The 57192-nt window shown below is 67.5% G+C and carries 52 protein-coding genes and 1 pseudogene (1 of these 53 only partly in view); 31 read left to right on the plus strand and 22 right to left on the minus strand.

Going from position 1 to position 57192, the window contains the following annotated elements; genetic code table 11:
* Window positions 1–145: 145 nt before the first annotated feature.
* A complete protein-coding gene (locus tag ACWDTI_RS19595; protein ID WP_449739788.1) occupies window positions 146–841 on the minus strand; it encodes a class I SAM-dependent methyltransferase in 696 nt (231 codons plus the stop codon).
* Between the two features lie 49 nt (window positions 842–890).
* Here ACWDTI_RS19595 and ACWDTI_RS19600 point away from each other — a divergent pair, with 49 nt between their 5' ends.
* From ACWDTI_RS19600 to ACWDTI_RS19625, 6 genes and pseudogenes are all read left to right on the plus strand, one after another.
* A complete protein-coding gene (locus ACWDTI_RS19600; RefSeq protein WP_449739789.1) occupies window positions 891–1859 on the plus strand; it encodes an NADPH:quinone oxidoreductase family protein in 969 nt (322 codons plus the stop codon).
* A 59-nt stretch (window positions 1860–1918) separates the two neighbouring features.
* Window positions 1919–2188 carry a DUF2277 domain-containing protein gene (locus ACWDTI_RS19605; protein WP_449739790.1) on the plus strand — a complete coding sequence of 90 codons (270 nt, stop codon included), beginning with the start codon at window positions 1919–1921 and terminating at the stop codon, window positions 2186–2188.
* A gap of 219 nt (window positions 2189–2407) precedes the next feature.
* Window positions 2408–2560, plus strand: a pseudogene (locus ACWDTI_RS19610) (type II toxin-antitoxin system VapB family antitoxin); the annotation flags it as partial.
* Between the two features lie 65 nt (window positions 2561–2625).
* Window positions 2626–3039, plus strand: a complete 414-nt coding sequence (locus ACWDTI_RS19615) for a PIN domain-containing protein (protein ID WP_449739791.1) — start codon at window positions 2626–2628, stop codon at window positions 3037–3039.
* Between the two features lie 45 nt (window positions 3040–3084).
* Entirely contained in the window at window positions 3085–4887 is a 1803-nt protein-coding gene (locus tag ACWDTI_RS19620) for an ABC transporter substrate-binding protein/permease (RefSeq protein ID WP_449739792.1), read from the plus strand.
* Window position 4888: 1 nt separating this feature from the next.
* Window positions 4889–5644, plus strand: coding sequence for an amino acid ABC transporter ATP-binding protein (locus ACWDTI_RS19625; RefSeq protein WP_449739793.1), 756 nt, complete (start codon window positions 4889–4891; stop codon window positions 5642–5644).
* Between the two features lie 251 nt (window positions 5645–5895).
* On the opposite strand, the gene ACWDTI_RS19630 is transcribed toward ACWDTI_RS19625, so the two are convergent.
* A complete protein-coding gene (locus ACWDTI_RS19630; RefSeq protein WP_449739794.1) occupies window positions 5896–6819 on the minus strand; it encodes an amidohydrolase family protein in 924 nt (307 codons plus the stop codon).
* A 10-nt stretch (window positions 6820–6829) separates the two neighbouring features.
* Entirely contained in the window at window positions 6830–7498 is a 669-nt protein-coding gene (locus ACWDTI_RS19635) for a PaaI family thioesterase (RefSeq protein ID WP_449739795.1), read from the minus strand.
* A 119-nt stretch (window positions 7499–7617) separates the two neighbouring features.
* Here ACWDTI_RS19635 and ACWDTI_RS19640 point away from each other — a divergent pair, with 119 nt between their 5' ends.
* The 4 genes from ACWDTI_RS19640 to ACWDTI_RS19655 are packed head-to-tail and all read left to right on the plus strand — an operon-like array spanning window position 7618 to window position 12579.
* On the plus strand, window positions 7618–8394 hold the full coding sequence (locus ACWDTI_RS19640; RefSeq protein WP_449739796.1) for a lysophospholipid acyltransferase family protein: 777 nt from the start codon (window positions 7618–7620) through the stop codon (window positions 8392–8394).
* Window positions 8395–8406: 12 nt separating this feature from the next.
* The gene (locus ACWDTI_RS19645; RefSeq protein ID WP_449739797.1) at window positions 8407–10071 is read left to right on the plus strand and encodes an AMP-binding protein; all 1665 of its coding nucleotides are present in this window, start codon (window positions 8407–8409) and stop codon (window positions 10069–10071) included.
* A gap of 1 nt (window position 10072) precedes the next feature.
* Window positions 10073–11458, plus strand: coding sequence for a wax ester/triacylglycerol synthase domain-containing protein (locus tag ACWDTI_RS19650; protein ID WP_449739798.1), 1386 nt, complete (start codon window positions 10073–10075; stop codon window positions 11456–11458).
* Entirely contained in the window at window positions 11455–12579 is a 1125-nt protein-coding gene (locus ACWDTI_RS19655; RefSeq protein ID WP_449739799.1) for an alpha/beta hydrolase, read from the plus strand. The genes ACWDTI_RS19650 and ACWDTI_RS19655 overlap by 4 nt, the downstream gene beginning before the upstream one ends.
* A 322-nt stretch (window positions 12580–12901) precedes the next feature.
* On the opposite strand, the gene ACWDTI_RS19660 is transcribed toward ACWDTI_RS19655, so the two are convergent.
* The 5 genes from ACWDTI_RS19660 to ACWDTI_RS19680 form a co-directional block, all read right to left on the minus strand.
* Window positions 12902–14272 carry an alpha/beta hydrolase domain-containing protein gene (locus tag ACWDTI_RS19660; protein ID WP_449739800.1) on the minus strand — a complete coding sequence of 457 codons (1371 nt, stop codon included), beginning with the start codon at window positions 14270–14272 and terminating at the stop codon, window positions 12902–12904.
* On the minus strand, window positions 14269–14655 hold the full coding sequence (locus ACWDTI_RS19665; RefSeq protein ID WP_449739801.1) for a carboxymuconolactone decarboxylase family protein: 387 nt from the start codon (window positions 14653–14655) through the stop codon (window positions 14269–14271). The genes ACWDTI_RS19660 and ACWDTI_RS19665 overlap by 4 nt, the downstream gene beginning before the upstream one ends.
* Complete coding sequence (locus tag ACWDTI_RS19670) at window positions 14652–15527, minus strand: NAD(P)-dependent oxidoreductase (RefSeq protein WP_449739802.1); 876 nt, start codon at window positions 15525–15527, stop codon at window positions 14652–14654. The genes ACWDTI_RS19665 and ACWDTI_RS19670 overlap by 4 nt, the downstream gene beginning before the upstream one ends.
* The gene (locus ACWDTI_RS19675) at window positions 15524–16258 is read right to left on the minus strand and encodes an SDR family oxidoreductase (RefSeq protein ID WP_449739803.1); all 735 of its coding nucleotides are present in this window, start codon (window positions 16256–16258) and stop codon (window positions 15524–15526) included. Before ACWDTI_RS19675 ends, ACWDTI_RS19670 begins: the two co-directional genes overlap by 4 nt.
* Window positions 16259–16555: 297 nt before the next feature.
* On the minus strand, window positions 16556–18022 hold the full coding sequence (locus ACWDTI_RS19680) for an aldehyde dehydrogenase (RefSeq protein WP_449739804.1): 1467 nt from the start codon (window positions 18020–18022) through the stop codon (window positions 16556–16558).
* Between the two features lie 64 nt (window positions 18023–18086).
* On the opposite strand from ACWDTI_RS19680, the gene ACWDTI_RS19685 reads away from it, so the two are divergent.
* From ACWDTI_RS19685 to ACWDTI_RS19720, 8 genes are read left to right on the plus strand one after another with little or no spacing between them, the layout of a single operon-like run.
* The gene (locus ACWDTI_RS19685) at window positions 18087–18671 is read left to right on the plus strand and encodes a TetR/AcrR family transcriptional regulator (RefSeq protein ID WP_449739805.1); all 585 of its coding nucleotides are present in this window, start codon (window positions 18087–18089) and stop codon (window positions 18669–18671) included.
* The gene (locus tag ACWDTI_RS19690; protein ID WP_449739806.1) at window positions 18668–19921 is read left to right on the plus strand and encodes a cytochrome P450; all 1254 of its coding nucleotides are present in this window, start codon (window positions 18668–18670) and stop codon (window positions 19919–19921) included. Before ACWDTI_RS19685 ends, ACWDTI_RS19690 begins: the two co-directional genes overlap by 4 nt.
* Complete coding sequence (locus ACWDTI_RS19695; RefSeq protein ID WP_449739807.1) at window positions 19921–20736, plus strand: SDR family oxidoreductase; 816 nt, start codon at window positions 19921–19923, stop codon at window positions 20734–20736. Before ACWDTI_RS19690 ends, ACWDTI_RS19695 begins: the two co-directional genes overlap by 1 nt.
* Window positions 20733–22082: a cytochrome P450 gene (locus tag ACWDTI_RS19700; RefSeq protein ID WP_449739808.1), complete on the plus strand. Its 1350-nt coding sequence runs from the start codon at window positions 20733–20735 to the stop codon at window positions 22080–22082. Before ACWDTI_RS19695 ends, ACWDTI_RS19700 begins: the two co-directional genes overlap by 4 nt.
* A gap of 5 nt (window positions 22083–22087) precedes the next feature.
* Window positions 22088–22285 (plus strand): ferredoxin, encoded by a 198-nt coding sequence (locus tag ACWDTI_RS19705; RefSeq protein WP_449739809.1) that lies wholly within the window; start codon window positions 22088–22090, stop codon window positions 22283–22285.
* A 15-nt stretch (window positions 22286–22300) separates the two neighbouring features.
* Window positions 22301–22846, plus strand: coding sequence for a nuclear transport factor 2 family protein (locus ACWDTI_RS19710; protein ID WP_449739810.1), 546 nt, complete (start codon window positions 22301–22303; stop codon window positions 22844–22846).
* A gap of 4 nt (window positions 22847–22850) precedes the next feature.
* On the plus strand, window positions 22851–24119 hold the full coding sequence (locus ACWDTI_RS19715; RefSeq protein ID WP_449739811.1) for a hypothetical protein: 1269 nt from the start codon (window positions 22851–22853) through the stop codon (window positions 24117–24119).
* On the plus strand, window positions 24119–24997 hold the full coding sequence (locus ACWDTI_RS19720) for an SDR family NAD(P)-dependent oxidoreductase (RefSeq protein ID WP_449739905.1): 879 nt from the start codon (window positions 24119–24121) through the stop codon (window positions 24995–24997). Before ACWDTI_RS19715 ends, ACWDTI_RS19720 begins: the two co-directional genes overlap by 1 nt.
* A gap of 236 nt (window positions 24998–25233) precedes the next feature.
* Here ACWDTI_RS19720 and ACWDTI_RS19725 read toward each other — a convergent pair whose 3' ends face one another.
* The 5 genes from ACWDTI_RS19725 to ACWDTI_RS19745 form a co-directional block, all read right to left on the minus strand.
* The gene (locus tag ACWDTI_RS19725) at window positions 25234–26235 is read right to left on the minus strand and encodes an NAD-dependent epimerase/dehydratase family protein (RefSeq protein ID WP_449739812.1); all 1002 of its coding nucleotides are present in this window, start codon (window positions 26233–26235) and stop codon (window positions 25234–25236) included.
* The gene (locus ACWDTI_RS19730) at window positions 26232–27296 is read right to left on the minus strand and encodes a phosphotransferase (RefSeq protein WP_449739813.1); all 1065 of its coding nucleotides are present in this window, start codon (window positions 27294–27296) and stop codon (window positions 26232–26234) included. Before ACWDTI_RS19730 ends, ACWDTI_RS19725 begins: the two co-directional genes overlap by 4 nt.
* Window positions 27293–28387 (minus strand): TIGR03857 family LLM class F420-dependent oxidoreductase, encoded by a 1095-nt coding sequence (locus tag ACWDTI_RS19735; RefSeq protein ID WP_449739814.1) that lies wholly within the window; start codon window positions 28385–28387, stop codon window positions 27293–27295. The genes ACWDTI_RS19730 and ACWDTI_RS19735 overlap by 4 nt, the downstream gene beginning before the upstream one ends.
* Window positions 28384–29976, minus strand: coding sequence for a fatty-acid--CoA ligase FadD1 (fadD1, locus tag ACWDTI_RS19740; protein WP_449739815.1), 1593 nt, complete (start codon window positions 29974–29976; stop codon window positions 28384–28386). The genes ACWDTI_RS19735 and fadD1 overlap by 4 nt, the downstream gene beginning before the upstream one ends.
* An 81-nt stretch (window positions 29977–30057) precedes the next feature.
* A complete protein-coding gene (locus ACWDTI_RS19745; RefSeq protein WP_449739816.1) occupies window positions 30058–30516 on the minus strand; it encodes a hypothetical protein in 459 nt (152 codons plus the stop codon).
* Between the two features lie 121 nt (window positions 30517–30637).
* Here ACWDTI_RS19745 and ACWDTI_RS19750 point away from each other — a divergent pair, with 121 nt between their 5' ends.
* From ACWDTI_RS19750 to ACWDTI_RS19795, 10 genes are all read left to right on the plus strand, one after another.
* Window positions 30638–31564 carry a PaaI family thioesterase gene (locus tag ACWDTI_RS19750; protein ID WP_449739817.1) on the plus strand — a complete coding sequence of 309 codons (927 nt, stop codon included), beginning with the start codon at window positions 30638–30640 and terminating at the stop codon, window positions 31562–31564.
* A 405-nt stretch (window positions 31565–31969) separates the two neighbouring features.
* Complete coding sequence (locus ACWDTI_RS19755) at window positions 31970–32779, plus strand: TIGR03084 family metal-binding protein (protein ID WP_449739818.1); 810 nt, start codon at window positions 31970–31972, stop codon at window positions 32777–32779.
* Window positions 32776–34506, plus strand: coding sequence for an acyclic terpene utilization AtuA family protein (locus tag ACWDTI_RS19760; protein ID WP_449739819.1), 1731 nt, complete (start codon window positions 32776–32778; stop codon window positions 34504–34506). Before ACWDTI_RS19755 ends, ACWDTI_RS19760 begins: the two co-directional genes overlap by 4 nt.
* A 3-nt stretch (window positions 34507–34509) precedes the next feature.
* Window positions 34510–35670 carry an acyl-CoA dehydrogenase family protein gene (locus ACWDTI_RS19765; protein WP_449739820.1) on the plus strand — a complete coding sequence of 387 codons (1161 nt, stop codon included), beginning with the start codon at window positions 34510–34512 and terminating at the stop codon, window positions 35668–35670.
* The gene (locus tag ACWDTI_RS19770) at window positions 35667–37265 is read left to right on the plus strand and encodes an acyl-CoA carboxylase subunit beta (RefSeq protein WP_449739821.1); all 1599 of its coding nucleotides are present in this window, start codon (window positions 35667–35669) and stop codon (window positions 37263–37265) included. The genes ACWDTI_RS19765 and ACWDTI_RS19770 overlap by 4 nt, the downstream gene beginning before the upstream one ends.
* 9 nt (window positions 37266–37274) lie before the next feature.
* A complete protein-coding gene (locus ACWDTI_RS19775; protein WP_449739822.1) occupies window positions 37275–39323 on the plus strand; it encodes an ATP-binding protein in 2049 nt (682 codons plus the stop codon).
* On the plus strand, window positions 39320–40489 hold the full coding sequence (locus ACWDTI_RS19780; protein WP_449739823.1) for an acyl-CoA dehydrogenase family protein: 1170 nt from the start codon (window positions 39320–39322) through the stop codon (window positions 40487–40489). The genes ACWDTI_RS19775 and ACWDTI_RS19780 overlap by 4 nt, the downstream gene beginning before the upstream one ends.
* Before the next feature lie 16 nt (window positions 40490–40505).
* Complete coding sequence (locus ACWDTI_RS19785) at window positions 40506–41321, plus strand: enoyl-CoA hydratase family protein (protein WP_449739906.1); 816 nt, start codon at window positions 40506–40508, stop codon at window positions 41319–41321.
* A complete protein-coding gene (locus ACWDTI_RS19790; protein WP_449739824.1) occupies window positions 41318–41944 on the plus strand; it encodes a TetR/AcrR family transcriptional regulator in 627 nt (208 codons plus the stop codon). Before ACWDTI_RS19785 ends, ACWDTI_RS19790 begins: the two co-directional genes overlap by 4 nt.
* A 58-nt stretch (window positions 41945–42002) precedes the next feature.
* Complete coding sequence (locus tag ACWDTI_RS19795) at window positions 42003–43796, plus strand: pyruvate kinase (protein WP_449739825.1); 1794 nt, start codon at window positions 42003–42005, stop codon at window positions 43794–43796.
* A 30-nt stretch (window positions 43797–43826) separates the two neighbouring features.
* Here the strand turns inward: ACWDTI_RS19795 and ACWDTI_RS19800 are convergent, their stop codons facing one another.
* Window positions 43827–43961 (minus strand): hypothetical protein, encoded by a 135-nt coding sequence (locus ACWDTI_RS19800; RefSeq protein WP_449739826.1) that lies wholly within the window; start codon window positions 43959–43961, stop codon window positions 43827–43829.
* Window positions 43958–44698 carry a hypothetical protein gene (locus ACWDTI_RS19805; RefSeq protein ID WP_449739827.1) on the minus strand — a complete coding sequence of 247 codons (741 nt, stop codon included), beginning with the start codon at window positions 44696–44698 and terminating at the stop codon, window positions 43958–43960. The genes ACWDTI_RS19800 and ACWDTI_RS19805 overlap by 4 nt, the downstream gene beginning before the upstream one ends.
* A gap of 162 nt (window positions 44699–44860) precedes the next feature.
* Here ACWDTI_RS19805 and ACWDTI_RS19810 point away from each other — a divergent pair, with 162 nt between their 5' ends.
* On the plus strand, window positions 44861–46168 hold the full coding sequence (locus ACWDTI_RS19810; RefSeq protein ID WP_449739828.1) for an ammonium transporter: 1308 nt from the start codon (window positions 44861–44863) through the stop codon (window positions 46166–46168).
* Window positions 46169–46590: 422 nt separating this feature from the next.
* Here ACWDTI_RS19810 and ACWDTI_RS19815 read toward each other — a convergent pair whose 3' ends face one another.
* From ACWDTI_RS19815 to ACWDTI_RS19825, 3 genes are all read right to left on the minus strand, one after another.
* Window positions 46591–47703, minus strand: a complete 1113-nt coding sequence (locus ACWDTI_RS19815) for an NDMA-dependent alcohol dehydrogenase (RefSeq protein ID WP_449739829.1) — start codon at window positions 47701–47703, stop codon at window positions 46591–46593.
* A 32-nt stretch (window positions 47704–47735) separates the two neighbouring features.
* Window positions 47736–49232 (minus strand): aldehyde dehydrogenase family protein, encoded by a 1497-nt coding sequence (locus tag ACWDTI_RS19820; RefSeq protein WP_449739830.1) that lies wholly within the window; start codon window positions 49230–49232, stop codon window positions 47736–47738.
* A 361-nt stretch (window positions 49233–49593) separates the two neighbouring features.
* Complete coding sequence (locus tag ACWDTI_RS19825; RefSeq protein WP_449739907.1) at window positions 49594–51228, minus strand: sigma-54-dependent Fis family transcriptional regulator; 1635 nt, start codon at window positions 51226–51228, stop codon at window positions 49594–49596.
* A 108-nt stretch (window positions 51229–51336) separates the two neighbouring features.
* Between ACWDTI_RS19825 and ACWDTI_RS19830 the strand changes: the two genes are divergently transcribed.
* Window positions 51337–51981, plus strand: a complete 645-nt coding sequence (locus tag ACWDTI_RS19830; protein ID WP_449739831.1) for a zf-HC2 domain-containing protein — start codon at window positions 51337–51339, stop codon at window positions 51979–51981.
* On the opposite strand, the gene ACWDTI_RS19835 is transcribed toward ACWDTI_RS19830, so the two are convergent.
* Both ACWDTI_RS19835 and ACWDTI_RS19840 read right to left on the minus strand, forming a co-directional pair.
* Window positions 51959–52603: a DUF5134 domain-containing protein gene (locus ACWDTI_RS19835; RefSeq protein WP_449739832.1), complete on the minus strand. Its 645-nt coding sequence runs from the start codon at window positions 52601–52603 to the stop codon at window positions 51959–51961. The two genes, ACWDTI_RS19830 and ACWDTI_RS19835, sit on opposite strands and share 23 nt — an antisense overlap.
* A complete protein-coding gene (locus tag ACWDTI_RS19840; protein ID WP_449739833.1) occupies window positions 52600–54087 on the minus strand; it encodes a PepSY-associated TM helix domain-containing protein in 1488 nt (495 codons plus the stop codon). Before ACWDTI_RS19840 ends, ACWDTI_RS19835 begins: the two co-directional genes overlap by 4 nt.
* A gap of 232 nt (window positions 54088–54319) precedes the next feature.
* On the opposite strand from ACWDTI_RS19840, the gene ACWDTI_RS19845 reads away from it, so the two are divergent.
* A complete protein-coding gene (locus ACWDTI_RS19845) occupies window positions 54320–56278 on the plus strand; it encodes a cytochrome c oxidase assembly protein (protein WP_449739834.1) in 1959 nt (652 codons plus the stop codon).
* A gap of 6 nt (window positions 56279–56284) precedes the next feature.
* Here ACWDTI_RS19845 and ACWDTI_RS19850 read toward each other — a convergent pair whose 3' ends face one another.
* The gene (locus tag ACWDTI_RS19850) at window positions 56285–56689 is read right to left on the minus strand and encodes a hypothetical protein (protein WP_449739835.1); all 405 of its coding nucleotides are present in this window, start codon (window positions 56687–56689) and stop codon (window positions 56285–56287) included.
* A gap of 23 nt (window positions 56690–56712) precedes the next feature.
* Window positions 56713–57192, minus strand: partial view of a heavy metal translocating P-type ATPase gene (locus tag ACWDTI_RS19855; RefSeq protein WP_449739836.1) — the 3' end only. 1845 nt of this gene lie beyond the right edge of the window; only the last 480 of its 2325 coding nucleotides appear in the window; its start codon lies off the right edge, out of view — the gene reads right to left on this strand; the stop codon is at window positions 56713–56715.

Genomic DNA, 57192 nt, shown 5'->3' on the forward strand with positions numbered 1-57192 from the left:
AGTCTGCCACCGGTGTTGCACCTGACTCATCACTACTCCATCCCCCGCACCCACCACCAGCACCTGTCTCACAACCATGCTGGCAGCCGACGAGTTCGCGGAGGGTTCTTGCAAAGCGGGAGGAAGAACGGTCCGACTGTGCCAGCTACCGCACCGGAAGCGCCGCCCCGACCTCACCGCCGTCGCGCCGCAGGACGCGCAGCGACCCCTCGGCGCGCACCTCGGTGAACTGTCCGGTGGCCAGCGCCTGGCAGTAGATCTCGTACGGCGGACGGCCACCGTCGGCGGGATCGGGGAAGACGTCGTGGATCAGCAGCGCGCCACCGATGCGCACCCACTTGGCCCAGCCGTCGAAGTCGTTCTGCGCGGCTTCCATGCTGTGCCCGCCGTCGATGAACACGAAGTCCGCCGGCTTGCCCCACATCCGCGCCGCCATCGTGGAGCCTGCGAGCATGCCGATCACCGTCTTCTCCAGGCCGGCGTCGAACATGGTGCGACGGAACCGCGCCGACGTGTCCAGGGTGCCCGCATGGGGATCGACGAGCGAGGTGTCGTGATACTCCCAGCCCGGCTGATGCTCCTCGGATCCGCGATGGTGGTCGACGGTGACGATGATCGCTCCGTACGGCTCTGCGGCGGCCCCGAGATATACGGTGGACTTGCCGCAGTAGGTGCCGATCTCGATGCCGATCCGCGTCGAATTCGGTTGGGACAGATACTCGCCCGCGATCTCATAGAGGGTCATCGCCTCGTCGTGCGGCATGAAGCCGGGTGCCTCGGCGGCCACCGCCAGGCGCTGCGGAGAGGGGGTGTTCGGCGTCGTCGCCGACTGGGCTGGCATACCGGTGATCCTAGCGAACGCTCGGTTCCGGCCGCGTAGGGTGAGCCGTATGAAAGCACAAGTGCTCACCGAAGAGACCGGACCCGCAGGCCTGCAGCTGACCGAGGTCGACGACCCGACGCCCGCCGACGGGCAGGTTGTCGTCGACATCAAATCGTGCGGCATCTGCTTCCCCGACCTGCTGATGAGCCAGGGCAAGTACCAGCTGCGCGTGCCGACGCCGTTCACCCCTGGCACCGAGGTCGCCGGTGTGGTGTCGCAGGCGCCGGACGGGGGGTCGGTCAAGGTCGGCGACAAGGTGCTCGTCGCCTCGATCGTCGGTGGGTTCGCCGAGAAGGTCGCCGCCTCCCCGGCGCAGCTCCTGCCGCTGCCTGAAGGGCTGACCTTCGACCAGGGCGCCGCGATGGGCATCAACTATCAGACCGCGTTGTTCGCCCTCAAGGTCCGCGCGCAGACCGCGCCCGGTGAGGTCGTCGGCGTACTCGGCGCGGCCGGCGGTGTCGGCACTGCGTCGATCATGGTGGCAAAGGCCATGGGCGCCAAGGTGATTGCCATCGTGCACCGCAAGGGTGCCGAGGAGCTGCTGCGCGGTGCCGGGGCCGATGAGATCGTGCAACTCGAAGAGGGCTGGGGCAAGAAGCTCAAGGAGATCGTGCCCGAGGGCGTCGACGTGATGATCGACCCGTCCGGTGGTGAGGTCTTCGACGAGGCGCTGCGCCAGGTCGCGCCCGACGGCCGTTACGTGGTCATCGGATTCGCCGCCGGCGGCATCCCCACCGTCAAGCTCAACCGGGTGCTGTTCCGCAACATCGCGGTCGTCGGCGCCGCCTGGGGCGAGTACGTCCGCACGCATCCCGGCGTCCCCGAGCTGCTGCACGACGAACTCACCGAGATGATCGCGGCCGGCCTGCGGCCGCAGGTCAACAAGACTTACAGCCTCGACCAACTGCCCGAGGCGTTGACCGATCTCGCCGAAGGGCGGATCCTGGGGAAGGCGGTCGTCAAGATCGCGGAGTGACCACCTGCTCGCCAGCCATTGCGCCTGCTCAACGAGCGGTTACCGAGAGGAGCTACCCTATGTGCCGCAACATCACCGAACTGCGCGGCCTCGAGCCCGCGGCCACCGACGAGGAGATCGAAGCTGCGGCACGGCAATACATCCGCAAGGTGAGTGGTATCCGGCACCCGTCGGCCGCGAACATCGAGGCATTCGAGGCTGCGGTCCGGACGGTCACCCAGGCCACCCACGAACTGCTCGACGCGCTGCCGGAGCGGCGGCAACCGCCCAAAACGGTGCCGCCGCTGCGTCGGCCGGAGGTGCGGGCGAGGATCGCGGCGCGGGGCTGACCTTCCTCCTCGACGGAGCCGATGATCCGCCAATCCCTCGGAGAAGCAATGGGAGAGAACCCCTTCGACGGAACCGACTTCGGGGTGGCGGCGTCTGAACCATTGAACCCGGGCAGGGAATGACGCCTGCCCGGCGATTTACGGGCGCGGCTCAAGCACGTCAGGAGTATGTTGGTCATGTTTAGACAGCTTGCTCATCACCAACATGCGGAGGCTGCAATGGCGGTGACACAGATCGACCTCGATGACGACGCGCTGGCGGAAGTGATGCGGATCGCCGGAGTACATACAAAGAAGGAGGCAGTGAATCTCGCGTTGCGCGACTACGTCGCGCGGTCTCGGCGCATCGAGGCGCTCGTGCGCTCGCGCGAAGACGCGAAGAATTGGGATTATGAGGGCTGGCGTGAGGCGAGGGCCGATGAGAAGCGCATCGGCGAATGATCAGGTTTCTGGCCGATTCGTCGGCGATATGGCGGCTCCAACGACATCCTGAGCTCACCGAGCGGTGGAACGACGCCCTTCACAACGGGTCCGTCGGATCGTGTGCACCGCAACGTGCTGAGTTCCGTCGAGCGGCACGCAATGTGTCCGAGATCGACCAGATGGACGCCGCTTTTCGCGACATCTACCCTGACGTCCCCGTACCGAAGCATGTCTGGTCGTGGATTGACTCGGCGCAGTATCGACTGGCGGGAATCGGCGCAGCGCGGGCGCTGTCGGTTGTTGACTTGTTGATCTGCGGTACCGCCGCGGCGCACGGGTTGGTCATTCTGCACGACGACGCTGACTACGAGTTGGCCGCGGGCCACCTACCCGACGTCACTGCTCGACGCATTGTCGAATCTGCGTGACCCGAACTGTTGGGCATCGAGTCTCGGCTCGATAGGGTGACACCGGTGACCGCCACACGTCGAAACTCTGCGCGCCTCGCCGCCCTGGCCGTCGTCGCCACCCTGGTCGCCCTGTTGGTCGCGATCACCGGCCCGAGCCCGCGGGCGAGCGCAGCGCCCGCCGACAACTGCTCACCGCCGGGCGAGAATTCGGCATCCGCCGCCCCGACCAACCTGGCCGCGGCAGAGAAGGGCGCCGAGGACCGCTACACCACGGCCACGACGACGCCGATCGACCAGCTCGACGTCAACAACCTCGGCCTGATCACCCCCGGCACCATCTCGGTCGGCACGCTCTCCGATGCCGGCCCCAGTATCTGCGTCAATAGCCAGGGCGTGTTCACCGGCTTCGACAACGAACTCCTCAAGGCGGTCGCCGCCAAACTCGGCCTGAAGATCCAGTTCGCCGGCACCGAGTTCTCCGGGCTGCTGTCGCAGGTGGCCAACCACCGGTTCGATGTCGGGTCGTCGTCGATCACCACCACCGACGAACGCCGCAAGACCGTCGCCTTCACCAACGGCTACGACTTCGGCTACTTCTCGCTCGTCGTGCCCGCCGGCAGCGACATCAAGGGTTTCGCAAACCTGAACTCCGGCACCCGAATCGGAGTCGTGCAGGGCACCGTGCAGGACGACTACGTGGTCAACACCCTGCACCTGGACCCGGTGAAGTTCCCCGACTACGCCACCGCCTACGCGAACCTCAAGACCGGTCAGATCGACGCGTGGGTCGCGCCGTCGCAACAGGCGCAGGGCGCGGTCAAACCGGGCGACGGCACCACGATCGTGGAAAACACGTTCAGCGTGAACAACTTCGTCGCCTGGGCCGTCGCCCGCGACAAGCCGAAACTCGTCGAGGCCCTCAACTCGGGACTCGACGCGATCATCGCCGACGGCACCTACGCCAAGCTGTACAGCGACTGGGTGCCGCGGGAACTGCCGACCGGCTGGAAGCCGGGCAGCAAGGCTGCACCCGAACCACAGCTGCCGGACTTCGCGGCGATCGCACAAGCCAACGCCGGCAAGGAGGAAGACACCGGAACCACCGCCCCCAAAGGCACCCTCGCGCAACTCGGCTCCACCTTCTTCAACTGGGAGCTCTACAAGCAGGCCTTCCCCGATCTGATCAAGACCGGCCTGCCCAACACCATCATCCTGTCGGTGGTGTCGGGCGTCATCGGCACCGTGCTCGGGATGCTGCTGGCGGTCGCAGGCATCTCCCGATCCCGTTGGCTGCGTTGGCCCGCCCGCGTCTACACCGACATCTTCCGGGGGCTGCCCGCGGTGGTGGTCATCCTCATCGTGGGCCTGGGCGTCGGGCCGGTGGTCAAGAACCTCACCGGCAACAACCCCTACTGGCTCGGCGCGATCGCGCTCGCGCTACTCGCGGCCGCCTACATCGGGGAGATCTTCCGCTCCGGCATCCAGAGCGTCGACGAGGGACAGATGGAGGCCTCCCGCGCGATCGGTTTCTCCTACCGCTCCTCTATGCGCCTGGTGGTCATCCCCCAGGGGGTGCGCAGAGTGTTGCCCGCCTTGATGAATCAGTTCATCAGCCTGATCAAGGACAGCTCGCTGATCTACTTCCTCGGTCTGCTCGCCACCCAGCGGGAGCTGTTCGCCGTCGGCCGAGACCTCAACGCGCAGACGGGAAACCTGTCGCCGCTCGTCGCGGCGGGCATCATGTACCTGATCCTGACGGTGCCGCTCACGCACCTGGTGAACTACATCGACAAACGGTTGCGCACCGGCCGTCCGGTCGACGACGAACCGCTGCCCGTCACCGCCAGCCCGGTCCAGGAGGGATGACATGTCCACCGCCACATCGGAAAAGACTCGAGATGCCGTCTCGCTGACGGGGTCGGACCTCCACCTGTCCTTCGGCAAGAACCACGTGCTGCGCGGCGTCGACATCCACGTGGACGCGGGCAGTACCACCACAGTCATCGGGCCGTCGGGCTCGGGCAAGTCGACGCTCCTGCGGGTGCTCAACCGACTGCACGAACCCGACCGCGGTGACATCCTGCTCGACGGCCGCTCGGTGCTCGACGACAACCCCGACGAACTCCGACGACGCATCGGGATGGTCTTCCAGCACTTCAACCTGTTCCCGCACAAGACCGTTGCCGAGAATATCGCCCTCGGGCCGCACAAACTCCGCGGCCTGTCCAAGGACGAGGCGCGGGCGGTGGCGATGCGTCAACTCGAGGTGGTCGGGCTGACCAACAAGGCCGATTCCCGCCCGGGCAACCTCTCCGGTGGTCAGCAGCAGCGCGTCGCCATCGCCCGGGCACTCGCCATGGAACCCCAGGTGATGTTCTTCGACGAGGCGACCTCGGCGCTGGACCCGGAACTCGTGAAGGGCATCCTCGCGCTGATGACCGACCTGGCCGCCGAGGGCATGACGATGGTCGTCGTCACCCACGAGATGGGCTACGCGCGCACCGTCTCCGACAACGTCGTGTTCATGGATCACGGGGCGGTGGTGGAAACTGGTGCGCCGGAACAGATCTTCACCTCGGCGGAATCGGAACGGTTGCGCACCTTCCTGTCCCAGGTGCTCTAGACAACTGGGCGCCGTTTACCGTTGAGTGGGCGCAGTTCTTCGTTGGGTGGGCGCTGTTTTTCGTTGGGTGGGTGCCGTTTACCGTTGAGTGGGCACAGTTTTTCGTTGGGTGGGCGTCGTCGGAAGAGTGCGCGTGTCCGGTCGCGAGAGTGGCGCCCGGTCAGCCCGAAACGGTGCCCGCTCAACGGGATCGGGCGCACGGTCGACGGGGTCGGGCGCACGGTCGACGGGGCGCGGACCTGGGCCAGGTGCTAGGAGATGCCGAACAGTTGTGCGGCGTTGTCGTGCAGTACGCGGCGCAGCCAGTCGTCGCCGAGGTCGAGGCGCACCACGGCCTCGAGCGCATGCAGATAGCCGTACGGGATGTTCGGATAGTCGCTGCCGAACAGTATCTTGTCCCCGGCATCGCGCAGTCGACCGTACGCGTCGCTCGGGAACGGCACGTCGGCCTCGACGAAGTCGGTGAACGCCATCGTGGTGTCCAGCCGGACATTCGGATACCGCTCCGCGAGATCCAGGAACTCGCTGTACTCGGGCATCCCCATGTGTGCGACGATCAGCGGCAACGACGGAAAACGGTGCAGCAGAGTGCGAATCGGCTCCGGCCCGGTGTAGGTGCCGGGTGCCGGACCGGAACCGCAGTGGATGATCACGGGCACCTGGCTGTCGGCGATCTGCGACCAGACGCCGTCGAGGAGTGGGTCGATCGGGGAGAAGCCGCCAACCTGGATGTGGCACTTGAAGACTCGTGCTCCGTGCGCGATGGCGCGGGACACGTACCCGGTGGCCTGCTTTTCCGGGTAGAAGGTCGCCGTGTGCAGACAGTCGGGGTGGTGCCGCGCGAAGTCGTCGGCCCAGCCGTTGAGCCACTCCGCCATATCCGGTTTGTGGGGGTAGACGAGCGACGAATACGCGCGAACCCCGAAGGCCTGCAGGCCCGCGACGCGCACATCCTCGTCGGCGCGGTAGGTGATCGGCCATTCCCGCCCGACGAGCGGCCCGGCCGAGTCGAAGTAGGCCCATACCTTGTCCATCACCGGCTTGGGCATGAAGTGGGTGTGGACGTCGATGAGGCCGGGCAGGCCGAGGCGGTCGGTGACCGCCCGTACCGCGGCGGCCTCGTCACCGTCGAATCCGGATGGAGTGCCCTCAGGGAGGTGAACTGCGTCGGTCACCTGCCTGACGCTACTCCGAAGGCGGATCGTCTTCCGCGCTGCGGGCGCTGTGCGGCATCGGCCCGTCCCACGACTTCGGCACGATGAACACGCCTTCGGCCGTCGCGGTCTGGCCGTCGGCGTCCGACAACGACCCGTGCACGATCTTCTTGCGGCGGTCGCGTTCGACGATGACCGCCTCGGCGTGCAGCCGGCCGAGCGGGGTCGGGCGCAGATAGCGCACCGAGATGGTCCCGGTGTAGCAGGGAACGTTGTCGGCGCTGCCCGCCTCGCCGAGGACCTGGTCGAGCACGAGTGCGCAGACACCGCCGTGGACATGTCCCGGCGGACCTTCGTAGGCGGCGCGCAGGGTGAAGTCGGCGGTCACCTGGCCGTCGGGGTGCCGGACGGTGTTCAGCGGGGGAGCGATCGCATTGCGCATCCCGATGACCGCGTTACCCCACGGCATCCCCTCGAGGCCGGGCGTGTAGCGCACCCCGTACGCCCCGTCCATCTGCGCGGCTCGCAAGCGGTGTGTGGCGTCGGCGATCGTCTGCTGGACCTCGCGGATCGTGTCGTCGTCCACCTCGGTGCGGATGGTGGCGTCGATCAATTCGCGCACCGCGGCGGTCAGCGGTTCGAACACGGCGCGACGCCGCGCGATCTCGGCGTCCGAGATGTCCTCCAAGGTGAACTCCACGGCACTCCTACCTGGGATGTCACGGTGTGGCATTGGTTACTTCCGCTGGCCACCTGTACTAGAACGTGTTCTAATTTATCGGTAGAACACGTTCTAGTTTACTGGATCGGAGAAACGACATGGAAAGGCGCAACGAGAACTGGGTGCGGGCGGCTCTACCCGTCTTGCGCCTGGTCGCGAAGGGATACTTCCGCTCGGAGGTCAGCGGGATCGAGAAGGTGCCGGACGGTGGGGTACTCCTGGTCTCGAACCACTCGGGCGGCCTGCTCGCCTTTGACGTCCCGGTCATCACGGTGGCCTTCGCCGACGAATTCGGTGCCGGGCGCCCCCTGTTCACCCTCGCCCACGATCTGCTGTTCACCGGTCTGGGTGACGCGATCTTCTCCGGATTCGGGTTTCTGCGCGCCGACCCGCGCAACGCCGTCGACGTGCTGCGTGCCGGCGCGGCGACGATCGTCTTCCCCGGCGGCGATTGGGAGGCGATGCGTCCGACCCGGGAGAGTGCGTCGATCGACTTCCACGGCCGCACCGGCTACATCCGCACCGCCCTGGACGCCGGCGTCCCGATCGTGCCCATCGTGACGCTCGGCGGTCAGGAGACCCAGATCTTCCTCAACCGCGGCGAGGGGCTGGCCAAGTTCCTGCGCGCCGACCGCCTGCTGCGGATCAAGAGTGTGCCGCTGGGCCTCGGGTTGCCGTTCGGCATCACCGCCGGATTCCCGCCGAACGTCCCGCTGCCGTCGAAGCTCGTGACCCGGGTGCTCGACCCGATCGACATCCGCGCCGAGTTCGGCGACGACCCCGACATCGCCGAGGTCGACCGCGTCGTGCGCAAGCACATGCAGCACGCCCTCGACGACCTCGCCCGCAACCGCCGATTCCCCGTTCTCGGCTGAAGGAGGCCGACCATGGTCACACACGTCCGCGACCGCGCTGCCACCTCGCTCTGGCTGCTGTGCACGCTGATCCGCAGCGGCTTCCTCGGCTCGCTGCGCCCCGACCGTTATCTGCGCATGGGACTGGCCCTGCGCCGCCACGGAGGGGCATCACCGGTCAGCGGCATCGGACTCGCGGCGGCCCGCGACCCGAACGGACTCGCGCTCATCGACGAGGCGGGCGAACTCAGCTGGGGTGAACTCGATCGGCGTGCCGACGCCTTCGCGGCGGCCGTCGCGGCACTGCCCGGCGCACCGGTGCGCACGCTCGCGATCCTGTGCCGCAACCATCGGCACCTCGTCGAAACACTCACTGCCGGAACCCGGCTCGGCATCGACACGGTCCTGCTCAACACCGGCTTCGCCGCCCCGCAACTCGCCGACGTGCTCGCTCGGGAAGGTGCCGATCTCATCGTCGCCGACGACGAGTTCGCCGACCTCGTCGCCACGGCCACCCGCCGCAACCCGCGGCTGCGCGTCGTGCGGGCCTGGCCGGAACAGTGTGCCCCGGGCATCGAACCGGTCGGCAGCGTCGACGACCTCATCGCCGGTCACCGCGGCGAGCGGCCTGCTCGACCGGCCCGAGCCGGACGGATCGTGCTGCTCACCTCCGGTACCACCGGCACGCCCAAGGGTGCGCGGCGCGGCGGCAGCACCGACGTCTCGTCGCTGGCGGCCATCCTGGACCGGATTCCCTGGCGCTCAGGAGAATCCACCGTCATCGCGGCGCCCGCATTCCACGCCTGGGGATTCGGTCAGGTGGCGATCGCGGCCACCATGACGTCCACGATGATCATGCAGCGCAAGTTCGATCCGGCCGGCACCCTGGACCTTGTCCGCAAGCACGGAGCCACCGGACTTGCCGTGGTACCGGTGATGCTGGAGCGCATCATGGATCTGCCCGACGAGGAGCTCGACGCGCGGCCCATGCCGAGCCTGCGCTTCGTCACCGCGAGCGGCTCCCGGATGCGCCCGGACAGCCTGCTGGCGTTCATGGATCGCTTCGGCGACGTCATCTACAACAACTACAACGCGACCGAGGCCGGGCTGATCAGCACCGCCACCCCGGGCGACCTGCGCGCGGCGCCGGAGACCGCGGGCCGCCCGCTGCGCGGCACGCTCGTGCGCATCCTCGACGACGCCGACCGCGAGTTGCCGACGGGGGAGATCGGAAAGATCTTGGTGGCCAACAATTCCGGATTCGACGGCTACACCTCCGACGACACCAAGGCGTTCGCCGACGGCTACATGGTGTCCGGCGATGTGGGCCGCCTCGATGAGAACGGACGGCTGTTCGTGGTGGGCCGCGACGACGAGATGATCGTGTCCGGCGGCGAGAACGTCTACCCATTGGAGGTCGAGCAGGTCATCGGCACGCTGGAGGGCGTCAGCGAGGTCGCGGTGCTGGGTGTCGACGACGAACGGTTCGGCCAGCGGCTTGCCGCATTCGTCGTCCGTACGCCACAGACCCTCGTCGGACCCGACCAGATCCGGCAGCATGTGCGTGCCGAACTCGCCGGGTTCAAGGTCCCGCGCGACATCTACTTCCTCGACGAGTTGCCGCGCAACGCCACCGGCAAGGTCCTCAAACGCGAACTGCTCTCGTCCGCAACACACTCCGAACGGAAGGTGAGCTGACATGGAGCGGATGACCGGGCCCGACGCGCTGATGCTGAACATGGAGTCGCCGTCGACACCGATGCACACCCTCAAGGTGGCGATGCTCGACACGTCCCGACGGGGTCGTCCGGTCACGCTGGCCGAGCTTGCCGCCGTGCTGCCCGAGTACCTCGGAAGGTTCCCCCGCGCCGCGCAGCGACTGCAGTGGCTTGCCGGCTACGCCGCCCGGCCGTTCTGGGTGCACGACAACGACTTCGACGTCACCGCCCACCTCGACGAGCGGTCCGTCGAGGCACCCGGGTCCCGAGCCGACCTCGACGAGGTACTCGCCGATCTGGCCGTGCAACAACTTGATCGGGACCGACCCTTGTGGGCGCTGACATTGGTGGACGGACTCGCCGGCGGACGTCAGGCGATCGTCGTGCGTGTTCATCACGCGGTGGCCGACGGGCTCGGCGCACTCAACACGTTCATGGCGGCCACGACCGGGCAGGGCGGAAAGGTGCCGATCGCGCCGATCGCGGATCTCGATGTGACGCATGACCGTCGGACATTGTGGCAGGCGGCGCGCTCGGAATCCTGGCGACTGCTGCGCGGTGTGCCGACCGTCGTCTCCGACTTCGCCCGCGCGTCCCGCATCGGGCGTGACGCGGAACGCGTCCCGGTGCCGCTCACGGTGCGCCGCAACAGCTTCAACGCCCGAAGCGGAGCTCGGCGGGTGTGTGCGTCCGCGTCGATCCCGCTCGCGGCCGTGCAGCGGATCGCCGTGGCCACCGACACGACCGTGAACGGGGCGCTGCACGGGATCATCGCCGGCGCCCTGCGCGCGGAGCTACTTGCGCGCGGTGAAGAGGCGGGAGTTTCGGTGACGGTGTTCGGCGTCTGCCGGGATCTCACCTCCACCCGAACCCACGGCAATGAGATCGCCACGGCCGCTGCCTATCTCCGCTCTGATCTCGCCGATCCGGTGGAGCGGGTGGTCGAGACGGCGGCGAGTTGCGCGGCGACGGTGCGTCGTCGACGAGACATCGGTTTCGACCTCACCGAGAAGGTCGCCACCTACACCGGACGCCTCGGGCCGGTCTTCCGCAGCCTGGCCGCGCATCGTGCGCCGTTGGTGATGAACAACATCACCACCGCGAACATGCCCGGCCCGCGCGAAACCCGCTGGGTCGGCGACATCGAGGTGGTCGACTGGATCTCGTTCGCGCTGGCGATCGCGCCGGCGGACGTGAATCTCACCGCCTACAGTTACGCCGGACGAATCAGCATGGGGCTCATCGCCACACCGGAATCCATGCCCGACCCCGCCGGTTTCCTGGAGCGGGTGCGGCAGGCGTTGGACGAACTGGAGGTCGCGTTGCACGTGCGGGAGTCGGCAGCGCTGGCGGGGGAGACCGCTTGATCGACTGGGAGTCGGGGTTGGCGCGCGTCGGACTGTTCGCCGACGTGCTGCCCCGCGCGATCGCCAGCTCTCGGGTTGCCGGGCGTGGCGATGCGGCGACCGGATTGCCGGCCGCCGACCGCGGTGCCCGTGCCGTCGGGGAGACGGCGATCGACGAGTTGTTCATCGCCGTCAACTCGGTGATCCGGGACATCCCACCGCTGGAGTTGGTGGAGGCCGACGTTGCTCGCTGCGCCGAGGTCGCCGACGAGTTCGTGGCCCTCGGACCGAGCGGGATGCACGTGGAACCGTCTGCGCCGCAGATCCTCTCGCGGGATCGCAAGGTCTTCGGTACCACCGGGTTTCATCACATCGACTACGCCGTCGAGCCGAAGTTGCCGGAGTCCGTGGCGCTGCTCGACCCCTACGCCGACGGAGTGGCCTCGGTGCGGGTGCTGACACGCGGGCGCAGTCGACGGCGATGGTTGATCTGGGTGCACGGCGCCGCGCAGGGTCGCGCCGACGATCTGTATGCCTTCCATGCCGCGCACCTGCACAAGAGGCTCGGCTACGAGGTGGTCTTCCCGGTGCTCCCGGCCCACGGGCTCCGGCGGTTGCGGCCCGTGGCGTATCCGGGTTTCGATCCGTTGCTCAACGTGCTGATAACCGTGCGCGCCATCGCCGAGATCCGTTCCCTCATCACCTGGATCGAGAGTCACGAACCCGTCGAGATCACCATCGCCGGAACGTCTCTGGGTGGCCCCATCGCCGCGATGGTGGCGTCGGTCGACGAGCGCATCGACGCGGTGCTGGCCGTGGTGCCGATGCTCGGCATGCACGACACACTCGCCCATCACATGGCGCGCGGCGGGTCCAAGGGGAGGGCCTTGTCGCGGCTGATGAGCAGCCAACCGGTGCGCGCGGTGTCGTCGGTGATCGATCCCCTGACCGTCGAGCCGGCGCCGAAACCGGACCGGCGCATGGTGATCGGTGCGCTCAACGACCGGGTCACCTCGGTGGCCGCGGCGCAACGACTGCACCGGCACTGGGGTGGACGCGTGCACTGGTACCGGGGAGGCCATGTGGGACATGCGATGTCGGGCGATGTGCGTCGTGCCACGGACGGGTTTCTGCGTCGCTAGCGGCGCAGTTTCGGTTCCCGCGGTTGGTCGAGTCAGTGACCGAGCGCAAGCGAGGGAGCACATCGAGACGACCTGTTTCGGCTTTCGCGGTGATCGAGTAAGTGACCGAGCGAGGGAACGCATCGAGAGCGTCTGTTTCGGTTCCCGCCGTTGGTTGGGTAGGTGACCGGGCGCGAGCGTGGGAACGCATCGAGAGCGTCTGTTTCGGCTCCCGCCGCAGTTGGTCGAGTAAGTGACCGAGCGCAAGCGAGGGAGCGCATCGAGACCACTGTTGACAGGCCGGAAGCGTGACCTCGCGCTCGGCTTGTTCGTCGAGTGCTCCTCAGGGGGCAGTTGGCGCCAAACCCTCGAGAATGTCCGGCCGCGCATCGGCGACGATCTCCTCGCGATCGGCGGCCAGGGCGAACCCGCCGGCGATCATGAGATCGGTTGCTGCATGATATTTCGCGAGATAATCGGCGGGATCGGCATAGCGCTGACTCAGCGCTTCGGCGGGGGCATCTGTGGTCGATCCGAAGAGCACACAGATGCGCGGTAGATCACCGGTCACCACACCGCTCAGCACTTGAGTCGGGGTGTCGACACAGGGCGTGCGCACCCCACCGAGAACGTTGCCGATTTCGTCGACGACGAATTCCGTTGTGCCGTTTGCGATGGTCACCTGCAGAGGGGCAGCACTCGGTGGCGTGGATGTGCCGGCAGCCCATTCATTCAGATGGTGTAGCGCCGCTCGCAGCGAAAAACGTTGCTGCCCACGGTTGACCGGAGTCGGACAGCCCAACATCTCCTCGTAAGGCCCGATCTGGTGCAGATCGGCGTGGGAGGTACCGGCGATCTCCCAGACCCGCAGGGTGTCGGAGTCGGGCTGCCGGGATCGGTGGAAGGCGAAGTTGGTGAGCACATCGGTCTCGGTCTGCACGATGAACACCGGGATGCCGAGGTCCTCGCGGATGGTCGTCGGCTCGCCGTCGAACACGGTGTTGACGGGGATGCCGCGACCGACCTCGCCGAGCGGCATGCCGGCGGCCGCGCGACTGTGGATCAGTATGCCGTCGAACACCTTGTGCTGCGCGGCAAAGAGATTCGCGTACGTGGTCAGGGCCATCGCGGATTGTGATTCACCGACCGCCAGCGTTCGACGTACCGACAGGCCCGCCAGAGGATGATCGTCGGATGGGGAGCTCAGTGCGCTCCCGACGACGCCGAAGATGTCGAAGCAGTAGGCATCCCCCGGATGATGGAGTCCCGCATACCGTTCGGGATCCTTGTCCGCCAGACTCCGTGGCGCCGACTGGTCGAGTCCGCCGACCGAGCCGCGTCCGCCGGCGATCCCGATGTACTGGGCGGACACACCGGCCCAGGCGTAACCACTGCGAACGAGTTCCTCGGCCAGGTAGGTGTAATCGGGTGCTGCATCCGCGCCGGAACTCACGTTGAGCCACTCGACGACGACGGTGCCGTTGAAGTCGGCAGCGCGCTCCGGACGGCGGACCAGCACCCGGGTGGTGAAGGAGTCCTCGCCCGCCGGGGCGACCGCCGAATCGCCGCGCACCTCCATTCGGATCGCTGATCCGCTTGCGGCGTACTCATTTTCGCGGTATCCGTGCACGACGAGATCGGGCCCCGGGTGGGCGCTGACGATCGAGCAGCCGTTGCCGCCCGTCAGCTCGCGAAACGTGATGGCAGAGGTCATTTCTGGCTCTTACGATGCTTCTTGATCACCTCGCCGAACATCATGTTCATCTTGGTGCCGATCGGCCAGCCGACGTAGTAGCACAGGAACAGCGCGATCTCCTCGAGTTGCTCCGGCGTCAACTCCCCGTTCCCGAGTGCCGCACCCGCCTGGATCTCGGCGATGTCGATCTGGCCTCCGGCGGCCAGAGCGCCCAACAGCAGGAGGCGCCGGTCCCGAATGGAGAGTCCCTCCCGTGACCACACCTCGGCGAAGAGTTGATCGGCAGTGTGTGCGAAATGTAGACCGGGCCCGTCGGACATCTCCCAGCCGTAGACCTTCGACATCATCTCCAGACCGCGAGCACGTCGCTCGGTCTGAGGCGTCTCCTCGACGTCGGTCATGACGGATCTCCTTCATCGTGGGGCACGCCGAGCGCCGCGGCCAGGTCGCGATAGGCGGTCTGTGCCAGCGGAAGATCGACGCCGAGTTGACCGCCGAGGGCCAACGCGAGTGACAGGTCCTTCTCGCCCAGGGTACGCACGGGCAGGAAGATGTCACGCCAGAAATCACCGTCGGGGATCTCGGCCGTCGTGTCCCGCAACATGATCGCGCCGGCGCCACCGGTGATGGCGTCGGTGTGCCGCACGACCTTGCCGAGCTTGGTGATGTCGATACCCGCGGCTTCGGCGAGTCGGGATGCCTCGGCGGTCGCGGTGAAGGAGACGAAGTGCAGCAGGTTGCGGGCGAGCTTCATCTTTGTCCCCGCACCGATTTCGGGGCCGGCGTGGATCAGCATCTCCGCGGCGAGCGCGTACGGTTCCTCGATTTTCTCGTAGGAGTCGCGGGCGCCGCCAACCATGATCGCGAGTCGGCCCTGCTCGGCGGCCATCGCACCACCGGAGATCGGCGCATCGAGCAGGACGACGTCGCGCTCGGCGCACGCGGCCGCGAGATCCACTGCGGTTTCGGGGCTGATCGTCGAGTGGACGGCGATGATGGTGCCGGGCCGGGCGGACGACAGCAGCCCGCCGTCACCGGTGACCACCGTGCGTACCTGCTCGTCGTCGAGGACGCAGATACCGATGATGTCTGTGTCGGCGGCCAGCGCGGCCAGCGAATTCGACTTGTGGGCACCCTGATCCACCAGCTTGGCGACAGCCTCGTCGGACAGGTCGAAAACGGTCAGGCCGCCTGGCCACTTCGCGAGGCTGCCGGCCATCGGCCCACCGATGTTGCCGAGTCCGACATACCCGAGCCGGATCGATTCGCTCACGACCGGATGACCTGTCCGCCGTCGACGTTGAAGATCTGTCCGGTGACCCAGGATGCCTCGTCGGAGAGCAGGAACAGGCACATGCCGACCAGATCTTCTGGGGTGCCGAATCGCTTGAGCGGCAGGTGGTTCACGATGTCGTCGACCATCTCCTTCGGTGTGGTGGTGCGGGTCGCCTCGGTGTCGATGGGGCCGGGCGCGATGGCGTTCACGCGGATGTTCTGTCCGCCGAGTTCGGTGGCCAGCTGCTGGGTGAGGCCGTTGATGCCGACCTTCGCCAGTCCGTAGAAGCCGCTGTAGAGCCATGCAGCCGTGGAGGATTGGTTGACGATCGAACCGCCGCCCGTCATGTGCGGGTAGACGGCGCGGGTGACGTTGAGGGCGCCGTCGAGGTTGACGCTCATGAACTTCTTGTAGTAGTCCCACGGCACGGTGATCAGGAAGTCGAGCTTCATGCCGCCATAGATGGCGGCGTTGTTGACGAGGTAGTCGATGGTGCCGTAGGCGTCGACGGTGGCCTGGGCCAGTGCCTGCGCCGATTGTTCGTCGGCGACATCGGTGCTCACGTAGAGCCCGCCGATGTCCTCGGCCACCTGCTTGCCCTTCTCGTCGTTGAGGTCGGCGACGACGACCTTGGCGCCTTCGGCGGCCAGTGCGCGGGCATACGCCTCGCCGATGCCGCCGGCGGCGCCGGTGACGATGGCGACCTTGCCGGTGAAGCGGTTGGTCATGGGGTCTCCTTTGTGTGGTGGGTCCGGTGCGGTGATCTCGATGCGGCGCCTCGCTGCGCTCGGGGCCTTACTCGATCAGCGGGGGTGGTGGGGTGGGGTGGGGTGCGGTGATCTCGATGCGGCGCCTCGCTGCGCTCGGGGCCTTACTCGATCAGCGGGGGTGGTGGGGTGGGGTGGGGTGGGGTGCGGTGATCTCGATGCGGCGCCTCGCTGCGCTCGGGGCCTTTCTCGATCGGCGGGGGGGCGGGGTGGCGTGGGGTGGGCTCACTCGATCGGCGAGGGGGTGGGTGCCGGGGGTTAGGCCGGCCGCGCAACGGCTTTGGTCTCCAGATACTCCTCGAATCCCGCGACTCCCATCTCGCGACCGATGCCGGACTGCTTGTACCCGCCGAACGGGACGTCGGCGGAGTACCAGATGCCGCCGTTGACGCCCATGGTGCCGGTGCGAACTCCGTTGACCACGTGGTTGATCCGCTCCTCGTCGGTGCCGTACACCATGCCGGACAGCCCGTAGGGCGAGTCGTTGGCGATGCGGATGGCGTCGTCGTCGCCGTCGTGGGCGATGATCACCAGCACCGGCCCGAAGATCTCTTCCCGCGCCACGCGCGCAGAGTTGTCGAGGCCGGAGATCAACGTCGGCTCGACGAAGAAGCCCTTCTCCTTGTCGGCGGGCCGGCCGCCGCCGATCTCGATGGTGCCGCCCTCTTCCTTCGCGAGCGCGATGTAACCCTCGACGCGCTCCCGCTGCACAGCGGAAATCAATGGGCCGCAGATGGTTCCGGCATCGGTGGGGTCGCTCGCGGGTAGACCCGACATGGCGTCGCGGGTTGCGGCGATCGCCTCGTCGAGCTTCTCGCGCGGGACCAGCAGACGTGTGGTGATCGCGCAGCCTTGCCCGGCATGTGTGACGACCGCGAAAGCGGCCATCGCACAAGCGCTCGGCAGGTCGGCGTCGTCGAGGACGATGAACGCCGACTTGCCGCCGAGTTCGAGGAAGACCTTCTTCAGTGACTCCGACGCGGCGGCCATCACCTTCTTGCCCGTCGCGGTCGATCCGGTGAAGGAGACGATGTCGACGCGCGGGTCGGTCGACAGTTGCGCGCCGACGCTGTGGTCGCTGGAGGTGACGATGTTGACGACGCCAGGCGGGAAGTCGGTCTCCTCGGCGATGACCTTGCCGACCAGCGCCGCCGCCCACGGGGTGTCCGGCGCGGGTTTGAGCACCACGGTGCAGCCCGCGGCGAGCGCGGGGCCGATCTTGGCGAAGTTGATCTGATGCGGGAAATTCCACGGGGTGATCGCGCCGACGACACCGACGGCCTCCCGGCGGATCTCGCGATGATTCTTCAAACCCATCGGCTTGGCCTCGCCCAGATCCTCGGTCCACGTGAAGTTCTCGGCGAGATCGGCGAAGTAGCCGAGGTCGTTGACCGGCCCCTCGAACTGCGGACCGCTGGTCAGAAAGGTCGGGCAGCCGATCTCCTCGGTCGCCAGTGCCCGGAACTCGTCGGCATGCGCCAGCAGGGCATCGCGCAACTGCCTCAGGCAGCGCCCACGGAACGCATGATCGCGGGACCAGTCGGTGGTGTCGAAGGCGCGACGCGCGGCCGCGATCGCCGCATCCATGTCGGCGGCGGTGGCATCGGCGGCCCGGCCGATGATCTCCTCGGTGACGGGATTGAGGATGTCGAAAGTGCCGGCGCTGCCGGGCACGAGCTTGCCGTCGATCAGCAGGTCCGACGACGACGCGGGGCGAAGTGACATGGTCTGGAACTCCATCTGGACAGGTGTCTGGACTCGCGTTCAAACCTAGTGTAGCCTCGCTCACATGTCCAGTCCCGTATCGCAGGAATCCACTCGCCGGAGGCTGACCCAGCAGCAGGCCGAGACCGTCACCCGCCTGACCGACGCGGCGGTCGATGTCCTCAACGAGGAGGGGTTCGACGGGCTCACGGTCCGGATGGTCGCGAAGATGGCCGGCGTCGCGCCGGCCACCGCGTACACCTACTTCTCGTCGAAGAGTCACCTTGTCGCCGAGGTGTTCTGGCGCCGGCTCTCGGCCGGCGTCGCGGTACCCGACCCGAATATCGCACCGGCCGAACGGGTGGCCCAGGTGCTGCGCGAGGTGTCGATGGTGGTCGCGGGCGAGGGCCAACTCGGGGGTGCGGTCACCATGGCGCTGCTCGGCACCGACCCAGATGTGGAGCACCTGCGCCTCCGGATCGGCGGCTTCATCCGGATTCGGCTCGCCGAGGCGCTCGAAGTGGATCCGGAGAGCCCCGGGCCGCTCGTCGACGCGCTCGAGATGATCTACGCCGGTGGCCTCGTGCATGCGGGCATGGGGCACATGTCCTACGAGCAGACGTCGGAACGTCTTGTCGCAGCGGCACATCTACTGATGGAGAAGTCATGACCGACACCACCCCGGGCGCGGGGATCCTCGCCGGGATGGAGCAACACCTCCCGTTCGACCCCTACGCCTACGGGTTCCACGAGGATCCGTACCCGACCTATCTGCGGCTGCGTCGCGAGGCGCCGGTCTACTACAACGCCGACATGGACTTCTGGGCGCTCGCGCGTCACGAGGACGTGCGAGCCGGATTCCGTGACACCACAAGGCTTTCGAATAGCTGGGGGGTGTCGATGGATCCGTCGTCGTACGGCCCCGACGCGCACAAGTCGATGTCGTTCCTCGCGATGGACGATCCCAAGCACATGCGAATCCGCAAGCTCGTGTCGAAGGGGTTCACCCCGCGCCGGGTGAACGAACTGGCCGGGCGCATCACGGCTTTGACGCATCATCACTGGAGCAGGTGTCTCGACAAAGGCGAGTTCGACTACATCGCCGACTTCGCCGGTCTGCTGCCGATGGACGTCGTGTCCGAACTGCTCGGTGTGCCCGAGGCCGACCGGACGCACCTACGGCACCAGTCCGACCTCCTGCTGCATCGGGAAGAGGGGGTCACCGACATCCCCGAAGCGGCGATCTACGCGTATATCGAACTGCACAAGTACTATTCGGCGTTGATCGCCGATCGCCGCAAGAATCCGGGCGAGGATCTGGTGTCCGCGTTGATCGGCGCCGAGATCGACGACGACGTGACCGGGGAGAAGATCACCCTGACCGAGGACGAGATCGTCGGGTTCATGGTGCTCATGGTGGTGGCCGGCAACGAGACCACGACGAAATTGCTTGCCAACGCACTGTACTGGGGATGGCGCAACCCCGACGAGCTGGCCAAGCCACTCGCCGACGCCGAGGCCGTGCCCGACTGGACCGAGGAGACGCTCCGGTACGACAACTCGACGCAGATGGTGCTGCGCCGGGTGATCGCCGACGCGGAATACGGTGATCTCGTCATCCCCGAGGGACATCGGGTACTACTCCTGGTCGGGTCGGCGAACCGTGACGAAGAGGTGTTCGGCGACGACGCCGACCGGTACCTGATCGGACGCGACTTCAGCCAGGCGCTGATGAGTTTCGGTCTGGGCGCACACTTCTGCCTCGGTGCGCATCTCGCCCGGCTCGAGGCCAACATCGGACTCGCCGAGGTCGTCAAATCGATCCGCAGCGTGGACATCGACATCGACAACGCCGTTCGTGTGCACTCGGTCAACGTGCGCGGGTTCGCCGAACTCCCGGTGAAAGTGCAGGTGCGCTGATGGCATTCATCCCTCACCCCGAGCGGCGGCCGGTGCTCGTCGCGGGTGCATCGTCGGGCATCGGCGCGGCGACCGCCGAATGGCTTGCCGCAGAGGGCTATCCGGTGGCGCTCGCCGCCCGCAGACTGGAGCGGCTGCAAGAGTCGGCGGACAAGATCATCGCCGCGGGCGGCGAGGCCGTCGCGGTTCCGCTCGATGTCACCGACGAGCAGTCCGTGCTGGACTGTGTCGCCAAAGCCGAAGCGGCGCTGGGTCCTGTGGAGATCGCGATCGCCGGAGCGGGTGATCTCGCGGTGGGCCTGTCCTACCACACGTCCCCGGAGGACTTCGCCGACCAGATCAACATCCACCTCAACGGGGCCTACCGCCTCTACCGCGCCGTCATCGGCGGGATGATCGACCGCGCACGAGGCGATTTCGTCTTCATCGGCTCAGATGTCGCGATCCGGCCCCGGCCGTGGTCGTCGGCGTATGTCGCCGCCAAGTCGGGGATCGACGGGCTCGTCGCCACCATCCAGCTCGAACTCGAGGGCACCGGGGTGCGCGCCGGGGTGGTCCGGCCGGGTCAGACACTCACCGGGATGGGCATGAATCTCGATCCGAAGGACACCGAGGACATGCTCAACGACTGGATCCGGCACGGCCTGGCCCGACACGGGAACTTCCTTGCCCCCGAACATATTGCGCAAGCAGTCGCGGCCATGGTGTCGATGCCGCGCGGGGCCCACATGCGTGCGGTGGAGGTGGAGGCCGAAGGCGCCATCCCCCGATCCAAACGTGACACGACCAGCGACCAGACAGGAACCGGCTCATGACCGCACTCACCAAGCCCAAGCGCGTCTCCGGTGGAAACGGTGAACACGGACATCTCGACGAACTCGCCACCGACCCCATCGGACTGTTCTGGCGCGTCCGCGAGGAATGCGGCGACGTCGGACAATTCCAGCTCGCCGACCGCGAAGTGGTGCTCGTCTCGGGAGCACTCGCCAACGAGGAGTTCTTCCGCGCACCCGAGGAGGATCTCGACCAGGCCGCCGCCTACCCGTTCATGACACCGGTCTTCGGCGAGGGCGTCGTGTTCGACGCGAGCCCGGAGGAACGCTCGAAGGCGATCCACAATTCGGCGCTCAAGGGCCCGCACATGAAGCAGCATGCGGTGACCATCCCGAACGAGGTCGAACGCATCATCGCCGAGTGGGGCGATGAAGGGGAGATCGACCTGCTGGAGTTCTTCGGCGAGCTGACCCTCTACACGTCGTCGGCGTGCCTGATCGGCCGAAAGTTCAGGGAGCAGCTCGACAAGCACGTCTCCGAATTGTTCCACGATCTGGAGAAGGGCACCGATCCGATCGCCTACGTGGACGCCCACGCCGACATCGAGAGCTTCCGCAAACGTGATACCGCACGGGCGGAGCTCGTCGAGTTCATCCAGGGCGTGATGGATGAACGGATTGCGAATCCGGTTGCGGACAAGGATGATCGCGATCTGATGGACGTGCTCATCCAGGTGGGGTTCGACGCGAACACCATCACCGGCATGTTCGTCTCGATGATGTTCGCGGGTCATCACACCACCCAGGGCACGGCCGCGTGGACGCTCATCGAGTTGTTGCGCAATCCCGACTACATGCGCCGCGTCTACGACGAACTCGACGAGATCTACGGCGACACACCGGCGGGCGAGCGCCCGGAGTACACGTTCGCCCACACCCGTCAGATGCCGCAGCTAGAGAACGCGCTCAAGGAGGCTCTCCGTCTGCACCCTCCGCTCATCATCCTGATGCGGTTGGTGCAGAACGACTTCCACATCGAAGACTTCGAGGTGAAGGCCGGGCAGACCATCGCGGTGTCGCCGGCCATCTCCAATCGGCTGCCCGAGGACTTCCCGAATCCGGACACCTTCGACCCCGACCGCTACGAGAAGCCACGGCAGGAGGATCTGGTCAACCGGTGGACGTGGATTCCGTTCGGTGCGGGCCGACATCGTTGCGTGGGTGCGCAATTCGCCATCATGCAGTTGAAGGCGATCTTCTCCGTGCTGTTTCAGAACTACGAGTTCGAGATGCTCCAACCGTCGGACACCTACCGCAACGACCATTCGAAAATGGTTGTGCAGCTACAGCAACCGTGCCGGGTGGCTTATCGGCGGCGGCAGCGGTAATGGGTATGCGCATCGAGGTCGACCTCGATATCTGTCAGGGACACGGGATGTGCGAGATGGAGGCCCCGGAGATCTTCGAGACGCATTCCGATCACGTGAAGATCCTCATCGACCGTCCGGATGAGAGCCGGCGCGCGGAGGTCGAGGCGGCCGTGCAGTACTGCCCAACCCAGGCTTTGCGAATTGTCGAAGATGACGAATGAACGGGAGTGAGAGACATGCCCTTTGATCGTGCCGAACTCGAAGAGATGAAACAACGGTGGCTCGACGCCAACATCGAGGCCGAGAAAGCAGGCGACTGGAAACCCCTCGCCGAGTTCTACACCGAGGACGCCACCTACGGCTGGAATTACGGACCGGAGAAGGACTTCATGGCCGTCGGCCGTGACGAGATCCGGGACATCGCACTCGGTCAGGAGATGGAGGGCCTGGAAGGCTGGACCTATCCCTACCAGGCGTGGGTCATCGACGATCAGACCGGTGACATGATCGGCCTGTGGAAGCAGGTGTACGAGGGCACGCGCGACGACGGCACCCACTATGCGCTCGAAGGCATTCAGGGCAGCTGGTTCAAGTACGGCGGCAACTTCCAGTTCCGTTGGCAGCGGGACTTCTTCGACTTCGGCAACGTCTCGGCGCTGTTCATCGAGATGCTGAAGGAGAATGCGATGAGCGACGGTATGCTGAAACGGATCGAGAAGTCGGCGCCCGGAAATCTCCCCGGCTGGTATCCGTTCGGCAAAGCGCCCGTTCCGTTCTGGTGACCCGATGACTCGACCAGCCCCGAGCTACTCAGACCTCAGCCGAGAACAACTGGCCATCCTGCTCCCGGAGTTGCTGCTGTCGGGACAGTTGATCGACCGCAGCGGGATGGCTCACCTGATCGGTGCCTTCGGGCGTGAGACCATGGGGCAGGTGGCGATCGAGGAGTGGATGGCCGCGAGTCCCGTGTACACTCATCGGATGCGTGACGCCATGGGCATCGACGGCGACGGCGTGGAGGACATGTTCAAGTGTCTGCAACTCGACATCGGTGCGCCGCCGCAGTTCATGGACTTCCGGTACGAGATCACCGACGAGTACCACGGTGCATTCGTCCTGAATCATTGTGGCGCACTGATGGATGTCGAACCGCTCGGCGACGAGTACGTCACCACGATGTGCCACGACATCGAAGACCCGACGTTCGACGCCACCGCGATCGCGACCAACCGGCGCGCCCGGATCCGGCCGATCCATCGACCCCCACGACTGCCCGCCGACCGGCACCCGCACTGCTCGTGGACGGTCACCATCGAACCCGACCGCGAGGAACTGCCGCTGCCGGCCGATGCGGAAGAGATGTTCACGCGGCGGGCGGCTTCCGTCGCGTTGTCGGTGGTGGATGCGGCGGCCTCGGATGGCTGGCTCGACTACCGGGGTCCCCTCGTCGAGGATCTGCAATTCCGCGAATGGTCGCACAGCCTCTTGGTGCGCACCGCGGAAGAGGTTGCGCTGCAACATCAGTTGCTGGCGCTGGGATTCCTGGTGTCGCTGCGGCGTCACGCGACGGGCGACGAACAGGTCTCCGAGATCTATCGCAAGCAGCTGACCGGGATCGCGGGCCTGGCCGCCGATCGTCTGCGCCGGGCACTCGGGTTGGGGACGGACGCGCAAGCGCTTGCGACCGTGCTCGCGCTCCATCCGTGTTTCGGCCCGACGCAGTACACCGGTGTCGACGTGTCGACCGACGGGGAACAAGTGGTCATGCGGATACCGCACGAGTCCGACGCGGTGTCCGACGGCGGCTGGATGACGTTGCTGACCGCCGAGCACCTCGAGCCGCTGCAAGCGGCCGCCACGGCGGTGGAGCCGCACTGGGTGATCGCCGACGCCGTCCGTGTCGGTGACGGCATCGAGGTGACATTCGGTCTGGGCGAGGACGCGGCTGAGGAGACGGGTGAGGTCGCCATCGCGAGGTTCAGCTCGGGCGCGGCCTTCGAGTTCAGCGACCGTGGCCGATCGATCCCGATCACCCCGGTACCCAGCGGGGTGTGATGGACGGCGACGCCGAACTCAGCTTGTCGGGGCGGGTCGCGGTGGTCGCGGGCGGCACCCGCGGCATCGGGCTCGCCGTCAGTTATGCGCTCGCCGGTAGAGGGGTATCGGTGATCGTCAACGGTCGCGACTCGGCGACGGTCTCCGAGACCGTCGCCGAGATCCGCGGCGGTGGTGGTTATGCCGTCGGGGTGGTCGGGTCTGCCGGGGGAGATGGTGTGGCCCAACGCATCGTCGACACGGCGCTCACCGAGTTCGGTGCGCTGGACATCGTCGTCAACTGTGCCGGCATCGCCGAACCGCCGGGTTCGACGATTCTGACCATCACACCGGACGAGTTCCGAGAGCAACTCGACGCGCATGTGATGAGTGCGTTCCACCTCACCCAGGCCGCCGGCCGGGTGTTCGTGGAACAGGGCTCGGGGTCCATCGTGCTGACCGGGTCGGCAGCCTCGCTCGGAATGTTCGGGGGCAGCGGTTATCCCGCGGCAAAAGGCGGCGTCAATGCGCTGGCGTTGGCCGCTGCCGCCGACCTCGGCGACCGCGGAGTTCGGGTGAACGTCGTCATGCCGGGCGCGAAGTCGCGGTTGTCGTCGGGCGACGACTACGTCGCACACATCGAGAGTCTGCATCGGCGGGGCATCCTCGATGACCTCACGCGTGACGCCGCCCTCGATCCGGCGCCGCCCGAGTACGTGGCGGCGCTGTACGTGTTCCTCGCCGGCGACGGCGCGCGAGAGATCAACGGTCAGATCTACACCGCCGCGGGCGGATTCATCGGGCGATACGAGGCGCAGCAGCCGACATTCATCGCCTACCGCGATCACCGCGAGAGTCCGCCCTATTCGATGGAAGAACTTGCGGCGCTGCTGAAGTGACCGTCGTCAGAGCGAGGCGAGCACGCGGGTCTCGACGTGGCTGATCGTGTCGGGGCGATACCCGACCGGTGGTGGGTGCGGTGCTGAGGTGGTGGTGTCCGGTCGGCGTGATGATCTCCATGCGATGCCCCGACGTGCTTTCTACGGTGCGGAAATGACAGCCCCCATGTCTTTCCGATGTACTGAGCACAGATTACGTTGGGGTACCGACAATCTCGGACGGTGGGGAAGCAGGCTCAACCGCGGGCGAGGGTCCGCCGCGACACCCGATCCAGCCAAAACCGCGCTCCGTCGGCAACGGCATCCGGAACCGGCCTCGGGTGCCAGCCCAATTCGCGCTCGGCCTTGCCGTGGTCCATCGGCGACATGATGTGCATCAGCCGGACCGAGGTGAGCGTCATCTGGCGTGGCTTGCCGGTGAGCTTGACCATCAGCGATCCGATCGCGCCGCAGAGGTAGAGCGTAGGACGGTGCAGCACGAGACGCGGAGCCCGTCGGCCGGCGGTGTGCGCGGCGATCGCCACGATCTCGCCGAGATCGAGAAAGCGTTCGGAGACGATGTAGCGTTCCCCGACGCGCCCGTGGTCGGCGGCCAGGATGAGAGCGCGTGCGGCGTCGTCGATCCCGACGGTCTCCGAACGGCATCCTCGGATGGTGAACGGTAACTTGCCCAATGCGGCGCCGGCGACGAACGATCCGTGTGGCGTGGGCTGCCAGTCCCCGGGACCGTAGGTGTTCGATACGCACATCGCCACCGCCGGCAGGCCGCGTTGGCGTACATACCGCATGACCAGTTCCTCGGCTGCGACGCGGGATTTCACATATTCGGGTGCCTTGTCCGCCCAGTTGAACGCATCGGCTTCGGTCGCCTTTCGGTCGCGCACCCGGCCGATCGTCGCCAGCGTGCTGGTGAAGACGAACTTCCGCAGGTCGGCCGCCACCGCGACGTCCAGCACCGCCCGCAGTGCCTCAACGTTGGTCTCGTAGAGAGGAGCCGGATCCGTCAGCCAGGAGCGGGTGTCGACGGCGCAGTAGAACACGACGTCGCACCCGCGCAGCGCAGCGGACACGACATCGGGGTCTCGCAGTGCACCGACGACCCGCTCCACATCCAGGTCGTCGATCGCTCGGGTGTCACTGGTCTCGCGGACCAGAATGCGGACCTGCTCGCCGGATTCCACCAGCTGACGCACGACATGCGAGCCGAGGAAACCCGACGCGCCGATGACCAGTTTCATTGCAGGGCATCCGGATTCAGGTCGTCGATAGCGGCGGCGGTGCGTGTCAGCATGGTGGCGAACATCCGGTCACCCCGTTCGGTCGGAATCGCCGCACCGCAACCGAATACGATGATCAGCGGGCTCTGGATGAGCGAGTCGACGTAGTCGCGCCAGCAGTCGGCGAACGTGTAGTCGCTGACACCGAATCCGAGAAGCGCGCTGTGGTAGGCGGCGACGATGTCGCGCTCGTGCGCACGCCGTTCCTCCGGTTCCAGGCTCGACACCACGAGAAAAGCGATGTCGCGCAGTGGGTTACCGGGCGTGATGGTCTGCCAGTCGACGACGGTGACGGTGTCGTCCGGGCCGAAGAGGACGTTGTCGATGCGAAGGTCGCCGTGGATCATCGCGAACCGGGTCGGCGGGCGTTCGAGCCAGTCGCCCGCGGTGGCCACCAGCCAGTCGATGGTGGCTGATTCCTTGTCGTCCAGGGTGAATCGCGCGCGGAAGGCATCGGCCATCGGGGTGAGGACCGAGTCCATCAGCTCGCGGTCCTCGTGGGTGGGCAGCACCAGCCCGGGTAGCTCCAGCAGGGTCGGATCGCACCACCGGGGCCCGTGCAGGCCCGCGGCCGCCACCGCGACGGCACGGGCATGCTCAGGTGTACATCCGGCGATCTGGTCGCCCTGGACCGCCGGTGTCATGTCGTCGAGCAGCAGGACGAACTCGGTGTGCTCCTCGGAGATCACCGCGGCGTGACAGCGGGGGACCGGTACGGCCAGGGTTGGTGCGATCCGGGTGTAGAACAGCACCTCCTTGCGGAAGACGCCCGAGGCGAACTCCCGTTGGTGGCGTTCGCCGATCGCGAGTTTGGCGACCATCGACTTCGGCAATGGTCCGGGCTCCGCGTAGGTCAGGGAGAGTCGATAGGACCCGGCCATCTGACCCGATCCGACGGGCTCGGATGTCACGTGCGTGACGGTGGGGGCGGCGTGCCCGGCCGCGCGCAGGGTGGTCGTGAGCCACTCGGGCGTCAGGGCGTCGACGTGTGTCGGGATCGCCGTGGTGATTCTGGGAGTCATCGCGGATCACCGGACCCTGTCATGACACCTGGATTGGCCGGCAGTGCGGGGCGGGTCGGTCGGATGTCGCGGTAGGCGGCGACCACGGGCAGCAACTCCGACGGTGTCGCACCGTGCAGGATCACCGAGTCGACACCCAGGTCGAATTGGTGTGCCAGGGTTTTCGCGCAGTGCGGGGCATTGCCGACGGCGCTGTCGGCCACCCAGTACTCGGGAATCGCGCCGGCGAGTTCGGACAGTTCGGCCGCGGTGGCGGTGGCGTCGATCGGTCCGCGCGCTCCGCTGAACGCTTTCGTGCCGCGGACCATGTCGAGATCCCGGGTCCGCCAACCATTTGCGCGCCGCAGGACTTCCGGATAGCCCTGCAGGTAGGTGGCGAGTCGGCCGTAGAGCCGGCGGAGTCGGTCCTCCTCGTCGAGATCGTCGGGAACCGTCGCCACCACCGACCAGATGCGGATCGACGACGGATCCCGTCCGGCGCGTTCGGCGGCGGACCGCACCGTCGTGACCGCACTGCGGGTCGCGTCGTCGGAGAGGAAGGTGTGCAGCACCACGCCGTCGGCGATCCGGCCCGCCAGCTCAAGGGTTTTGGGACTCATGGTGACGAGCATGATGGGCGGTGGTTCGACGGTCACGCCGAGATTGAGCAAGGGGTAGGAGCCGATCGGGCCGTCGTGCCCGATGATCATCTCCCCGGACCACAGTTTCCGCAGCACGCCCGAGATGTCCTCGAGTTGGGCCCCGGTGATGGTCGGCAGATTCAGGATCTGCCACTGCGGCGTGATGCCGCGACCGAGTCCGAGAGCGAAACGGCCACCGGACAATTCGGACAATGTGGCGCCCATGGTGGCAGTGATGATCGGATGGCGCGTGGTGTGGTTGGTGGCGGCCGTGGCCACACCCATCCGGTTCGACGCCGCGGCGAGCGCACCGCTGAGGACAGCGCCGTCCTTGACGTTGAACCGCTCGGAGATGAAGGCGGCACCAAACCCGGCGTCGTCGGCCGTCCGCGCTTCGTCGACCAGATCGGCAGGGGTGACGGGATGCCGGGAGAGCGCGTAATAGCCGATCTCCGAGAGCATCTCGCTCATACCGTGGCAGGTGACGACGCGACGCGGTACTCGTGGGACCGGGCGTCGCGAACCCAGAGAGTCCCGTCACCGGTCGTCGCACCCTCCTGTTTGAGGGCGCGTTTGAGAATCTTGTTGGTGGCCGTCGTGGGCAGGTCACGCTCGACACGGACGAACCGTGGCCATGCCTTCGGTGACAGATCACGTTGTGCTGCAAGCTGTTCGGCGAGACCCTCGGGTGTCAGTCCGGCATCGTCCTGCAGGACGACGGCCGCCATCACGGCGTCGCCGACATGCTCGTCGGGCACGCCGTAGACCGCCACCCGGTTGATCTCGGGGATGCGCAACAGGATTCGTTCGATCGGTCCGGCAGCCAGGTTCTCGCCGTCGACGCGCATCCAGTCGCCGGTGCGCCCGGCCAGGTAGATCCAGCCGTCGGCATCCTTGTACGCGAGGTCGCCGGACCAGTACTTGCCGTCCCGAATGCGCTCCCCGGTGGCCGCGGCGTCGTTGTAATAGCCGGCGAACATGCCGGCACCTTCGATGTTGACCAGCTCGCCGATTGCCTCGTCGGCGTTGACGAGTGCCCCGTTCTCGTCGAACTCGGCGCGTGGACATTCGGTGTCGGTAGCCGAGTTGTACACGGCCACATTGGGAAATCCCTTGCCGATGGAGCCGTGCGGCGTGCCGGGTTCGCGGGTGATGATGATCGCCAACTCGGTGGAGCCGAAGCCATCCCACACGGTGCAGCCGAAACGTCGGGAGAACTCGTCGATGTCGCGGTCGGTGGCCTCGTTGCCGAACGCCACGCGCAACGGGTTGTCGATGTCGTCGGGCTGTTCCTCGGTGGCGAGAATGTAGGCGAGTGGTTTGCCGACGTAGTTCATGTAGGTGGCGCCATAGCGCCGGATGTCGTGCAGGAAGGTCGATGCGGAGAACTTCGCCGGTGCGATGGCGGCGCCGCCACACAGCGCGACGCAGTAGCCGCCCATCAGGCAGGCCGAATGGAACAGCGGCATCGACAGGTAGCAGACGTCGCCGGGTCCGATGTCGTACTTCTCGGTGAGGACGGGGCCGGCGAACGGAATCATCATGTGCGCGAACTGGACCGGCTTGGGATTGCCGCTCGTGCCCGAGGTGAAGATGAGCATGAAGGTGTCCAGGGCGGTGGGCACCGAATGCGGTGTCAGCTCGCCGGCGTTCGCCAGGAGATCTGCCCACTCCGACGACGATGTGTCGAGGATCCGGACGCCCGGCAGGTCAAGGCCGTCGAGAAGCGGGCGATGGTCGGCGTCGGTGATCAGCACCTGACAGTCGGCCCGCCCGATGTCGGCGGCGAGTCCGTCGCCGCGGCGGGTGTTGTTGACGCCGACGGTGACGTAGCCGCCGAGCGCACCCGCCGCGAGTGCGAGCAGCATGTCGGGGGTGTTCCCCAGCAGGGTGCCGATGTGCATCGGGCGGGTGGGGTCGGTGACGCCCAGGACGGCAGCGGCCATCCGGCGGGCATCGGCGATGTACTCCCGCCAGGACCACTGCCGATCCTCGTAGGTGATCGCCAGGTTGTCGTCGTTCGCGCGCTCGGTGAGGAGCTGCGTCACAGTTTCGGCCACGCCAACACTGTAGAACGTGTTCTCGTTCTGGTGAACAGATTTGTGGGAATGTCTATTCGGACAATCCCGACATCGCGCAGGTCAGCGCTGGAACGACCCGGTACCCGGGCTCACCGTGAAGGTGTTCTGGGTGCCGTCGATGATCGTCGTGGTGAAGGTGACCCGGCCGCTGCCGGTCTGCACTGCGGTGCCCGCGGACGGCTTGCCGGCCGCGCACACCGGGAACAGCACGTCGCCGCTGCGGTTGGTGGTCATGTTGTGCCAGGTGATGGCCGCACGCGCGTTGGCGAGATTACCGGCGCAGGCACCGGAATTCTCCGGCCGAAGACTCAGCTGGGTGCTGCCGGGCGCACCGGCGGTCGCGACCACCGAAGCGGCGAAGGCGTCGGTGACCCCGTTGGCCTTCGACACGGTGACTCCCACGTTCGGTACCTGTTGCACCGCGAGCACCGCGGGAGCAGCATGCGCGGCGGCACCTGTGAGCAGTGTCCCAATCGCCGTCGCACTGGCGGCGCCGGCCGCCAAAGCTGCACGTCGCATGATTCGTCGTTGTCCCACAGACATCAGTTTTCCCTCCAGTTCCCCCGTCTACCGAGATCGCGCACCAGAGTAGCGCCCCGAGCGTTCGGCGGGCAGAGGGCTCGCCTGATAGGACGTTTCCATGTCACCTGAATCCGACGTTTCCGCTGTGCGTCGCCGTACCGACCCGGTCGCCGCGTTCGGCATCGGAAATGTGTCGATGACCGGCCCGCTGACGGTATCCGCAGAGCAGCAGCTCAGCACCCGACTCGCCGATCATCGCGGGCGTATCGATCTACCCGCCCTTGCCGTGCTCCTCGACCACATCGGCGGGCTGCCGTTCTATGCCTACGGACCCAGTGGGTCGCCCTGCGTTCAGGCTCGGCTCGCGATGTCGATGCAGGGACACATCGACGTCTCCGACCGCATCTCCGGGGTGGCGCGGCTGCTCATGCACGACCACGGTTTCGGTTCGACGGGAATCGAGATCAGCACGTCGACCGGCCACGTGTGCTGCGCCGGCACCGCACGCAACGTCGCGGTCGGCCGTGCGGCGGCCACGGACCCGAGTGCCGACGACCGCGGCCTCGGCATGCCGCCGGTCGACGAGGCCTTGCCGTTGCCCGCCGCGATCGACCCGGGGCTGAGTGGGCGAACCGTCGTCGAACAGATCGCCGACGGCGTCCGGGCCGCCGGCCCGATCACCGAACTCCTCAACGGGAGCCTCCACCTCGTCGAGCATCCGCTCGGCGCCGGCGTGCGGTTCACCGCACGCAGCGAGCCGTGGATGGGCAACGTGTTCGGCACCATGCACGGCGGGGTGATCGCCGCCATCGTCGCGCAGGCCTGTTCGTTCGCCGGTCAGGCCAATGCCGAGGCCGGCCGCGACTATCAGCTGGGGGACCTCGCGATCGGCTTCCTGCGCTCGCCCGCGGTACACGGCGGCGAGGTGATCGTCGATGTGGAGCCGGTGAAGATCGGCCGTCGGATCGCGTCGGTCGAGGCCACCATGCATGCCCACGACGGCATGCTGCTCAGTCGTTGCGCCGCGGACATCCAGTACCGCTGACCCGTCGAGTGGGCGTCGTCGAACGTCGAGTGGGCGTCTGTTCCCGTCGAGTGGGCGTCCGTTTCGGTCGAGTGGGCGCCCATGTCCGTCGACTGGGACTGGGCGCCCATGTCCGTCGAGTGGGCGTCGTGCAGCGTTGAGTGGGCGCTGAAAGTCGTTGGCTGGGTGCTCATCTGGTCCCGATGGCAGTGCTGTTCCATCGACCGGTCAGGTGCCCGGCTCACGATTGATGGGGAGGGTGCACAAGAGCGAGGGCGCCCAGTCGACGGGAAGGGGCGCCCGGTCGACGGGAAGGGGCGCCCGGTCGACGGGAAGGGGCGCCCGGTCGACGGGAAGTAGCGCCCAGTCGACGAAAAACAATCACGCGTGATTGATTTTTCTGGCGTCCTGTGTGACCCTGATCGCATGTCACTTGTCGACGGTGTGGTCGCAGACCTGACGACGGAATCAGCGGAGCTCGACGATCTGGTCGCCGCGCTCGATGATGCGGGCTGGGCGCTACCGACGCCCGCGCCCGGCTGGACCATTGCCCACCAGATCGCCCATCTGGCATGGACCGATGAAGCGGCCGTGCTGGCGGCGACCGATCCGGAGGGCTTCGCCGAGGCCGTCGAGCAGGCCATGCGGCAGCCGACGGGATTCGTCGACGAGGCGGCCGAGCGGAAGGCGGCCACGCCTCCGGCGCAACTCCTCGCCGACTGGCGTGCCGGGCGGGCCGCACTCGCGGACGCGCTCAGGCAGGTGCCCGACGGCGTGAAGATTCCGTGGTTCGGGCCACCGATGTCGGCGGCCTCGATGGCGACGGCGCGACTGATGGAGACCTGGGCGCACGGTCTCGACGTCGCCGACGCGCTCGACGTGACCCGCGTGCCGACCGACCGGATCAAAGCGGTCGCCCACATCGGTGTTCGCACAAGGGATTACGCCTACCTGGTGCACGACAAGACACCACCGACCGAACCCTTCCGGTACGAACTGACCGCGCCGTCGGGGGAGTTGTGGACGTGGGGACCCGACGACGCCGCCGATGTGGTGCGCGGACCCGCCATCGACTTCTGCGAACTCGTCACGCAGCGCCGCCATCAAGACGATCTCGACCTCGAGTTCATCGGCGAGCACACCCGTGAATGGGCCTCCATCGCACAGGCGTTCGCCGGACCACCCGGGCCGGGACGCGAACCCGCCGGCGCCGAGGCGACAGGACAACCGACGTGAGCACCCAGGACAGGATCGTCCGGATCGGCAACGCCTCCGGCTTCTACGGCGACCGCTTCTCGGCGATGCGCGAGATGCTCGAGGCCGGCGAGCTGGACTACCTGACCGGCGACTACCTCGCCGAACTCACCATGCTCATCCTCGGCCGTGATCGCATGAAGGACCCGAAAACGGGTTACGCCAAGACCTTTCTGCGGCAGATGGAAGAGTGCCTCGGCCTCGCGATGGACAAGGGCGTGCGCATCGTCACCAATGCCGGGGGCCTCAATCCGCACGGGCTGGCCGTCGCGCTGCGGGAACTCACCGACAAGCTCGGCGTCGAGGCCGACGTCGCGTTCGTCGACGGCGACGACCTCGGTTCACGCGCAACCGAACTCGGGCTCGGTACGCCGCTCACTGCGAATGCCTACCTCGGTGCGTTCGGCATCAAGACCGCGCTCGACGCGGGGGCCGAGATCGTCGTCACCGGCCGCGTCACCGACGCGTCGCTCACGGTCGGTCCCGCGGCCAGCGAATTCGGTTGGGAATACGACGATCTCGACGCACTTGCCGGCGCGGTCGTCGCCGGTCACATCATCGAATGCGGGGCTCAGGCCACCGGCGGCAACTATGCGTTCTTCACCGAGTTGCCCCAGATGGGACATCTCGGGTTTCCGATCGCCGAGATCGCCGCAGACGGTTCCTCGGTGATCACCAAGCATCCCGGCACCGGCGGAGCGGTCACCGTCGGAACCGTCACCGCGCAACTGCTCTACGAGGTCGGCGGACCGCGCTACCTCGGGCCCGATGTCACCACCCGCCTCGACACCATCACACTCACCGAGGCCGGCGAAGACCGGGTCGCCGTCACCGGAGTCACCGGCGAGGCGCCACCGGCCACCACCAAGGTCTCACTGAATCACCTTGCGGGCGTGCGCAACGAGATCACCCTGATCCTCACCGGCCTCGACATCGAGGCCAAGGCCGAGCTGTTCAAGGACCAGTTCCTGGCGGCCTTGCCGACCCAGCCGGCCGAGATCACCTGGGAGCTCTCCCGTCTCGACCGGCCGGACGCCGAGACCGAGGAACAGGCCAGCGCGCTGCTGCGCTGCGTCGTCCGCGATCCCGACGCCAAGAACGTCGGACGGGTATTCTCCTCGGCCGCCGTGGAACTCGCGCTGGCCTCCTATCCCGGCTTCTTCATGACCGCACCGCCCGGCAACGGTGTGCCGTACGGCGTGTTCGAGCCGGGCTACGTCGACGCAGCCGCCGTCGAACATCGCGCCGCGCTGCAGACCGGTGTCGTCGAACTGATCGATCCGAGTCCTCTGCGTACCGAGGTCCCCGCCGACGTCGTCGAGGACGGACCGCCCGCCGATGCCGCCGACCCGTCACCCGACTGGGGGCCCACCTCGCTGCTGCCGCTCGGCACGATCGCCGGCGCGCGCAGCGGCGACAAGGGAGGCAGCGCCAACATCGGTGTGTGGGTGCCGAATCCGGAGCATTACGCGTGGCTGGACCGCACCCTGGACACGGCGTTGCTCAAGGAACTCCTGCCGGAGGTGGCCGACCTCACCGTCCGCCGATACCGTCTGCCAAATCTGAACGCCGTCAACTTCGTCATCGAGGAGGTCCTCGGCCGCGGCGTCGCGGAGAACGTCCGCTTCGACCCGCAGGCCAAGGGCATGGGGGAATGGCTTCGCTCCCGTCCCGTCCCCATCCCGCTCACCTTCACCGCAGGAGAGTAGCCAGTGCCCATCGCCAGTCCGATCTGGGACACCCCGGAACGCCGCGAATTGCGTTCGACAGTACGAGGATTCATCGAGCGGCACGTCTTGCCGTACCAGGACGAGTGGGAACGCGACGGACTGCTGCCCCGCGAACTCCATGCGGAGGCAGCCAAACTCGGGCTGTTCGGTCTCGGCATACCCGAGTTGACCGGCGGCTCCGGTGGTGATCTGATCGACTCGTCGATCCTCGGCGAGGAATTCCACTACGCGGGTGGCGCGGGTGGCGTGTTCGCGTCGCTCTTCACGCACGGAATCGCGCTGCCACACATCATCGCTGCCGGCGACCCCGAACAGATCGACCGCTGGGTGCGCCCCACCCTGGCCGGCGAGAAGATCGGCAGTCTCGCCATCACCGAACCCGACGGCGGCAGCGACGTCGGACATCTGCGCACCGTGGCGGCCCGCGACGGCGATCATTATGTGGTCAACGGCGCCAAGACCTACATCACCTCGGCGGTGCGCGCCGACTTCGTGGTCACCGCGGTCCGCACCGGCGGACCCGGCGCATCCGGAGTGTCATTGCTGGTGATCGAGAAGGACACACCCGGTTTCACCGTCGCCCGCAAGCTCGACAAGATGGGCTGGCGCAGCTCGGACACCGCCGAACTCTCGTTCGTGGACGCACGGGTGCCGGTGAAGAACCTGGTGGGCGACGAGAACTCCGGCTTCGCGCAGATCGCCACCGCATTCGTCACCGAACGCTCCGGGCTCGCCGTGCAGGCATACGCCGGCGCGCAACGGTGCCTCGACCTCACGCTCGACTGGGTCCGCGATCGCCAGACCTTCGGCAAGCCGCTCATCGCGCGACAATCCGTGCAGGACACGATCACCGAGATGGCCCGGAGGATCGACATCGCCCGCACGTACACCCGTGCGGTGATCGAACGCAAGGTGACCTCCGACGACGACCTCATCGCCGAAGTGTGTTTCGCCAAGAACACCGCCGTCGAGACTGGGGAATGGGTGGCCGACAAGGCCGTTCAGCTGTTCGGTGGACTCGGCTACATGACGGGCACCGAGGTGGAACGCCAGTATCGGGACATGCGGATCATCGGCATCGGCGGCGGGACCACCGAAATCCTCACCGGCCTGGCGGCAAAACGATTGGGATATCAGCAATGACCGTGCTCCGCTCCACCCTCGACCCGGCCGGCGAGGACTACCGCTCCGCCGAGACCGCGATGACCGACAAACTCGCCGAGCTGCAGACCGAGTTCGACAAGGCGCTCGCCGGCGGCGGCGAGAAGTACGTCGCACGACATCGCAAGCGCGGCAAGATGACCGCCCGCGAACGCATCGAGATGCTGGTCGACGAGGACTCGGCCTTCCTGGAACTGTGCCCGCTGGCGGCCTACGGGTCCGACTTCCAGGTCGGGGCGTCGGTGATCACCGGCATCGGGGTGGTCGACGGCGTCGAGTGTGTCATCACCGCCAACGACCCCACCGTCAAGGGTGGCACGTCCAACCCGTGGACGCTGCGGAAGATCCTGCGCACCAACGATATCGCCATGCAGAATCGGTTGCCGGTGATCTCCCTGGTGGAGTCCGGGGGCGCCGACCTGCCCACCCAGAAGGAGGTGTTCGTCCCCGGCGGCAGGATGTTCCGCGACCTCACGCAGCTGTCGGCGGCCGGTATCCCGACCATCGCCCTGGTCTTCGGGAACTCGACGGCCGGCGGCGCCTATGTGCCCGGCATGAGCGATCACGTGGTGATGATCGAGAACAAGTCCAAGGTTTTCCTCGGCGGCCCGCCACTGGTGAAGATGGCGACCGGCGAGGACAGCGACGACGAATCCCTCGGCGGCGCACAGATGCACGCCCGCCGGTCCGGGCTCGCCGACTACTACGCCGCCGACGAACAGGACGCCATCCGCATCGGCCGTCGCATCGTCGCGCGCCTCAACTGGCGCAAACAGGGACCCGGTCCGGTTGCCGAACCCCTCGAACCCCGTTACGACCCAGAGGAACTCCTCGGCATCGTCCCGTCGGACCTCAAGATCCCGTTCAACCCGCGCGACGTGATCGCCCGCGTCGTCGACGACAGCGACTTCGACGAGTTCAAACCCGAATACGGCAGCTCGCTGTGCACCGGCTGGGCCCGGATCCACGGCTACCCGATCGGCGTTCTCGCGAACGCCCAAGGGGTGCTGTTCAGCCAGGAATCGCAGAAGGCCACCCAGTTCATCCAGCTGGCCAACCGCAGCAACACGCCACTGTTGTTCCTGCACAACACAACCGGCTACATGGTGGGCAAGGAATACGAGCAGAACGGCATCATCAAACACGGTGCGATGATGATCAACGCCGTTTCCAACTCCACCGTCCCGCACATCTCGATCCTCATCGGCGCCAGCTACGGCGCCGGCCACTATGGCATGTGCGGACGGGCCTACGACCCGCGTTTCCTGTTCGCCTGGCCCAGCGCGAAATCCGCGGTCATGGGTGCCACCCAACTCGCCGGCGTCATCTCGATCGTCAACCGCGCCGCCACCGAGGCGCGCGGCGGCACCGTCGACGAATCCGCCGACGCCGCCATGCGGCAGATGATCGAGTCCCAGATCGAATCCGAATCGGTCCCGGCCTTCCTGTCCGGCATGCTCTACGACGACGGGGTCATCGACCCCCGTGACACCAGAACCATTCTCGGGCTGTGCCTCTCGGCCATCGACAACGCGCCGGTGGAGGGCACCACCAACTTCGGCGTCTTCCGGATGTGAGGTGAGACGATGATCAGCTCGCTATCTACTCGGCCCGCTCCCGCTGCTCTCGGCGCCGTCCTCGTGGCCAACCGCGGCGAGATCGCCTGCCGCGTCTTCGCGACCGCCCGCGCCATGGGCATGCGCACCGTCGCCGTGTTCTCCGATCCCGACGAGCATGCGCCGCACGTCGCCATGGCCGACGCGGCGGTCCGGCTGCCCGGTGCGTCATCGGCCGAAACCTACCTGCGCGGCGACCTCATCATCGCGGCGGCCCGATCGGCCGGGGCCGACGCGATCCATCCCGGATACGGATTCCTCTCGGAGAACGCCGAATTCGCGCAGGCGGTGATCGACGCCGGACTCACCTGGATCGGCCCGCCGCCGTCGGCGATCACCGCCATGGGCTCGAAGATGAACGCCAAGAAGCTCATGGCCGACGCCGGGGTACCGGTCCTCGGGAACATCGATCCCGCCGCGGTCACCGACGATGACCTCCCGTTGCTGATCAAGGCATCGGCCGGCGGAGGCGGCCGCGGCATGCGGATCGTGCGCACCCTGGCCGAACTCGACGATGCGGTGAGAGGTGCTGCGCGGGAGGCCGAATCGGCATTCGGTGACCCGACGGTCTTCTGCGAACCGTACGTGGAACGCGGCCACCACATCGAGGTGCAGATCATGGCCGACGCCCACGGCGCGGTGTGGGCTGTCGGCGAACGCGAATGCTCGATCCAACGGCGCCACCAGAAGGTCGTCGAAGAAGCACCCGCGCCACTCGTCGAACGCATCGGCGGTGATCTGCGCGAGCGGCTGTTCACCGCCGCCCGGCGTGCCGCCGAGGCCATCGGCTACACCGGTGCCGGCACCGTCGAGTTCCTCGCCGACGCCACCGGCCGGTTCTACTTCCTGGAGACCAACACCCGGCTGCAGGTGGAACATCCGGTCACCGAGCTGACCACCGGCCTCGACCTCGTGGAATGGCAACTGCGGGTGGCGATGGGGGAGCACCTCGACGTCGTCGAACCCCGCACGAGCGGGCACGCGATCGAGGTCCGGCTCTACGCCGAGGACCCGGCCGCCGACTGGCAACCGCAATCGGGCACCGTCCACGCCATCGACCTGCCCGCCGACGTCACCTTCGGTCCACTGGACCGGCCCGGCATCCGGGTGGACTCCGGCATCGTCGACGGCAGCGAGATCTCCACCTTCTACGACCCGATGCTCGCCAAGGTCATCAGCTGGGCACCCGACCGGCGTCGTGCCGCGGCGATGCTCGCCCGCGCACTCGCCGACGCCCGCCTGCACGGACCGGTGACCAACCGGGACATGCTGGTGAACACGCTGCGCAGCAACGAGTTCCTCTCCGGTGACACCGACACCGCATTCATCGACACCGTCGGCCTGGGCGCCCTGTCCGCACCCCTCGCAGCCGACGAGGACACGCGGGTGGCCGCAATCGCCGCCGCGCTCGCCGACGCCGCCGCCAACCGCACCGCAGCCCGCGTGCAGGCCGCACTTCCGGCGGGCTGGCGCAACCTCGCGTCCGGATATCAGCGCAAGCGCTACCTGGATGTCCGTGGCGACGCCGAGATCGAGGTGCGGTACCGGCAGCGCCGCGATGGGGTGGAACTCCCTGGCGCCGAGGGTGTGTCGATCGTCGATGTCACGCCGACGACCGTCGTCGCCGACGTGAACGGTGTTCGCCGCACCCTTCGGGTGTCGCGCTACGCCGACCTGGTGTTCGTCGACGGCCCCGGGACGTGCGTCGCACTGCGCCGGCAGCCACGCTTCGTCGATCCGGCCTCGGTGCAGCGGCCCGGTTCGCTGCTCGCGCCGATGCCGGGATCGGTCATCCGCATCGCCGTCGTCGAAGGCGACCGCGTCACCGCCGGGCAACCACTGCTGTGGCTGGAGGCGATGAAGATGGAACACACCGTGGCCGCCCCGGCCGACGGCATCGTCGCGACGCTGTCCGTCGAAGCAGGACAACAACTTTCCGTCGGCGATGTGCTCGCCGTGATCAGCGAAGAAACCACAGAGCAGTCCACCCCAGAAGAGCCAGAGGAGAAGGCCGGATGACCGAGACCAACCCGTTCGTCGAATCCGCCGAACGCAGCGACCTGCGGGCAGCGGTCGCCGCGCTCGGCAACAAGTACGGCGCCGAGTACTTCCGCGAATGTGCCCGCGAAGGCCGCAAGACAGACGAATTGTGGACGGAAGCAGGGAAACTCGGATTCATCGGGGTCAACCTGCCGGAGGAGTTCGGGGGCGGCGGCGCCGGCATGTACGAGCTGTCCATCGTGATGGAAGAACTCGGCGCGGCCGGCACCAGTCTGCTGATGCTCGTCGTGTCACCGGCGATCTGCGGCAACGTGATCGCCCGCTTCGGCACCGACGACCAGAAGCGCCGCTGGCTGCCGGGCCTGGTCGACGGCACCATCACCATGGCGTTCGGTATCACCGAACCCGACGCCGGCTCCAACTCGCACAACATCACCACCACCGCCCGCCGCGACGGCTCGGACTGGATCCTCAACGGGCGCAAGATCTACATCTCCGGGGTGGATCAGGCGCAGGCCGTGCTGATCGTCGCCCGCACCGAGGACGCCAAGACCGGGCGGCTCAAGCCGTCCCTGTTCATCGTGCCCACCGACACACCGAACTTCGAATACCGCCAGATCGAGATGGAACTGCAGAATCCCGAGAAGCAGTTCCTGCTCTTCCTCGACGACGTCCGCCTCCCCGCGGATGCCCTCGTCGGATCCGAGGACGCCGCCATCAGCCAGCTGTTCGCGGGCCTGAATCCCGAACGCATCATGGGTGCCGCCTCGGCGGTCGGGATGGGGAGGTTCGCCCTCGCCCGGGCCGTCGAGTACGTCTCCGACCGCACCGTCTGGAAGACACCCATCGGCGCGCACCAGGCGATCGCACATCCGTTGGCGCAGGGCAAGATCGAACTCGAGTTGGCCAGGCTGATGATGCAGAAGGCCGCCACGCTCTACGACGCCGGTGACGACTGGGGCGCCGCCGAACCCGCCAACATGGCGAAATACGCTGCCGCCGAGGCCTGCGTCAAGATCGTCGACCACGCCGTGCATTCCATGGGAGGCAACGGACTGTCCAGCGAATACGGACTCGCGCCGATGCTGAGTCTGGCCCGCATCGCACGGATCGCCCCGGTCAGCCGCGAGATGATCCTCAACTTCGTCGCCCAGACCAGCCTCGGTCTGCCGAAGTCCTACTGAGACGATGGGCACCGTGATGACCAGTTCGAAGGCGACGGAGGTCGTCCACTCCTCGATGGACGCCGGAATCCTCACGCTCACCCTGGATTCCCCGAAGAACCGCAACGCGCTCGGCGCCGCACTCGTCGATCAGTTGCTCGCCGGGCTACGCGAGGCCGCCGCGAAACCCGACGTCCGGGCCGTCGTCCTCACGCACACCGGCGGAACCTTCTGTGCCGGAGCCGATCTGAGCGAGGCGCTGGCGCGGGGAGCCTCTCCGGAGGAGGTGTCGGCGCAGGGCACCGGCGCGATGCTCGAGGTGATCCGGACCATCCTCGAACTCCCCAAGCCGGTCATCGCCACCGTCGACGGACATGTGCGCGCCGGCGGCTTCGGCCTGCTCGGCGCGGCCGACATCGCACTCGCCGGACCGTCGTGCACCTTCGCGCTCACCGAGTCGCGACTCGGTCTGGCGCCGTCGGTGATCTCCCTGGTGTTGCTGCCCAAGATGACCGCACGCTCGGCAGGCCGATACTTCCTGTCGGGGGAGACCTTCGACGCGGACACCGCCGTCCGGATCGGGCTGGTCACCGAATCATTCGGCAGTGCAGGCGAACTCGAGAGCGGGGTCGATACCGTCCTGTCCGGGATCCGCCGGGCATCACCGCAGGGCCTGGCCGCGTCCAAGTCCCTCACCACGGCGGCGATCATCGCCGGCTTCGAACAATCCGCTCGGCAACGTGCCGACGAATCGGCCGCACTGTTCGCGTCCGACGAAGCACGCGAAGGGATGTCGGCGTTCCTGTCGAAACGCCGGCCGCGCTGGGATCTCGCCGAACCCGACGTACCGTGACCACCGGCAGCGCACGAACCTCGAACCCGCGTGAGCCGCAACAGGAACGGTCGCGGCTCACCCGAGAACGACTGCTGCGGTCGACCATCGAGGCGCTCGCCTCCGACGGCTGGTCGGCCGCCACGCTGGCCGCGGTCGCCGAACGTGCCGGGGTGTCCCGCGGTGCCGCGCAACACCATTTCCCGACCCGCGAGGCGCTGATCACGGCTGCGCTCGAGCAGATCTTCGACGACATGACGTCGAGCGCATCGGCCGCGGCCGTCGCGCCACCGGAGGGGCCGCAACGGGTGCGCGCGGCGATCGACCGGGCGGTCGACATCTACACGGGCACACAATTCAAGGCGGCGCTGCAGGTGTGGGCCGCAGCCGCGTCGGATTCGATGCTGCGCCAACTGATTCTGCCCATGGAGAGCAAGTTCGCGCACGCCGCACACGAGATGACCGTCGCCGCTCTCGACCCCGCCGGCGTCCACCCGCAGACCCATCGCATCGCGCAGGCCACCCTCGACCTCGCCCGAGGCCTCGGGTTGGCCGACACACTCTCCGACGACTCCAAACGCCGCGCCCAGGTGGTCGCGACCTGGAGCGAACTCGTCACCGCCGCTCTGACGTCCGGCGCCTGACGCCGACCACTGGCACGATGGGTGGTGGCCGGCGTCGGGCGACGAGGGGGAATGCGGGATGGATGAGGCCAGAAGACAACGCCTGGGTGCCCTGCGAACCGAACTGACGGATCTGCGCACCGAGGCGCTGGCCGCCGAGGAGGTCGCGCGGGAGCTGATCGGCGCCGTCGACCCGGTCCACCGCGACAGCGCCGCCAACATCGTCCACTACCGTTCGGTGCGCTCCCACGACCTGCGTGGCCTGCAACCCCGACTCTCCGCCGAGGGGCTCTCCTCCTTGGGGCGCATGGAATCCGGCGTGCTCGGCAACCTCGACGCGGTCATCCGGATCATCGACGACGCCCTCGGTGAGCCCGAACCGAGCATCGGCGAGGCCGAGTTCGACGGCGAGTCGGGCGGACTGCAACTCGCGGAGAATGCCGCCGCGCTGCTGGGTGGTGAGCCGAGTGATCGGTCCACCCGTGTGATGGTCACGATGCCGAGCACCGCCGCCACAGACTCCGGATTCGTGCAGCGCTGCGCGGACGCCGGGATGGACCTCGCGCGCATCAACTGCGCCCACGACGACCCGGCCGCATGGCGCGCCATCGCCGCCAACGTCCGCGCCGCGAACTCGCGCGTCAGGATCGCCATGGACCTCGCCGGACCCAAACTGCGCACCGGGCCGATCGCGCCGGGGCCACAGGTCCTCAAGGTCCGGCCGTCGCGTGATCCGCTGGGGCGAGTGTTGATCTCGGCCCTCTTCTGGCTCGGAGAGGCCCCGGTCCGCTCCGACGTCCAGGATGCGGTGCCGGTGGTGGACACCGAGTGGCTCGCGGCCCGCGAGGTCGGTGACGCCCTGACCATGGAGGACGCCCGCGGCCGCTTCCGCGAACTCGAGGTCCTCGAGGTCGCCACCTGCGGGGTACTGGTGGCCACCGCCCGAACCGTCTATCTCACACCGGGACTCGAGGTTACGGCCGGTGCCGGTGTCACGACGGTCGGCGAGATCCCGCCCACGGTCCAGGCGCTGCGCATCTTTCGTGGCGACACCATCACGGTGACCGCCGACATGTCGCCGACGGTCCCCACTGACGACGGTCGCCACCGGATCGGTTGCAGCCTCCCGGAGGTGTTCGCCGCGGTCGAGACCGGGCACCGTGTCTACTTCGACGACGGCAAGATCGAGGGCGTGGTGACCGGAGTCGGCGCCGATGCCGTCACGGTCGGCGTGACGCGCGCCGCGCTCAACGGCAGCAAGCTGCGGGCGGAGAAGGGCATCAACCTGCCCGACACCGTGCTGCCGGTGCCGGCGCTCACCGACGACGACATCGCCGACCTCGACGCCGTGGTGGAACTCGCGGACATGGTGAATCTGTCGTTCGTCCGCGGCCCCGACGACGTCGCCTCACTCCAGCGCGAGCTCGCCGACCGCGGCGCCTCGGATCTCGGTGTGGTGCTCAAGATCGAGACGGTGGCCGGGTTCTCGGCCCTGCCGGTGACGCTGCTGCAACTCATGCGCACCCGGCGCATCGGCGTCATGATCGCGCGGGGCGACCTCGCCGTCGAGGCCGGGTTCGAGCGTCTCGCCGAGGTCCAGGAGGAGATCCTGTGGCTGTGCGAAGCCGCGCATGTGCCGGTGATCTGGGCGACCGAGGTCCTCGACAACCTCGCCGACCGTGGCCTGCCCACACGCGCCGAGGTCACCGACGCCGCCGCCGGCGAACGCGCCGAATGCGTGATGCTGAACAAGGGTCCGCACATCGTGGAGGCGATCGAGGCGCTCGCCGAGATCCTCGCCCGGATGAAGGGGCACATGGACAAGAAACGGCCGTTGTTGCAGCGATTGGGTGCGTGGAGTTCCGGGTTCTGACGGGGGAACGGTGCTTCTCGTGTAGCGCTGTCACGACCCGGAGGTGAGAGCCGCCACTGCCTTGGCGAGGTGCGCTTCGAGAGCGGCGCAGTCGATGGGCGCCAGCTGATCGCGGTGTGCGGTTTCCGCGCGACATTTCGCCAGTGCATTTCCGAGCCTTGTCACGTCGGCGAGTGTGACCGCCGATCCGGCCGCCAACGAGACGGTGCCACAGGCCTCGGGGAGGACCACCCGATTGGGACCGTTCCGGCCTCGGCTGCGGCTTCCTTGTCGACGGCGATGTCGGCGTACTGCCTGATCAGGTTCGAGGCGATGGCAGCCGTCGCGTCCGCTGTGTGGCGGCGGCCGGACCCCTCCGCATGCTGTTCGGCTGCGCGGGCAGCCTCGTGTTCGTCCATCCGGTTGGTGTGTCCGAGTTCGGCGTAGATCTGCGCGACGGCGGTGGCATCACGCCGACTGATCGTCCGCGGCCAATCACGCCGCATGGCACCGATGTCGAGGCTCATGGCCAAGGGCCGGGTCTGCCGATTGAACCAGAACCAGATGACCAACACAGCGACACACATCGACACCATCGACACGATCGCGAGCACGAACGACCAATTGCTGTGGGGCTTGGGAAAGATGTCCGTGGCCTTGGTCCAGGTGACCCATCCGACGGCGGCCGTCATCGCGGTTGACAGGGCCTTGCCCCACAGGTCGGCGCGGGCGCGAAGTTTTTCGGCCTCGTCGGCGTATCGAGTCGATACCTGCTCGGCCTGTTCGGCCAGGGCGGTGAAACGGCTGGCCCGGTCGACCTGGGGCGGCTGCCGAGTGGCGGGTCCCGGCTGCGTGGGCGCGGCGACGGCGGGATCGGACCCCTGGCCGGGTGGCATTACCGTCATGTCGGGCCTCTCGGACATGTGATGGAGATTGACGGTACCCGCCGTCTGGACCCGCCAGGAATGGTTCGCGCAGCAATGGTGCGTTCTCGGGTCGGGTCTCCGTGCGCCGGGCACCACCGACGCCTGGACCGTAAGGTGATTGATCGCCGCGAAAAAGCGACGAACAACGTAGGAGGCCGCATGTTTCCGACTCTGGGCGCCCCGGACGGCGCCAACACCGCGTGGATGCTGGCGGCCTTCGCCCTGGTGCTCTTGATGACGCCGGCGCTCGCCCTGTTCTACGGCGGTATGGTCCGCTCGAAGAGCGTGCTGAACATGATGATGATGTGCCTGTCGGCCATCCCGATCGTCTGGGTCGTCTGGGTCGTCGTCGGGTATTCGCTGGCGTTCGGCCCGGATCACGGCGGCATCATCGGTGACGTCACCACCTATCCCGGGCTGAAAGGCCTCTTCGGGCACTACGGAACCGCGGGCGCGAACACCGACGGCATGCCGCTCGTCGGAACGATCCCGGCGATGCTGTTCGTGGTGTTCCAGGCCGGGTTCGCGATGGTCACGGTCGCGCTGATCGCCGGGGCCGTCGCCGACCGCATGCGGTTCGTCTCATGGCTCGTGTTCGCGACCCTCTGGGCGCTGCTGGTCTATGTTCCGGTGGCGCACTGGGTGTTCAGCGCACCCGGACTCACCGCCGAACACGGCGGCTGGATTGTCAGCCATCTGAAGGCGATCGACTTCGCCGGTGGCACCGTGGTGGAAATCAATTCCGGCGCATCGGCACTCGTCGTCGCGGTGCTACTGGGACGCCGGAGGGGCTGGCCCAAGGATCCGATGCGTCCACACAATCTGCCCTTCGTGATGCTCGGTGCGGGACTGCTCTGGTTCGGGTGGTTCGGGTTCAACGCCGGCTCGACGTTGGCCGCCGACGGGGCTGCCGCGCTCGTCGCCGCCAACACCCTTGGCGCGGGCGCCATGTCGATGGTCACCTGGCTCGTCGTCGAACGTGTCCGGCATGGCCGCCCGACCTCCTTCGGCGCCGCGTCCGGTGTGGTCGCGGGCCTCGTGGCCATCACTCCGTCGTGCTCGGCGGTGACCCCGATCGGGGCGCTCGCGATCGGCGCGGCTGCCGGTGCGATCGCGTCCTATGCCATCGAGCTGAAATTCCGGTGGCGCTACGACGACTCGCTCGACGTCGTCGGCGTGCACTTCGTCAGCGGTGTCGTCGGCATGCTGATGATCGGTCTCGTCGCGAGTTCGTCGGCACCGGCCGGCGTCGACGGTCTGTTCTACGGCGGTGGCCTCGACCAACTGTGGCGCCAGGCGGTCGCCGTGCTCGCCGTCCTCGCCTACGCCATGGCGGTGACCGCGATCATCGGGCTGGCGCTGAAATACACCATGGGTCTGCGCGCCGACCGTCAGCACGAGATGGACGGCATCGACGACGGCCAGCACGCCGAGTCGGCGTACGACTTCCACATCGTTCGTGGGTGAGTGGGTTCCGCGCAACGGGCGGCCGGTTTCGCGGTTCGTGCTGCTGCGCTCGGAGCCTGACTCGAAGAGTCGCCCCACCCGCTGATCGAGTAAGGCCCCGAGCTTGCGAGGGTCCGCATCGAGATCTCGTTCACCGTTGATCTCGATGCGCTCGCTCGCAAGCTCGCGGGCTTACTCCTTGGATCGAGTAAGGGAGGAGCCTGCGACGACCGCACCGAGATCGATCAGCGAAAAGGGCTGCGGCTCTTCCCGGCCCGCGCTGGCCGCCTGCAGCGGCGCAGATTGCTTACTCGATCAGCGAAAAGGGCTGCGGCTCTTCCCGGCCCGCGCTGGCTGCCTGCGGCGGCGCAGGTTACTTACTCGATCAGCGAACCGGGGAGGCCCCGATCGGCGTTTGGTGCCGTCGGGACCTCCCCTTCCGCTCAGCTGTCGTGGAGGATCACCCCGCGGATGTTCTTGCCGTCCCGTAGATCCTGGTAGCCCTGGTTGACCTGGTCGAGGGTGTACGTCTGGGTGACCAGCTCGTCGAGCTTGAGCTGACCGGCGTCGTAGAGCCGGAGCAGCCGCACGATGTCGTACTGCGGGTTGGCCGAGCCGAACAGGCTGCCCTTGATCGACTTCTCGTTGAGCGTCAGGTCGATTCCGGGCCAGTGCACGGTGAACTTCTCCGGGCTCGACAAGCCGGTCAACACCACTGTGCCGCCCTTGCCGACGGCGCCGATGGCCGCGGAGACCACGTCCTCGTCGACCGTGCCGACGGTGACGATCGCGCAGTCGGCGCCCTGGCCCCAACTGAGTTCGGTGATCTTCTCCTGCGCCTCGGCGGCGCCGGCGAAGGCATGGGTGGCGCCGAACTTGAGAGCGGTCTCGCGCTTGAAGGCGATGGGGTCGACGACGATCACGGCCTTCGCGCCCGCGTGGACGGCGCCCTGTACCGAATTGATACCGATGCCGCCGATGCCGTAGATGACCACGATGTCGCCTGCGCGAACGTTACCGGTGTATACCGCCGAGCCCCACCCGGTCGGCACTCCGCAGCCCACGAGCACCGCCTTTTCCAGCGGCAGCCAGTCGTCGACCTTCACCACCGAGTGCTGGCTGATGGTGGCCCGTTCGGCGAACGTGCCCAGCATGCACATGGCGCCGAAGTCGGTGTCGCCGTCATGGAAACGGAACGAGCCGTCGGGCATCGAACCCTCCAGGATCGTTGCGCCCATGTCGCACAACGATTGCCGTCCGGTCGAGCAGTACCGGCAGGTGCCGCAGTTCGGGATGAAACTGCAGACGACGTGGTCGCCTGGCTTGACCTTGGTGACTCCCGGTCCGATCTCCTCGATGATGCCGGCGCCCTCATGGCCGCCGACGATGGGAAAGCGGGGCGGGAGGTCGCCGTCGGTGAGGTGCAGATCCGAATGACACAGCCCCGCAGCGGTGTACTTGATGAGAACCTCGCCGTCACCGGGTGGGTCGAGGGTGAGTTCGGTGATCTCGAAGGGCTTGCCGACGCCGGTCAGAATGGCGGCCTTGGTCTTCATGTTCGCTCCTTTGCGAAGGTTGAGAGTTGTGATCAGAGTGCGACGTTGACGGCTTTCGTCTGCGTGTAGAGGTCGATGGCGGACGAACCGAGTTCGCGACCCCACCCGGATTGTTTATAGCCCCCGAACGGCATCGCGGTGTCGAATCCGTTGTACTGGTTCACCCACACCGAACCGGCTTTGATCTGCCGAGCGGTCTTGTGGGCCTTCGAGAGATCCTGTGTCCAGATGCCCGCGGCCAGACCATAGATCGAATCATTCGCCGCGGCAGCCACTCCGGTGTCGGCGTCGAACGGCATCGCGGCGACCACCGGGCCGAAGATCTCCTCGGCGACAATGGAGTAGTGCGGTTCGACGTCCACGAACACCGTCGGCTCGATGAAGAAACCCTCATCGCCCCAACGCTTTCCACCGGTCAGGGCGCGCGCGCCGTCGGCCAGGCCGGCCGCGAGGTAGCCGGAGACGCGATCGAACTGCTCCTGGGAGACCAGCGGTCCCAGTTCGGTGGCGGGATCGAGGCCGGGTCCGATCTTGGCCTGCGACGCGGCCTCGGCGACGGCGGCGGTGAAGTCGTCGAAGATGGGGCGCTCCACGAACAGACGGGTACCGGCGACGCAGCACTGGCCGTGGTTGAACATCCACGCGGCCACCGATCCGGCAACGGCCTTCTCGAAGTCGGCGTCGGCGAACACGATGTTCGGGCTCTTGCCCCCGAGTTCCAGCGACACCTTCTTCAGATTGCCCTTGGCGGCGTCGACGATCTTCTTGCCGACCTCCGTGGACCCGGTGAACGCGATCTTGTCGACGTCGTCGTGCGCGGCGAGCGCGGCGCCGGCCTCGCCGTACCCGGTGACGATGTTGACGACACCCGGCGGGAAGCCCGCCTCGGTGAAGATCTCGCCGAGCAACAGCGCCGTCAGCGGGGTCTGCTCGGCGGGCTTGAGGATCACCGTGTTGCCGGCGGCCAGCGCGGGCGCCAGCTTGAAGGCGGCCATCAGCAGCGGGAAGTTCCACGGCACGATCAGTCCGCACACGCCGACCGGCTCGCGCAGCGTGTACGCGTGGAACTCACCGCCGGGCACGAACGGCATCGACACGTCGACGGTGGACCCGGTGATCTTGGTGGCCAGACCGGCGTTGTAGCGGAAGATGTCGGCCGACCAGGACGTGTCCACGGCGGTGGCGATGGTGGCGGCCTTGCCGTTGTCGAGGGCCTCGAGCTGACCGAACTCGGCGGCGCGTTCGGTGAGCAGGTCGCCGACCTTCCACAGGAGTCGTTCGCGCTCATTGGGTTTCATCCGCGTCCACGGGCCGTCGTCGAACGCCCGGCGGGCGGCGGCGACGGCGCGGTCGACATCGGTGGCGTCGCCGTGGGCGACCGAGGTGATCGGGCGCGCAGTGGCCGGATCGATGGTCTCGAAGGTGCGGCCGGAAGCCGCCCACACCCACTCACCCCCGATCAACATCTGGCGGTCGCGGGAGATGAAGTCGCGGACCTTGGGGAGCAGGTCGGTGGCGACGGCGGTCATGGAGAACCTCCTGGGTCAGGCGTGACGCTCGGCCCTGCCGGCCGAGTGATCTGGGTCATAGATGTGACCCGATTCATTTCTGCCACCCCGAGAAGCCGTCGCCATGTCCAGAAACTGAACACCGGGCTGTACACGGGTGCGCTGGGGCGGGGTCTCGATGCGCTCGCTCGCTGGCGCTCGCGGGCTGACTCCTTGGATCGAGTAAGGGAGGAGCTTGCGACGACCGCATCGAGATCGACCGGCGGGGGGAGTGACGGTGGCGGCGGGGGTGTCTCGATGCGCGGCTTCGCGAGCTCGGGCGCTTACGCGACCGGCGGGAGCGGCGGTTGCTTACTCGATGCGGAGGGGTGCGGGCTGCGGTTCAGATGCCCAGCGCGCGGATGCGTGCGTACAGCGTGGTCCGGCTGATCCCGAGCTCGCGGGCGGCGTGCACCTTGTTGCCGGCGGCCCGCTCGAGGGCGTCGACGATGGCCGTTCGTTCGGCCTGTTCCCGGCCGGACAGGTGCGCGGCGCGGCTCGTGGTGCGGTAGCCGTCGGGCAGGTCGGCGGGCTCGACGACCCGGGCGGCCCGGGCCCGGCAGCTGGTGGCGGCGCGGGCCAGAACCGATCGCAGTTCGGTGAGGTTGCCGGGCCAGTCCTGGCACATCAACGCGTCGGTCGCCTGCCCGGACAGGGCGAGATCGGCGTCGAGGTCGGACAGGGTGGCGGCGGCAAGGGCGGCGAGCCCGGATGTGCGATGTCGCAGCGGTGTCAGGTCGACGCGGGTCGTGCATCGTGCGAGCAGGGCCGCGACCGCCGAGCCGATCTGGTCGCGTGGGCCGGTGACGATGACGATGGGCGCCGCGGCGGTGGCCTGTGCGGCGGCCTTCCCCAGGAGCGCGACCGATCGTTCGTCGAGCAGATCGGCGCCGTCGATGACCAGCGCGCATCGTTCGCGCCGGGATCGGTGGACGAGTGCCGGGATGTCCGGGATCGTGCCGGCGATGAGTTCCTCGGCCACGTCCACGACGATCGGCGCGGAGTCGCCGGCGGCGGCGAGCGCGCGGGTGGTGCGTCCGGTGCCCGGCTCGCCGGTGATCGCGATGCCGGCCGCCGACGGGGTCGGGGCCGAGATCGGCACACCGGACGTCGGGGGCGGTTCGACGGGTCGGAAGCGGAACAGCGCCGCGCCCCGAACGCCCGCGACCGGTTCCACCCGCACCTCGACGTCTGCCCCGGAGACCAACGAGAGTGGCAGCGTCGCATCACGCAGACCCGGGTCGGCCGCGATCATGCGCAAAGTGCCGATGTCAGTGGTGGAGAGTAATTCGGCGGCAAGGGCATTCGTCAGCTGGAGGTCGTCGCCGATCGCGGCGACGGCGATGTCGCGGCGGGGCGCCGCGCGCTGGAACGCGTCGAGCACCCGCCGTTGGTGGGCGCGCGACCGGTCGAGGAGACGGTCGGCGATGTCGGCGACGATGCCGTTGACGAACGGCACCGCGAGTGGATTGATCTGGTCGGCGACCTCGGTCATGCAGAGGATGCCGGCCAGGCGCCGGGTGGCGGGATGGATGATCGGCTGTCCGAAGCAGCTCAGGTTCTTGAACTGTTCGAGATAGTGCTCTCGACCGTTGATGGCGATGCCGTCGCGGGTCTCGGCGGGGGTGCCGAGGGCGGTGGTGCCGACGATGTCCTCGCCGAACGCGATTCCGGGAGAGGCCCCCAACTCGTCGAGTCGGCGTTCGACCGTGCCGCCGAACGCCACGCGCGTCACCATCCGGCACTCCTGGTCGACGAGCAACAGCGACGTGTCCGTGTCGGCGAGCCGGGCGGCGGCCTCATCGAGCACCGGGCGTGCGGCGTCGAGCAACGGATCGGCCGATGCGATGTCGACGAGGGTCGTGGGCGGTGTGCCGTCGGGGCGCACCCCGGCCAGCGCCGACCGACGCCACGAATGCGCGATGACGGATCGGCGCGGCGTGTGATCGGCGAGTGGTTCGGCGGTGTCGATGGTCACAAGATGGCACAGTTGCGCCGTCGACGGAAGGCCCGCCCGGTTGTTGGCGCCGTCCGCGGGGGCCGGTCGGCGACGTCGATGCGTCATGATGGTGGCGTGAGGTGTGAGGTGGCGCGGGAGGCCTTGTCCGCGCGGATCGACGGGGAGAACGAGGGGGTCCCCGCTGCGCGCGTCGATCAGCATGTCGCCGGATGTGCGGAGTGCCGGGCCTGGTACGCGACGGCCACCGCACAGGCCGAGACGATGAGCGCAGTCGCTCCCGGGCCGTCCGCGGATCCCACCGACGCGATCCTCACCCGGGTGGCGCAGGCGCGACCGTCGTCGACCCAGCGACGGCGAGAACGGTTGTCCGACAACGTGGTCCGCATCGGCCTCACCTGTGCCGGCGTCGCGCAGATCATCGTCGCGATGCTGCAGATGACCGGCGACGACTTCGGGATGATGTCCGGCCACGCGGGCACGACCGACGGCACCCACCTGATGAACGAGACCACCGCCTGGGCGATGGCGCTGGGTGTCTGCATGGTGGTCGCCGCATGGTGGCAGCGCGCGCTCGCGGGACTGCTGGTGGTGCTCACGGTGTTCACCGTCGTGCTCGCGGGCTACGTCATCTCCGACGCCGTCGACGGCGAGGTCACCCTCGCGCGCATCCTGTCGCACCTGCCGGTGCTGGTCGGCCTCGGCTTCGCGGCGTGGGGTGTGCGACCGGGCAACGCCGTGCGGGATCCGCTCAGACCATCTGCAGGAACATGATCCCCATCCCGGCGGCCATGAACACCTGACACAGCTCGCCGGCGTGGGTGAGCAGGCCCGCCGGCCGGTCCGAGCCGCGTCGTCGACCGAAGTAGACGTACAGCCAGACCACCGCGGCGACCAGGAAACCGATGCCCAGCACCCAGTCGACGACCGTGACGTAGCCCGGCTGGGACACGTCCACCTGCATGTCGGTGCCGCCGTGCGAGTGCGCCACCGACATGGTCGTCATGCCAGGCATGCCCATCGCCATCGGCGCGTCAGAACCCGTGCCCGGCAGGATGTTTCCGTTCATCACGGCGTACATCCAGGCCATCGCGGCCATCATCACCGTGTGGTAGCCGTCGGCCATGCGTTCGTCACCCGAGGAGGCGAGGGCGAGTCCGGCGCCCGCGAACCACACGGCCGCCACAATGAAGAACACCATCGGCCCGACGGTCGGCCACCCGGAGCTGAACGGCCACGCCATGACCAGCATGGCGACCGACATGGCGATGTGCAGCAGGTGGCCGATCACGCCGGGCCACCGCATGCGGTGCCCGACCAGCGAATACGCGCATTCGACGATGGCGAGGCCGAACAGGCCGGTGACGAACCAGCGCAGGAAGATGTCGTCGATCACGTGCCCGGGCTTTCGACGGGTTCACGTCGAGACCGCACGACACCGACCACGGAGTCGGCGATGACGAACAGCGCCAGGGTCAGACCGAACAGTGGCAGGAACCAGCCGAGCAGGGCGATCACCACGACGACCGCCACGGACTCGGCGGGCTTGAGGTCGCCGAGTGCGCCACGACGCGGGGGTGCTGGCCATGTCCGTTGCGACTTCGTGGGGCGTCGGCGCCACCACATCAGATAGCCGACGACGATCAGCGTGATCAGCCCGATCCCGAGTGCGGCGAGCGCGATCTGGTTCACGACGCCGAACAGGATGCCCATGTGCGCGCCGATGATCCAGTCGGCCAACTTGGCCATGAACGGCCACTGCGCGAAGTCGATCCGGTCGAGCACCGTGTAGGTCTGCGGGTCGACCGAGATCGAGTCGTAGCGCGTCGGGAAGCTGCGCTTGTTCTCGCCGACGGTCCAGGCGCTGTCGGAATCGGCCGGTGGCGTGAGCACCATCGGACCACGCAGACCCGCCTGCTGCGCGGTGCGGTAGACGCCGTTCACCGACGCGATCGCCGCCGACTCCACGGCATCCGCGGACGCGGGTTCACCTTTCGCGGAACCCCCACCGTGATGACCGGTCGAGCCCGCGGCCGGCTCACCGAGCGTCGTCGACGCCGCAGGTGTGGTCCAGGAGAGTTCGCTGCGCAGATCGGCGACATTTGCGCCCGCCCATCGCGACCAGGTCAATCCGGAGACCGACAGGGCGAGCAGGCCGACGACCACCCAGATCCCGACGGCGCCGTGCAGGGTGAGCAGTCGCCGGCGCCGGGGTGCGGAGCGGTCGGGGACCAGTAGGCGTCGCGCCGTCTTGGTGCGCCGACGGTATCCGATCCACAGGACCAGGCCGCCGAGCGAGACGAACCACAGCCAGCTCGCGGCGAGCTCACTGTAGTTGCGGCCCACGGCACCGAGGTGGAGGTTGCGGTGCAGTTCGTCGAACCACGCCCGCACGGGCAGCCACTGGCCGAGGGTGGTCAGATTGCCGAGGACCTCCCCGCTGTACGGATCGACGAACACCGTCTGCACGTAGCTCTCCGGCAGCCCGTCCACCGCGAAGGTCACGCGCGTGCTGTCGGTTGCGGTCGGCGGTGGTGTGATGCTCGCCAGCGTTCCGTCCGGCTGGGCGGCGCGAGCCCGGGCGACCTGATCGCTCAGCGGCAGTTGTGCGGTCCCGGGATCGTCGACGACGAGTTCGTGGCGGTAGACCGCCGCGTCGACCTGCGGGATCAGGGCATACAGCACGCCGCTGAGCGCGGCGACGAGCAGGAATGGGCCGACGAACAGGCCGGCGTAGAAATGCCAGCGCAACAGCAGCGGCCGCCACCGATTCCAGGCACTCTGGCCGGCATTGCCGGGTGTCGTGGTCGGGGCGGATTCTCGGTCACCGGACGCGTCGAGGCTCGACGGGTCGGTGTCGACCGGGGGTTTGGTGGTCACGTGGTTGATCTCCGGGATCGGGTGGGCTGATGTGCGCTCACTGAAGTAGTCGGGTGGCGTCGCCGGATGGTTCCCGCCGATCCCGCGACCCTCGCTGTGACGCCGGTCACCACGTTTTTCTCGAGTACGACGGCCCGTCGTAGAGTGGGGCCACAGCGTTCGGCGGCTCGCGCCGGACGAAGTCGAGACGGTCTGAAGGTCAATGGTCGAGTCCGTGACGCGCGTGCCGCGCATGTCCCCACAATCGGTCGTCATAGCGGTGGCCGCGGTCGGAGTCGTCGTGATGGCGATCCACGCATCGGTGTCCGGAACGACACGGTTTGTCGAGACCGGCGATTCCTATCCGGGAGCGTTCACCGCGATCCTCGCCCCGAGCGGCTTCTACGTGACCCTCCTGCTGGTCGCGATCGTGTTCGGCGGGCTGGCGTTCGTCGCCGTCGCGGCCCGGCCGGACAAGGACAACGTCATCGGTGTCGAGGTGTATCGCGTGCACCGGTTGATCTCCCGGCTGGCACCCATCTGGCTGGTGCTGGCGGTGCTCATGGTGCTCGTGACCGCTGCCGACCGGGCCGGGACGCCGGCGGGCACCCTGGTGGGGCAAGCCCACCTGTGGTCGTTCATCGACGCATCCGAACAGGCCGTGGCCTGGATCGTGAGCGCGTGCTGCGCCCTCGTGATCACCCTCGTGACGCGCCTGTCGCTGCGGTGGACCGCGCATGCGCTGTGCCTGATCCCGGCCGCGATTGCTGTCGTCGCACTGCCGGTGGCCGGCAACGCCGGGCAGGGCCCGAACCACGACTTCACGACCACCGCGGTGATCGTGTTCGCGACGGCGGTGAGCGCGTTGACCGGGCTGCGCATCGCGGCAGCCATCACGCTTGGCCGGGACACCCCGGCGGCCGATCGTCTGCAGACGTGGCAGCGGGTCGTCGTCATCTCCCTGGCCCTCGATGTGGCCGCGCTGGTGTACGGCGCGATCCTGCTGGTCTTCCTCGTGCCGGCCGGGTCACTCATGACCACCGCTTACGGGCGCTGGTCGATCGTCGCCGCGCTGGCACTCGTCATCGGCACGGTGATCGACACCGTCCTGGTCCGCGCGGTGCGCCGAAGCGCGGCGATACCGGGTTCGGCGATGTCCCTGCTGCTCGGTGGTGTCGCGGCGGCGGTGACGACACAGGTGGCATTGGCCGCGATGGCGACGCGCACCGCACCCGCGCTCCTACAACACGAGTTCACGACCTGGGATGTCTTCCTCGGCTACCGACTTCCGCATCCGCCGTCGGTGCTGCGGCTGGCGTTCGATTGGCGCCTCGACCTGTTCCTCGGTGTCGGGGCGATCGTGCTGGCGGTCGGCTATCTGATCGGGGTGCGGCAGCTCAAGGGGACCGGCATCGAGTGGCCGTGGACGCGGACGGCCGCCTGGATCGGTGGCTGCGCATCGCTGCTGATCGTGACGTCGTCGGGGGTGCGGACCTACGGGATGGCGATGTTCAGCGTGCACATGGCCGAACACATGGCGTTGAACATGTTCGTGCCGGTGCTGCTGGTCCTCGGTGCCCCGGTGACGCTGGCGCTGCGAGCCCTGCCCACCGCCGGCGCCGGCGGCCTTCCCGGTCCGCGGGAGTGGATCGTGTGGCTCGTCCACTCGCGCTTCACCCGGTTCATCTCGAACCCCGCGGTGGCATTCCTGATGTTCGTGCTGAGCCTGTACGCGGTGTACTTCACCGCCCTGTTCGACACGTTGGCCCGCTACCACTGGGGACACGACCTGATGAGCGTGCACTTCCTGCTCACCGGCTACGTCTTCTACTGGATCATCATCGGCATCGACCCCGGCCCGAAACGGCTGCCGTTCCTGGCGCGACTCGGGCTGCTGTTCGCGATCATGCCGTTCCACGCCTTCTTCGGTATCGCGACGATGACGATGAGCTCGCTGATCGGCGGCACCTTCTACCAGTACCTCCGGTTGCCGTGGCTGGCCGATCTGCATTCCGACCAGTTCCTCGGCGGCGCGATCGCCTGGGGCGCCAGCGAGGTGCCGGCGTTGCTGGTGGTGATCGCGCTGGTCAGCCAATGGGCGACGTCGGACCGTCGGTCGGCGCGCCGGGCCGACCGGCATGCCGACGCATACAACGACGAATTGTCGTCGTACAACCAGATGCTGGCCGAGTTGTCCAAGCATCGATCCTGACGGCGGTCAGCGCACCGCCAGGTGGACCGCCTCCTGGTAGCGCTCTGTCACTTCCGGCGACGTGTTCGGCGGGAAGGTGACGACCAGGTCGAGGACCTGATAGCCGCCGTCGATCGAACCGTTGTACAGCGCGGCGCGCCCGGTCGACGGGAACTTCAGGATGGTCAGCTGATCGAAGGCGATCGCGTCGGTGCAGCCGGCGTCCTTGCAGAGTTGCGCAGTGGCGTCGTGCTGTCCGGTCAGCGTCAGCCCCTGGCTGCGCACCGCGTCGGCGATCTGGTCCACCTGAGCGGGCTCGATCGAGTTGTTGATCAGCGTCGACGCCTGCGACGCAGGAACGTCGGTGACCGCGTTTTCGTCGGTGCCGCAGGCCGCCAGCCCGAGGAGCGCGATCCCGGCCGCCGCCGCCACGGCCGCTCCTCGCATCCGGGTTCTCACGACTCGTTCCCCGTCCAGCGGCGCCCCTCGGCGAACTTCCGCAGCCGCAGACTGTTCGACACGACGAAGAACGACGAGAACGCCATCGCCGCACCGGCGATGAGGGGATTGAGCAGGCCCGCCGCGGCGATCGGGATGGCCGCGACGTTGTAGCCGAACGCCCAGATCATGTTGGTGCGGATCGTCGTGCGTGTGGCGCGCGCGAGTCCGAGCGCCTCGACCACGCTGTGCAGGTCGTTGCGCACCAGGATGATGTCGGCCGCGGCGATCGCCACATCGGTGCCGCGGCCGATGGCGAGCCCGAGGTCGGCGGTGGCCAGCGCCGGTCCGTCGTTGATGCCGTCACCGACCATGGCGACGACGCGGCCCTCTTCGCGCAGCCGCTCGATACGCGCGACCTTCTCGTCGGGCAGCACCTCGGCGACGACCTCGTCGATGCCGACCTGATCGGCGACCATGCGCGCCGCGGCGGTGTT

It is taken from the genome of Gordonia sp. NPDC003424, assembly GCF_053588655.1.

What these genes read in the sequence shown, in the direction of transcription:
- ACWDTI_RS19810 (WP_449739828.1), top strand. Translation starts at nt 44,861, where the DNA reads ATGTTTCCGACTCTGGGCGCCCCGGACGGCGCCAACACCGCGTGGATG.
- ACWDTI_RS19845 (WP_449739834.1), top strand. Translation starts at nt 54,320, where the DNA reads ATGTCCCCACAATCGGTCGTCATAGCGGTGGCCGCGGTCGGAGTCGTC.
- ACWDTI_RS19705 (WP_449739809.1), top strand. Translation starts at nt 22,088, where the DNA reads ATGCGCATCGAGGTCGACCTCGATATCTGTCAGGGACACGGGATGTGC.
- ACWDTI_RS19660 (WP_449739800.1), bottom strand. Translation starts at nt 14,272, where the DNA reads ATGACCTCTGCCATCACGTTTCGCGAGCTGACGGGCGGCAACGGCTGC.
- ACWDTI_RS19795 (WP_449739825.1), top strand. Translation starts at nt 42,003, where the DNA reads ATGGATGAGGCCAGAAGACAACGCCTGGGTGCCCTGCGAACCGAACTG.
- ACWDTI_RS19600 (WP_449739789.1), top strand. Translation starts at nt 891, where the DNA reads ATGAAAGCACAAGTGCTCACCGAAGAGACCGGACCCGCAGGCCTGCAG.
- ACWDTI_RS19700 (WP_449739808.1), top strand. Translation starts at nt 20,733, where the DNA reads ATGACCGCACTCACCAAGCCCAAGCGCGTCTCCGGTGGAAACGGTGAA.
- ACWDTI_RS19680 (WP_449739804.1), bottom strand. Translation starts at nt 18,022, where the DNA reads ATGTCACTTCGCCCCGCGTCGTCGTCGGACCTGCTGATCGACGGCAAG.
- ACWDTI_RS19820 (WP_449739830.1), bottom strand. Translation starts at nt 49,232, where the DNA reads ATGACCGCCGTCGCCACCGACCTGCTCCCCAAGGTCCGCGACTTCATC.
- ACWDTI_RS19690 (WP_449739806.1), top strand. Translation starts at nt 18,668, where the DNA reads ATGACCGACACCACCCCGGGCGCGGGGATCCTCGCCGGGATGGAGCAA.
- ACWDTI_RS19640 (WP_449739796.1), top strand. Translation starts at nt 7,618, where the DNA reads ATGGAAAGGCGCAACGAGAACTGGGTGCGGGCGGCTCTACCCGTCTTG.
- ACWDTI_RS19665 (WP_449739801.1), bottom strand. Translation starts at nt 14,655, where the DNA reads ATGACCGACGTCGAGGAGACGCCTCAGACCGAGCGACGTGCTCGCGGT.
- ACWDTI_RS19645 (WP_449739797.1), top strand. Translation starts at nt 8,407, where the DNA reads ATGGTCACACACGTCCGCGACCGCGCTGCCACCTCGCTCTGGCTGCTG.
- ACWDTI_RS19730 (WP_449739813.1), bottom strand. Translation starts at nt 27,296, where the DNA reads ATGACTCCCAGAATCACCACGGCGATCCCGACACACGTCGACGCCCTG.
- ACWDTI_RS19625 (WP_449739793.1), top strand. Translation starts at nt 4,889, where the DNA reads ATGTCCACCGCCACATCGGAAAAGACTCGAGATGCCGTCTCGCTGACG.
- ACWDTI_RS19805 (WP_449739827.1), bottom strand. Translation starts at nt 44,698, where the DNA reads ATGTCCGAGAGGCCCGACATGACGGTAATGCCACCCGGCCAGGGGTCC.
- ACWDTI_RS19750 (WP_449739817.1), top strand. Translation starts at nt 30,638, where the DNA reads ATGTCACCTGAATCCGACGTTTCCGCTGTGCGTCGCCGTACCGACCCG.
- ACWDTI_RS19695 (WP_449739807.1), top strand. Translation starts at nt 19,921, where the DNA reads ATGGCATTCATCCCTCACCCCGAGCGGCGGCCGGTGCTCGTCGCGGGT.
- ACWDTI_RS19715 (WP_449739811.1), top strand. Translation starts at nt 22,851, where the DNA reads ATGACTCGACCAGCCCCGAGCTACTCAGACCTCAGCCGAGAACAACTG.
- ACWDTI_RS19720 (WP_449739905.1), top strand. Translation starts at nt 24,119, where the DNA reads ATGGACGGCGACGCCGAACTCAGCTTGTCGGGGCGGGTCGCGGTGGTC.
- ACWDTI_RS19605 (WP_449739790.1), top strand. Translation starts at nt 1,919, where the DNA reads ATGTGCCGCAACATCACCGAACTGCGCGGCCTCGAGCCCGCGGCCACC.
- ACWDTI_RS19725 (WP_449739812.1), bottom strand. Translation starts at nt 26,235, where the DNA reads ATGAAACTGGTCATCGGCGCGTCGGGTTTCCTCGGCTCGCATGTCGTG.
- ACWDTI_RS19675 (WP_449739803.1), bottom strand. Translation starts at nt 16,258, where the DNA reads ATGACCAACCGCTTCACCGGCAAGGTCGCCATCGTCACCGGCGCCGCC.
- ACWDTI_RS19615 (WP_449739791.1), top strand. Translation starts at nt 2,626, where the DNA reads ATGATCAGGTTTCTGGCCGATTCGTCGGCGATATGGCGGCTCCAACGA.
- ACWDTI_RS19785 (WP_449739906.1), top strand. Translation starts at nt 40,506, where the DNA reads ATGACCAGTTCGAAGGCGACGGAGGTCGTCCACTCCTCGATGGACGCC.
- ACWDTI_RS19815 (WP_449739829.1), bottom strand. Translation starts at nt 47,703, where the DNA reads ATGAAGACCAAGGCCGCCATTCTGACCGGCGTCGGCAAGCCCTTCGAG.
- ACWDTI_RS19780 (WP_449739823.1), top strand. Translation starts at nt 39,320, where the DNA reads ATGACCGAGACCAACCCGTTCGTCGAATCCGCCGAACGCAGCGACCTG.
- ACWDTI_RS19650 (WP_449739798.1), top strand. Translation starts at nt 10,073, where the DNA reads ATGGAGCGGATGACCGGGCCCGACGCGCTGATGCTGAACATGGAGTCG.
- ACWDTI_RS19595 (WP_449739788.1), bottom strand. Translation starts at nt 841, where the DNA reads ATGCCAGCCCAGTCGGCGACGACGCCGAACACCCCCTCTCCGCAGCGC.
- ACWDTI_RS19770 (WP_449739821.1), top strand. Translation starts at nt 35,667, where the DNA reads ATGACCGTGCTCCGCTCCACCCTCGACCCGGCCGGCGAGGACTACCGC.
- ACWDTI_RS19710 (WP_449739810.1), top strand. Translation starts at nt 22,301, where the DNA reads ATGCCCTTTGATCGTGCCGAACTCGAAGAGATGAAACAACGGTGGCTC.
- ACWDTI_RS19775 (WP_449739822.1), top strand. Translation starts at nt 37,275, where the DNA reads ATGATCAGCTCGCTATCTACTCGGCCCGCTCCCGCTGCTCTCGGCGCC.
- ACWDTI_RS19685 (WP_449739805.1), top strand. Translation starts at nt 18,087, where the DNA reads ATGTCCAGTCCCGTATCGCAGGAATCCACTCGCCGGAGGCTGACCCAG.
- ACWDTI_RS19735 (WP_449739814.1), bottom strand. Translation starts at nt 28,387, where the DNA reads ATGAGCGAGATGCTCTCGGAGATCGGCTATTACGCGCTCTCCCGGCAT.
- ACWDTI_RS19745 (WP_449739816.1), bottom strand. Translation starts at nt 30,516, where the DNA reads ATGCGACGTGCAGCTTTGGCGGCCGGCGCCGCCAGTGCGACGGCGATT.
- ACWDTI_RS19755 (WP_449739818.1), top strand. Translation starts at nt 31,970, where the DNA reads ATGTCACTTGTCGACGGTGTGGTCGCAGACCTGACGACGGAATCAGCG.